Here is a 56,852-nt window from a genome sequence, read left to right on the forward strand (position 1 = left end):
GCGGATCAGGTGGTGGTGCACGGCGGCGGTCGCGAGCAGCGCCGGGATCGCCACGCGGTCCGGACCAACCTGACGGTCGGAGAGCACGATGATGTTGTAGCCACCCTTTACCGCCGCTTCGGCACGCTCGCAGAGCCGATCGAGCATTTCGGGCATGCCTTCGGCGCCGCGCGAAATGTCATAGGTAAAGTCGAGCGTCTTGGTGTCGAAACGATCCTCGGTGTGACCGATCGAGCGGATCTTTTCGAGATCGCCGTTGGTCAGGATCGGCTGGCGCACCTCGAGCCGCTTGGCATGCGCCATGCCCTCGTGGTCGAGGATGTTCGGACGCGGACCGATGAAGGAGACGAGGCTCATCACCAGCTCTTCGCGGATCGGGTCGATCGGCGGGTTGGTGACTTGCGCAAAGTTCTGCTTGAAATAGGTGTAAAGCAGCTTGCGCTTGTCCGACATCGCCGAGATCGGCGTGTCGGTGCCCATCGAGCCGATCGCTTCCTGGCCGGTCGTCGCCATCGGCGACATCAGGATCTTGGTGTCTTCGAGCGTGTAGCCAAAGGCCTGCTGACGATCGATCAGGGAAACGTCGCGACGGAGCGCACGCGGCTCCACCGGCTTCAACTCTTCAAGGATGAGCTGCGTGTCTTCGAGCCACTTGCTGTAGGGGTGCTTTTGCGCGAGCGAGGACTTCACCTCCTCGTCGGAGATGATGCGGCCTTGTTCCATATCGATCAGGAGCATCTTGCCCGGCTGCAGGCGCCACTTCTTGACGATCTTGTCTTCGTCGACCGGCAGCACGCCGGCTTCCGACGCGAGAATGACGCGATCGTCCGAGGTGACGATGTAGCGGGCCGGACGCAAACCGTTGCGGTCGAGCGTCGCGCCGACCTGGCGACCGTCGGTAAAGGCGACAGCTGCCGGACCGTCCCACGGCTCCATCAGCGCTGCGTGGTATTCGTAGAACGCCTTTCGCTCAGGCGACATCAACTGGTTGCCGGCCCACGCCTCGGGGATCAGCATCATGACGGCGTGCGACAGCGAATAGCCGCCCTGCACCAGGAACTCGAGTGCGTTGTCGAAGCAGGCGGTGTCCGACTGGCCTTCGTAGGAGATCGGCCAGAGCTTGGAGATGTCGTCGCCGAAGAGCGGCGAGGAAACCGACGCCTGGCGCGCCGCCATCCAGTTGACGTTGCCGCGCAGCGTGTTGATTTCGCCGTTATGGGCGACCATGCGGTAGGGATGGGCGAGCTTCCACGACGGAAACGTGTTGGTCGAGAAGCGCTGGTGAACGAGCGCCACCGCACTTTCGAAGCGCGGGTCGGACAGATCCTTGTAATAGGCGCCGACCTGGTAAGCGAGGAACATGCCCTTGTAGACGATCGTCGAGGACGACAGCGACACGGGGTAGAAGTTGCTCTCCTCGCCCTTGTATTCGTCATAGATACGGTTGGAGATCACCTTGCGCAGCGTGAAGAGACGGCGCTCGAACTCCGGGTTCGTGGCGGCGTCACGGCCGGCACCGATGAAGATCTGGACATGGCGCGGCTCGGTCGCGGCGATTTCCGGCGCCTTCGACAGCGACGCGTTGTCGACGGGCACGTCGCGGTAGCCGATGAGCACCTGGCCCTCTTCGGTGACGACGTCCTTGATCACCTGCTTGAAGTGTTCGACGAGCGCATCGTCCTGCGGCATGAAGATGTGGCCGACGGCATATTCGCCCGCCTTCGGCAGGGTGATGCCCTGCTTGGCCATCTCCTCGCGGAAGAAACGGTCGGGAATCTGCACGAGGATGCCCGCGCCATCTCCCATCAGCGGGTCGGCGCCGACGGCACCACGGTGCGTCAGGTTTTCGAGCATGAAGAGACCATCGCGCACGATCTGGTGCGACTTCTGACCCTTCATATGGGCGACGAAGCCGACACCGCAGGCGTCATGTTCGTTGCGCGGATCGTAGAGCCCCTGTTTTCGCGGCAGGCCAGTCGGGAATGCGGGCGTTTTTTCAGCCGTCGCAACGCTGTGTGCGAGGTTGAGCCCAGATTGCTGTGATGGCGAATGATCCGTCATCGTTTTCCCTCCTGTTGAACCCGGCACCGCCGGGCATGGCACCGCCCGCGCATGACTCTTCGTTGCGTGCAAAGACACGCCGAAAAGCCGGGGCACTCATCGTCTCATGATCCTGATCAGGTCGCAAATAAGCACGGCATCATCAGGCACTGATGTCTGCGACCATCCTGACGGCAGGCGATAACAACCGGATGAAATCCGGCCAATCCTCCCGCTTCGCACGCCGGATGCCACTTTTTTAGGCACTCACGGCGATTGTTCCGGTCCCTAGACCGAAATAGGACAGCAAACCTGTCCTATTTCATGTGCTCTATGCCAGAAACCACCCCCCTCTGCAAGAGGCATATCAGCAAATAATGGAGAAGATTTTGCCGAACATTGCCGGAAATTTCCGGCTTTTATAATTTAATTACGACATATCGTCGTTTTCTTCATTTTGGTTTCAAACTGGTCTCCTGTTGGCCTTTCGCCCGCTGACCGTGATTGATCCGGCTATAAACTCGGCTAAGGTCGGAAAAAGCCGTCGAATTGACGGTGAAACAGGGTGAGAAGTGATGATTTTTTCGTCTGATAACTGGGCTGGCGCCCATCCCGCGATTGCCGAAAGCCTGATGGCCCATGCCGGCGGCTACGCGTCGGCCTATGGCACCAGCGAGCTTGACCGGAAGGTGGAAAAGAAGTTCGCGGACATCTTCGAAAGGGACGTCGCCGTCTTCTTCGTCGGCACCGGAACAGCCGCCAATTCGCTGGCACTGGCAACAGCCAACCGCGCCGGCGGCGTCGCCTTCTGCCATCGCGAGGCCCATGTCATCGCCGACGAATGCGGCGCGCCCGAATTCTTTTCGCATGGCGCCCGACTGAAACCCGTCGACGGACCGCGGGGCAAGATGGAGGCCTCCCGCCTTGAAGCCGAGATCCGGCGCTTCCCGCTCGATAACGTCCATGGCGGCCAGCCCAGTGCGGTATCGCTGACGCAGGCGACGGAAAGCGGCACGGTCTATTCGCTCGCCGAAATCGAAGCGATCGCGGCCGTCGCCAAGGGACACAAGCTGCCGCTGCACATGGATGGTGCGCGCTTCGCCAACGCGCTGGTCAGCCTCGACGTAACGCCCGCCGAAATGACCTGGAAGCGCGGCGTCGACCTCGTCTCCTTCGGCGGCACCAAGAACGGCTGCTGGTGCGCCGAGGCGCTGGTGCTGTTCGACCTCTCCAAGGCCCACGAGATGCACTTCCTGCGCAAGCGCTCCGCCCAGCTTTTCTCCAAGTCGCGTTTCGTCTCGGCGCAGTTCGACGCCTATTTCGCCGGCGATCTCTGGCTGAACCTCGCCCGTCACGCCAACGCCATGGCCACACGCCTGGCCGAGGGCATTGCCGCCGCAAAGACGAGCCGGCTTGCCTGGCAGGCCGATGCCAACGAGGTCTTCGCCATCATCAGCAAGGATGTGGCGACGAAGCTCAGGCAGGATGGCGCCGTCTTCTACGACTGGCCAGTGCCGCACGACCTCGAGGGCAAGCTTGCTGAGAACGAGGGCCTCTATCGCCTCGTCACCAGCTTTGCGACCAAGGCCGAGGACGTCGACCGCTTCGTCGCCGGCTGCTGAGCGGTATCGGTATCAGCCCTGCCTTCAAGACTGCCCTTGCAGGGTCCTCAGATTGGCGAGGATTTCGACCGAGAGCGCCGCACTCAGCTTTCGGTCGACGCCCTTGCTCGGCACCAGCACGAATTCCACGTCTTCGAGCGGCGGCAGGAGCCCGGCCGGGATTTCCTTCAGCCCCGAGGGCACCATGCTGCGCGGCTGCACGAGCACGCCCATGCCGGCACGGGCCGCCGCCGTCAGGCCGCTGAGGCTGCCACAGGTGCATACGATCCGCCACGGCAGGCGGTGGCGGTCGAGCACTTCGAGCGCGACGCTGCGGGTGATGCTCGGCGGCGGAAAGGCGATCAGCGGCAGCACCTTGTCGCGCTTGATCCTCTCGGGATCGCGCGCCAGCCAAACCAGCGGTTCGCGATAGACGAGCTCGCCTCTGAGGTCGCCGAGCCTGCGCTTGGCAAGCACCAGATCGATCTCGCCATTGTCCTGCATCTGGTAGAGCACGCCGCTCAAGGCCACCGTGAGTTCCAGATCGACCGACGGATGGGCGCGGACGAAGTCTTCCAGCACCGCCGGCAGCCGGCTCATGACGAAGTCCTCGGAGACCCCGAGGCGGAGACGACCGCGCAAACTGCTTTCGGCAAACAGCGCCCGGACCTCGCCGTCGATCGCCAGCATCGAGCGCGCGTGGGCAAGCAGCGCCTGCCCGTCTGCCGTCAGCGAAACGCGGTGCGTATCGCGGTCGACGAGCGTGCGTCCGAGCGAGGCTTCGAGCCGCTGGATATGCTGGCTGACCGTCGATTGCCCGAGCGATAGTTTTTCCGCTGCAAGCGTGAAGCTGCCCATCTGTTCGAGGGCGACGAAACTGCGCAACTGCACGAGATCCAACATAGCTCATCTCATTTCGTGATAACTGTTATTCCTTGCATCCTGCTTCACAATGAGCGATCCCCGCAAGACGTTCGATAACGAGCAAGTGAGCTGATATGCGCCGCTACCTTCCCGATACCTTCACGATCCTGCTTCTGGCGACGGTGCTGCTTGCATCCGTCCTGCCGATCCATGGCGAGGCAACCGAATGGTTCGGTTTGGCGACGAAGGTGGCTGTCGGAATGGTCTTCTTCCTGCACGGGGCGCGCCTGTCGCGCGACGTGGTGATCGCCGGCATCCTGCATTGGCGCCTGCACCTGACCATCCTTGCCTCGACCTTCGTGCTCTTCCCGCTCATCGGCCTTGCGGTCGGCTTCGTGCCGGATTCGATCCTGCCGCAATCGCTCTATACCGGCATCCTCTTCCTCTGCGTGCTGCCCTCGACGGTGCAGTCGTCGATCGCATTCACCTCCATGGCCGGTGGCAATGTGCCGGCCGCGATCTGCTCCGCGTCGGCCTCCAACATTTTCGGCATGTTCCTGACGCCGCTGCTCGTCGGGTTGCTGTTTTCCGCCGGCGGCCATGGCACCGTCACGCTCGATGCGGTCAAGCAGATCCTGCTGCAGTTGCTTGCCCCCTTCGTCGTCGGCCAGATGCTGCAGCCCGTGATCGGCAACTGGATCCGCGCCCGCAAGGGACTGTTGGCGCCGGTCGATCGCGGCTCGATCCTGATGGTCGTCTACCTCGCCTTCAGCCAGGCGGTCACCTCCGGCCTGTGGCAGACGTTTTCTCTGACCGATCTCGGCGTGCTCGTCGTCATCGAAATCGTCATGCTGGCACTCGTGCTTGCTGTCACCATGTACGGCAGCCGCCTGCTCGGTTTCGACAAGGCCGACGAGATCGCCATCACCTTCTGCGGCTCGAAGAAGAGCCTTGCGAGCGGCGTCCCGATGGCAAGCGCCATCTTCGCCGGCCAGAACATCGGCGCGATCGTGCTGCCCGTCATGCTGTTCCACCAGATCCAGCTGATGGCCTGCGCGGTGATTGCCCAGCGTTATGCAGCAAGGAAAGCGGCGGCTTCCGCCATGCCGGTACCGGCCCAGCCCTGATTGATCCGGCAACAAAAAACGGCGCCCGTAGAGGACGCCGTTCTTTGTGGGAGGTCTGTTTCATGCCCTGTTCGGGCGTGATGTTCAGAGGGTCTGAGCCTCGATCTGCTTCGGCTGCGATGCGACCGACGCGATCTCGATCCGGCGGGGCTTGGCGGCTTCCGGGATCTCGCGGGTAAGATCGATGTGCAGCAAGCCATTCTTCAGCGAAGCGGACTTGATCTCCACGTGATCGGCGAGCTGGAAGCGGCGCTCGAAGGCGCGCTTGGCAATGCCGCGATGGAGAAACTGGCTTTCTTCGCCCTTGTCCTCGGCCTTTTCGCCCTTGACCGTCAGCGTGTGTTCACGCGCCTCGATCGAAAGCTCGCTCTCGTCGAAACCGGCAACGGCCATGGTAATGCGGTAGGCGTTTTCGCCGGTGCGCTCGATGTTGTAGGGCGGATAGGTCTGGGCTTCACCCGGCTGGCCGAGGCTGTCGAGCATGGTGAACAGGCGGTCGAATCCGACGGTGGAGCGGTAAAGGGGAGAGAAATCGAAGTGACGCATGGTGTCCTCCTTGGAGCAACTTTTTGCGATGTCTGGTCGGCCACCCCATTCTGGCAGTGGCAGGACCGGTGAACGGACCCGTCTTCGGCGCCCGTGACCCTGATTTGGGGAGGCGATTTGACGACTTCAAGACGCCCCCGCCGACGATTTTTCCGTGAACCCGACATGAACGCCGGCTTCGGCTTCCGTTCAGCCCGACGGGACTAAAACAAAATCCTGGGCCGCAACGCCCAGGCTGAAGTGACATGTCCCTTCCCCTTCAGCGGCCGGAAACGGTGATCGTCCGGATTTCACCCACCGTTTCCGGCTTTTTTCTTTGACGGCGAAGACCCTGCCGCCTATCCCTTGATGCTACCGATCAACACGCTTTCACCTCCGGCCACGACCCCATGACCTCGATCCTCCACGCGACACCGGACAATCCGATCCCGGACAATCATGTCGCTGGCTTTTTCGATGGCATCGGCGGCCGCAAGATCCGCTATGCGATCTTCAAGACGAAGCAGCCGGTGGCGCGCGGCACGGTCGTTCTGCTGCAGGGCCGCAACGAATCGATCGAGAAGTACTTCGAGACGATTGCCGATCTGACTGCGGCCGGCCTCTGGGTCGCCACCTTCGACTGGCGCGGCCAGGCCGGCTCCGAGCGGCTGCTGGCGCACCCCGGACGCGGTTATGTCGACCACTTTTCCGACTATGAGCGCGACCTCAGCACCTTCCTCGAACAGATCGTGCTGCCCGATACCCGCCTGCCCTTCTCGATCGTCGCCCATTCCATGGGCGCTCTCGTTGCCCTCTCCCTCGCCCCGATGCTGGCAAGCCGCATCGATCGGCTTGTAGTGCTCGCACCCTTCGTCGGCCTTGGCGGCCAGGCGCTCGGCGAAAAGAGCATCGCGACGGTTGCGACCTTCATGCGGCTGGTCGGCCTCGGCGCCCTGCCGGCACACCCCGACAAGGGCAACCGCCCCTTCGAAAACAACGTGCTGACGGCCGATCGCCGCCGCTACGCCCGCAACATCACGCTAACCGATGCGCATCCGGAACTTAGGCTCGGGCCCCCGACGGCGCGCTGGCTGAGCGAGGCTTTCCACGCCATGCGCCGGGTCATCCGCCGCGAGCATCTGACCCGCATCACCCTGCCGACGATCATCCTGGCACCGACGGCCGATCGGCTGGTACCCCATATCGCCGTCGAATGGCTGGCGCGCAATTTCCGCGCCGCCCAGATGATCCCGATCGACGGCGCCCGACACGAGCTGCTGCACGAGGCGGACCGCTACCGCGCCCAGGCGATGGCAGCGATCCTCGCCTTCGTCATCCCCGAAGAAGGCGACGCGCGCGAAACCAGCGCCGCCTGAAGCAAGCGATCGCTCGCGACAGCGCCGCACGTCCTATCAGACGCGCAAAGGTCACTGTAACACGTTGATTTTACGGATATCTGCACCTGCCGCGCGAGGCGCAGGGCGGATCAGCCCTTCAGGATTTCCAGCGCCTGCGCGTGCAGTTCGGCATTGCCGGCAGCAATAACTTCGCCGCCCATTTCCGCCGGACCGCCCTGCCAGTTGGTGACGATGCCGCCGGCCTGCTCGATCAGAGGGATGAGCCCGCCGACATCATAGGGCTTCAGCCCGCATTCGATTACCAGATCGACATGGCCGGCGGCCAGAAGCGCGAATGCGTAGCAATCGCAGCCGTAGCGGAACAGCCGCACCTTGCTTTGCACCGTCTCATAGCGGGTCTTGAGATCGCCGGAATAGAGATGCGGCGAGGTGGTGAAAAGCACCGCGTCGTCAAGCGATCTGCAGGCGCGCGTCGAAAGCACCTGCTCGCCACCCGGCCCGCGGTAGACCGATTTCGTGCCGTCGGCGAAATAGCGCTCGCCGGTGAAAGGCTGGTCCATCAGGCCCATGACCGCCTCGCCATTGCGATAGAGGCCGACCAGCGTGCCCCAGACCGGCAAGCCGGAAATGAAGGCGCGCGTGCCGTCGATCGGGTCGATGACCCAGACATACTCGCGGTCGAGGCCGATATTGCCGTGCTCTTCGCCAAGAATGCCATGGTCCGGGAAATGCGCCTCGATCAGCGCGCGGATCGCCGCTTCCGCCGATTGGTCCGCTTCCGTTACCGGATCGAAGCCGCTCTCCAGCTTGTTGACCACGCTGGTCCCGATCCGAAAGCGCGGCAGGGTTTCCGCCTTGGCGGCATCTGCAAGACGATCGAAGAAGGCGCGGTCAGGCAACATGGCGATCTCTCAGGAAAACATGGAGGAAGGTACGTCCTGCATAGACGAAATTTGTCGAAAGGCAAACGACCGAGCACGCCCACCTGCGGGCGTCGTCGGCGTCAGGGCCGAAGCATTTCGCACTGCACCACGACCGCTTCGCACTTCAAACGCGACTTTGGAGAATTCAATCGGTTGATTCGCCATTTCCGGCTGAAAAACTTTTGACGCGACGCAAAAGTTTTCACCGGCAAACTTGACATTTGTGCAGTGCAATATTATGGTTTTCCTACAGTCACCTGTGACTGTAAATACCCTCCTTGGGTGTTTCCTCCCTAGACTTGACCGCGCCGTTGGCGCGGTTTTTTTTGAACCTCCCCGACAGCAAAATACCAAGCGTCGCCAGTACCTTGCTGGACGCCATCCCGCTTTGCCGGTTCTTCCTGATTTTTGGGAAAGGCTACTCGGCCGCCAGCGGCAGGTAAGCGCCGTAGTCCTCGACGTGGCGGGCAAGCGAGCCGATGAAGGTCGTGAGATCGGCAACCAGCGCACCGAAGCCAGGTTTGCGCACCAGCGTCGCCTCGTCGACATAGAGCGCCCGGTTGATCTCGATCTGCAGCGCATGCAGCCCGCGCGTCGGCCGGCCGTAGTGCTCGGTGATGAAGCCGCCGGCATAGGGCTTGTTGCGCACGACGCTGTAGCCGAGCTGCTGCAGCAGATCGACCGCAGCGCGCGAAAGCTCACCGGCAGCACTGGTACCGTAACGATCGCCGATGATGAAGTCGGGCCGCTGGGCGCTGCCCGGCAAATGCACGTTGCCCGGCATCGAATGGCAGTCGATCAGCACCGAGAGGCCGAACTGCACGTGTGTGCGCGCGATCAGCTTGCGCAAGGTGGCGTGATAGGGCTTGTAGATCGTCTCGATCCGCGTCAGCGCGTCCTCGACCGGGAACCGTCCACGATAGATTTCCATGTTCTCGGCCACCAGCCGCGGGATCGTTCCGAGCCCGCCTGCGACGCGCATCGAGCTGATGTTGGCATGCGGCGGTAGCGGCCCGTCGAACATGCGCGGATCGAGTTCGTATGGCTCGCGGTTGACGTCGAGGAAGGCGCGCGGGAAATGCGCAAGCAGCATCGGCGCGCCGAGGAACGTCGCGTTCTGGAACAGCTCATCGACATAGTGGTCTTCCGACCGGCGAATCGAAAGCGCGTCGAGCCTGGACTGGTCGAGAAAACTCTGGGGATAGGAGCGGCCGCTGTGCGGCGAATTGAACACAAAGGGAATGCGCTGGATTGGAGGTTCAAGGACCTCGAACAGTTCCCTCTCCGCAATTTCCCCCATCTGAACCCTTTTTTACCATATGCGGTACTTGCAATTGTCATCATGTTGCCAGTTGGCCCGCTCTGTGTCCATAGTGGCCAATCACAGCATCCCGGGGAATTGACGTCCCGCGTTCACGAGATATTTACCGCGTTGCGGTTTGGATAAAACGCCGCAATCTACGCGCAATGAACTGAATAAAGAGAAGCACGGCCCAATTCATGACTGCGAAAATCCTTCTTGCCGAAGACGACAACGACATGCGCCGGTTCCTGGTGAAGGCGCTGGAAAAGGCCGGCTACAAGGTCATGTCCTATGACAACGGCGCCAGCGCTTACGACCGGCTTCGCGAAGAACCGTTCTCGCTCCTTTTGACCGACATCGTCATGCCTGAGATGGACGGCATCGAACTGGCGCGGCGCGCGACGGAACTCGACCCGGACCTCAAGGTCATGTTCATCACCGGCTTTGCCGCCGTTGCGCTCAACCCCGACAGCAAGGCGCCGAAGGATGCCAAGGTGCTGTCCAAGCCCTTCCACCTGCGTGACCTCGTCGACGAGGTCAACAAGATGCTGGCTGCTGCCTGATCAAGGCAGTTTTCCACAGGCGCGACGTCCCGCGACTGTAAAGAATGCGACTTAGAACCGACCGCCGCGATCCACAGGGATCTCCGGCGGTCTTTTCGTTTCAATACCTTAGCAGAAACCCAGCAAATCCGGCGTCTTGCCGGTGTCTCATCGACGCCGCCCCCATGGGGAAAATCACCGCCTCTAAATTTCTGTCAAAAAACCTTCGAAAACCCTATTGACGCGACAACGGCTTTTGTGGTCTATGCGCCACATCGGATGGGCGTGTAGCTCAGCGGGAGAGCACTACGTTGACATCGTAGGGGTCACAAGTTCGATCCTTGTCACGCCCACCATTCGAATTCAAAGGCCTTTCGAGAAATTGAAAGGCCTTTTTCGTTTCCCTCGATTTCTTCCTGGCAGCAACAGACGAACGGCCCGCTCGCCGCGGCCTTGATCAAAACGCTGTGCGCCAAGTTGCCCACAGCCAACGCTCAGACTTTGGTCCGACGGGGGCCGGCAAAGGTCCGGGGCGCATTGTCGAATCGGCTTCGCGGTGGCTTGATGCCGATGCGCCCGGAAGCACAGCCCGCCTCCTGGGCGCAACCGGTCCCAGAGCGATGCCCCGTAGCCCCAATACGCCGCTCTGGGACCCCGTCTCCTCCTCATCCTGTCGCCATCGGCCTGCTATCGCGGCCACCGCCTGCGGGGACGCGCCGGGTTGGTCTTCCGTCACGAAAATTTGTGGTTTGCGTCATGGAACGCACGCCTTCCCGCCCTAATTTACGTCTGCAATCTCAACGCCTTGCCACGCGCCAGGCGCAAAGCAAGGGAACCCACCAAAACCGACGACGGGCAGTATGCCTCGCCTCACCACGAGCGGGTGTGATGCCGAACCGAGCACCTCTCCATTCGAGCGAAAGGAACTGATCATGCCGGCAGTCAAGAACATCGTGCTTGTGCACGGCGCCTGGGGCGATGCCTCCCATTGGCGCCATGTCATTCCGCCGCTCCACGCCAAGGGCTACAGAATTGCCGCGGTTCAGAACCCGCTGACCTCGCTTGCCGACGACGTCGAGCGCACCCGCAAGCTGGCCGAATCGCTCGAGGGCCCGACCCTGCTCGTCGGCCACTCCTATGGTGGTGCTGTTATCAGCGGCGCCGGTCATGCGGCCAACGTCGTCGGGCTCGTCTATGTCGCGGCCTTCGCGCCGGATGAAGGCGACAGCCTCGGCAGCATCTTTGCAAGGCGCGAGCCGCCATCCGGCGCCGCCAGCATCCGTCCCGACAAGGACGGCTTCCTCTGGCTGGCGCAGGATACGTTCCGTGAGAGTTTCGGCCAGGACCTGAGCGAGACCGAAGCATTGGTCATGGCGGTCGCACAGAAACCGATCGCCGGGCGTTGCTTCGAGGACAGGGCCGGGGCTCCCGCCTGGAAGACGAAGCCCAGTTGGTACCAGGTCTCGCGCCACGACCACATGATCCCGCCGGAAACCGAACAATGGATGGCCGAGCGCATCAAGGCGAAGAAGATCATCACGCTCGATGCCAGCCACGCCTCCCTTGCCTCGCACGCCAAGGAGATCGTGGCGCTGATCGACGAGGCGATCGCTTCGCTCGGCTGAGCGTCCGCCAGCGCAGCACCCCGACAAGAGAAAACCCCGCCAGCGCCGAGCTGGTGGGGTTTCTTCCTTACGCCTGCATCAGGATGCGGCGTCAGGCATAGGCGCCGCGCCGGCGCTGTCGCATGGCCCTCGGCCGGCGCGAAAACGTATCAAGATCGATGGCCGCCCCTTCCGGCGCGCGACACACCTCCTCCGGATGCCGGTCGCTCGCTTCGACGGCGAAATGGATTGCGGCGCTCTCATTGGTAAAGAGGCCGCCGACGAGACCCTTGCGGTCGGATACGACCCACCAGCCGTGCCGGTCGCGGCCGACGACGAAACGCGCGCGCGCCAGGAAACCACGACGGATCTGCTGCATACTGCCCATGATCGAACAATCCTTGTTGACGAAAGCGAAGCCTTAGCCGGCAATCCACGGAAGTGCGGCCTGGATGCCGTAGGCAAGGCCGAGGACGACGGCGAGCCTGATGCCGATGCCGAGAAAGGCATCGCGAACGGCGCTGTCCCTGGGCGGAATGCGCTCGGCGCGCTCGCTGCTTTCGATGCGCCGGCGCTCAGCGGCGCGCGCGGCAAGATGGGGGAAACGGGACATGGTCTTTCCTTTCGGGTGAGATGGATGCGGACGGCGGGAACCGCCGCGGCAATCGGGCACGACAGATCCGTGCGATGACGAACCGTCAGCCAGCAAGCGCGATGCGCACCCCGCGGCCGATCTGAGTGGAGGCTGGAAGCTCGGTCAGCGGTTCGAGCGCCGCGCGGATCTCGGCCGCCGTCTCCGGCGCCACCTGCGTCAGCGGCAGACGCACCTCCGGGCTGAGCGCCCGCACCAGGTGCAACGCGTATTTCACCGGCCCCGGATTGGTCTCGCGCTCGAGCGCCGTGAGCAGCGGGCGGAGCCGCTCATGAAGGGCGAGCGCCGCTGCGACATTTCCGGTCGTGACAGCCTGGTGCATGGCGACCACCAGCCGCGGCACGACATTGGACGCCACCGAGATGGTGCCGTGACCGCCGCAGAGATTGAACGGCAGCGCCGTCTGGTCGTGACCCGAGAGCTGCATGAGCCTGGCCTTGAGGGCTGGCGACGAAGACAGGAAGCGACCGACGTCGCCGGTGGCGTCCTTGATGCCGACGACATTTTGAAGCTCCGCCAGCCGCTCGATCGTCCGCGCGGCGAGATCGACCCCAGTGCGCGAGGGCACATTGTAGATGATGACGGGAAGATCCACCGCCCGGGCGACCGCCTCGAAGTGGCGATAAAGCCCCTCCTGCGACGGCTTGCTGTAATAGGGCGCAACGACGAGCGCCGCGTCGGCGCCGAGCGTTCTGGCTTCCGCCGTCAGTTCGATCGTCGTCGCAGTACTGTTGGTGCCGGTTCCGGCGATAACCGGGATCTTGCGTTCCGCCACCTCGACGCAGCGTTCGATCACCATGGCCCGTTCCGCCCGCGACAGCGTCGGCGCCTCGCCGGTGGTGCCGCAGGCGACGACGCCGGAAATGCCGTGTCGGATCTGCCATTCCACGAGCGACATCAGGCCGACGACATCAACCTTGCCGTCCCGGAACGGCGTGACGAGCGCCGTGATCGCGCCTTCGAGGCGCAGCGAATGCATGTTCATGGAAATATCCTTCAGGTGGGAAGTTGGCCACGGCCGGCAGCAGCCGCAAGCTGATGGCCGCGGCAGGAGCGCAGGAAGGCGCCAAGGATCGCCGCGGCAAGGTCGGCATGCCGTGCCTTGAAGGTGATGCGGCCGGCTCCGGTTGGTTGATAGCGCAGCGCGCAGGTCCACAGCCCGAACTCGTGACTGAGCGTTCGAAGGCACAGTTTCGCTTCGGTCGCCGACGTCAGGTGAATGACGGCATCGACCAGCGCATCGGCGGCCATCAGTTCACGGAACCGACGCGACGGCCATTCTCCAGCCGTCAGGTCCGGCAGGTCCGCGATCACCCGCACCGCCTCCCAGACATGGTGCTCGCGCAGGCGGCGAACGCCGGTGAGCCGCAGCATGAGCGCATCGAGCGCCTCCGGAGCCCTTTCGCCACCGGTGAGCTCAGGGCCCGCATCGACCTCGCGTAGAGCCCCGGGCAAATGACGGTTGATGTTGAAATCCTGGAGAGACATGGCACGCATCCCTATTCGATGCGACAAGGCTAGACCCGTCAGGCGTCCAGTTTCGATTGCGACTTCAGGCGCTCGACATAAGATTTCCGTAAAGCGCTTCGGCGGGTGTTGTCCAAGGCGCCGGCCGCGGTCTAGATTTGATTTCCGAAGCGGCGAAAGCCTGGCGCGACAGCGCGCGCAGCGTCGAAATAATCTGACGCAAAAGATGACGCGCGCGCAATTTTGCGCTAGGTAGCCCCTTCGGTGGCGATCAGGGATCGCCATTCCCGAGCAATACCCCTTGTCCGTGAAGGAACATGCCATGCCTGCCTATCGCTCACGTACCACCACCCACGGCCGCAACATGGCCGGTGCCCGCGGCCTCTGGCGCGCGACGGGCATGAAGGACAGCGATTTTGGCAAGCCGATTATTGCGGTGGTGAACTCGTTCACCCAGTTCGTGCCCGGCCACGTGCACCTTAAGGATCTTGGCCAGCTCGTCGCCCGCGAGATCGAGGCTGCTGGCGGCGTCGCCAAGGAATTCAATACCATCGCCGTCGACGACGGCATCGCCATGGGTCACGACGGCATGCTCTATTCGTTGCCGTCGCGCGAAATCATCGCCGATAGCGTCGAGTACATGGTCAACGCCCACTGCGCCGACGCCATGGTATGCATCTCCAACTGCGACAAGATCACGCCCGGCATGCTGATGGCGGCGCTGCGTCTCAACATCCCCGCCGTCTTCGTTTCCGGCGGCCCGATGGAGGCCGGCAAGGTCGTGCTGCACGGCAAGACGCATGCACTCGACCTGGTCGACGCCATGGTCGCCGCAGCCGACGACAACGTCTCGGACGAGGACGTCAAGGTCATCGAACGCTCGGCCTGCCCGACCTGCGGCTCTTGCTCCGGCATGTTCACCGCCAACTCGATGAACTGTCTGACCGAAGCGCTCGGCCTGTCGCTGCCCGGCAACGGCTCGACGCTCGCCACCCACGCCGACCGCAAGCGCCTCTTCGTCGAGGCCGGCCACCTGGTCGTCGATCTCGCCCGCCGCTATTACGAGCAGGAAGACGAGAACGTGCTGCCGCGCAAGGTCGCCTCGAAGAAGGCGTTTGAAAACGCCATGGCGCTCGATATCGCCATGGGCGGCTCGACCAACACCGTGCTGCACATTCTCGCCGCGGCCCACGAGGGCGAGGTCGATTTCACCATGGCGGACATCGACCGCCTGTCGCGCAAGGTTCCCTGCCTGTCGAAAGTCGCTCCGGCGAAAAGCGACGTGCACATGGAAGACGTGCACCGTGCCGGCGGCATCATGTCGATCCTCGGCGAACTCGAGAAGGGCGGCCTCATCAACCGCGATTGCCCGACGGTCCACAGCGCCACGCTCGGCGACGCCATCGACCGCTGGGACATCACCCGCACGACCAGCGAAACCGTTCGCAACTTCTTCCGCGCGGCACCGGGCGGCATCCCGACCCAGGTGGCCTTCAGCCAGGAAGCGCGCTGGGACGAGCTCGACACCGACCGCGAAAAGGGCGTCATCCGCTCGGTCGAACATCCCTTCTCCAAGGATGGCGGCCTCGCCGTCTTGAAGGGCAACATCGCGATCGACGGCTGCATCGTGAAGACCGCGGGCGTCGACGAGAGCATCCTGAAGTTCTCCGGCCCGGCCCGCGTCTTCGAAAGCCAGGATGCGTCGGTCAAGGCGATCCTCGGCAACGAGATCAAGGCTGGCGACGTCGTCGTCATCCGCTATGAAGGCCCCAAGGGCGGCCCGGGCATGCAGGAAATGCTCTATCCGACGAGCTACCTGAAATCGAAGGGCCTCGGCAAAGCCTGCGCGCTGATCACCGACGGCCGCTTCTCCGGCGGCACTTCGGGCCTGTCGATCGGCCACGTTTCGCCGGAAGCGGCCAATGGCGGCACAATCGGCCTGGTGCGCGAAGGCGACATGATCGACATCGACATCCCGAACCGCACGATCAGCCTGCGCGTCGACGAGGCGGAACTTAGCCGTCGCCGCACTGAGCAGGACGCCCAGGGCTGGAAGCCGACCGAACAGCGCAAGCGCAAGGTGACGACGGCGCTCAAGGCCTATGCCGCCTTTGCCACCTCCGCCGACCGCGGTGCTGTGCGCGACCTCGGCGAACACTGACCAGCTACGTTCGGGCAGGGCCCGAGCGGCGCAAGAAACAGCGAAGGGCTCCCGCGCGTCGGGGGCCCTTTTCTTTGATCTCATCCTAGGGATCCGCCCGGCTTTGCCGGACAGGAAGCATCTGCTATTTTAGTTTACCCTAAAATCAAACAGGTGGGTCATGGCGGACGAGTCTGGATTGCTCGGCACCTGGAAGATGCTTTCCTGGACGCGCGAGGTCGTCGCCACTGGCGAGGTCACCGATGCCATGGGCCCTGATCCTATCGGCTATCTCTCGTACTTTCCCGATGGCCGGATGACCGCCGTTGTGGTGAAACGCGATCGACCGCAGCTCAAAGGACTCGTGCCGTCTCACGACGAAAAGGCGGCACTGTTTGATTCCATGCTCGCCTATTCCGGCTCCTATTCGCTCAAGGACGGCCGGATCATCCATCATGTCGAGGCAAGCTGGAACCCGGCCTGGGGCGTCTCCGACCTGATCCGCCCCTTTGTCCTGCAAGGGGATAAGCTGGTGATCTACGGCGCGCCGGGCGTGGACCCGGCAACCGGCGAGGAGGTCATCTACCACCTCGAATTTCGCAAGATGTAACCAGCTTAGCTGTGGGCTCTAGAGGTGACGGGTCTCGGCTGGCGCGTGGAACCAGTTGTTGTTGCGCCCGTCCATGTACTGCACCGGTGCTTCGGCCAGCACCGCCGGATCGAGGTCGTCGAGGCAGGCGAGGTTGACGGAGTAATAGGCGCCGCCAATCTCCTCGATATAGCCGTGGCCGAAGGCGGCAACGCCGCAGGTCCTGCAGAAGCGGTGATGCACGCTGTCGCTGCCGAACTGGTAGTCGGCGATATTGGCTTCGTCGCACTGCAGCCGGAAGGCGTCGGGCTTCACGACCGCCCCCCAGTAGCGCCGCTTCCAGCAAATCGAACAGTTGCATTTGCCGGTGCCGGCATCGAGGTCGATGTCGGCCTCATAGCGGATGTTTCCGCAATGGCAGCTTCCATTATAGGTCAGTTTCATACCCGTCGCTCCTGCGTGGCGGGCCAGGCAGGCCCCCTATTGCCGCCCACCCGGCAGGCGATATGCTGCCAGGTGAAACTCATGCAGTCCATATGCCATATTGACAACATATTGTCAAATAGGAGCGAGATCTCGCACGCGTCAGAGATGACGGAATTCGGCAGGCGTTTCATCCCAGCGGTCGTTCCGGCCATCCAGATATTGCACCGACACCTTAGCCAGGACCGTCGGATCGACATCGTCCAGCGTTGCGACATTGATGCTGCAATAGGCGCCGCCGAGTTCCTCGACATAACCATGGCTATAGGAGGCGATGCCGCAGGCAGGGCAGAAGCGGTGGTTGCCAACCTTGGCGCCAAACTGATAGAGCCCAACCTGATCTTCCGGTGACAGGAGGCGAAAATCCTCCGGCTGGACCTGTGCACCCCAGTAGCGGGCCTTGCCACAGAACGAGCAATTGCATCGCGTCGTCCCCGCATCGAGATCGAAAGTCGCTTCGTATCTGACCTTGCCGCAATGGCAACCGCCGCTGTAAGTCCTTCTCGCCATGCTCTCATCCCCCTTGCTAAATTGACTTGCTGAAACGACCGAATCATGACAACATGATGTCATACAAACATTCACACGACGGTGGTGCTGTCAACATGAAAGATCCCGATCGGACACCCGTCGGAGACGCCTTTGCGGAGTTCGCCATATCGGTACTGCGGCTAGCGGGCCCGCTGACGCAGGCCGGCGACGCACTCGCCAAACCTTCCGGACAGACGAGCGCCCGCTGGCAGGTGCTGGCCGCGGCAAACCATGCGCCGATGTCAGTTGCCGATGCGGCACGCGCGCTCGGCCTTGCGCGCCAGGGGGTGCAGCGCATCGCCGATCTCTTGGAGGCCGAAGGGCTGATCGCCTACAGGGACAACCCGACCCACCAGAGGGCAAAGCTCATGGTTCTGACTGCGGCGGGAGAAACGGCACTGCACGACATCAAGGAGCGGCAGGCGGCCTGGGCGGACGGCCTGGGCGGCGCACTCGGCGAACGACGGCTGCGGCAGGCCTCTGCCTTGATCGCCGAGGTGATCGAGGTGCTCAAGGAGCGCCCCGCGCCAGAGCCGTCCGAGGACTGACCGGCCGCCCGTCAAGCCAGCCTTAAGAGATCGGCACGCAGGCGGTCCGAACCGCCGTCATCGAGCACCGGATCGAGCGCCTCATGCAGGTTCCGCCAGATCGGCACGGCGCGCGCCAGCAGCGCCTGCCCTTCGGTCGTCAGCCGCAATCGCCGCGACCGCCGGTCGTCGGCATCCGGGAAGCTTTCGACCAGGCCGCGCCGTTCCAGCGGCTTCAACGCCGCGGTCAAGGTCGTCCGGTCCATGGCGAGAAGCGACGCCACCGAGCCCATATTGGGCGGCGCCGGGCGGTTGAGCGACATCAGGAGAGAGAACTGTCCGTTGGTGATATCGAGCGGGCGCAGCGCCTCGTCGAACCGGCGGGCAATGGCGCGCGCGGCGCGTTGCACATGCAGGCAGAGGCAGGTGTCCTTCACATGCAGGGTAGTGTCGAACGAAACAAGCGGCATTTTTGACATGCCCGATTAATGTTGATATCAACGTAAATAGTCAAGTGCAACGTTGGAAAACGTTGGAAGGAGGAACGGGCATGAGACAGGATCACGCAGTGGTATCGCCTGGAGAGTGGCTGAAAGCGCGCAAAGATCTGCTTGCGCTGGAAAAGGAACACACCCACGCACGCGACAAGGTCAATGCCGCTCGGCTGGCCTTGCCCTGGGTGAAGATGGAAAAGACCTACGTCTTCGATACGCCGGCGGGCCGCAAATCCCTGTCCGAGCTTTTCGACGGCCGCAGCCAGCTCATGGTCTACCATTTCATGTTCGGCCCCACCTGGGAGGCCGGTTGCCCCGGCTGCTCCTTCCTGGTCGATCATTTCGCCGGCATGCTGCCGCACCTCAACCATCACGACGTGACGCTGGTCGCCGCATCGAACGCGCCGCTCGCAAAGATCGAAACCTACAAGAAACGCATGGAGTGGGATTTCCCCTGGGTCTCGGCGGAAGGCAACGGCTTCAACCATGACTTCCACGTGGCCTTTTCGCCAGACGAGCTCGCAAGCGGCAAGGTCGGGTACAACTTCACCGACATAGAAAGCGCCAATGCGCATGAGGAACTGCCCGGTCTCAGCGCCTTCCAGAAGGGCGAGGACGGCACGATCTACCACACCTATTCGTCCTATGCTCGCGGGCTCGAGGAACTCGTGGGCACACTGATGCTGCTCGACCGCACACCCAAGGGGCGCAACGAGGACGGGACCATGAGCTTCGTTCGCCGCCACGACGAATATGATCGGGAGCCCGGACGCAAGGCGGGCTGAATTCCGCATCCCGGCGGACGGAACTTTTCGCCCGCAAAATCGTTTTGAGAACGCTCGCGTGCCGGGCCGAACGTCTGCGCCCGGTCAAGAAGGAAATCCCGTGAGAGCAGAACCGGAAGAAGCGCACCGCTGGCTCGAGCAATTGCTGGGCGACTGGCACGTTCGCACGGCCGGCTCCGATGGCAAGCCCGATGGCAGCGGGCCCTGGACCGAGCATGTCCGGTCACTCGAAGGCCTCTGGATCGTCTGCGAGGGTCAGGGAACGATGCCGGGCGGCAGCTTCGGCCAGACGCTGATGACGCTCGGCTTCAATCCGCAGACGAAACGTTACGTCGGCACCTGGGTCGGTTCGATGATGACCCACATATGGATCTATGACGGAGAACTGGACGCGGACGGCACGTCCCTCTCCCTCTACTGCGAAGGGCCAGATTTCGAAAAACCCGGCAGGACCATGCGCTACCGCGACGTCATCACGCTTGCCGGGCCATCCCGTCGGCTGCTGACGGCGCAGGCGCAAACAGCGGACGGAAACTGGAAAGACTTGATGACGGCGGAATACCTACGTCGGGATTGAAAGCCGCGCTGACGACGGCCTTGGCTGTTCGGCCATGCATCATGTCAGGCTGACCCGACGACAGTTCATTCGAACAGGCAAACAAGTGGCGCCAGATACGCCGCGCCAGAGCAAAACCGGAGGAAGGCAATGGCAGATCACGGCAAATTCGTTTGGTACGAACTGATGACCACCGACATGGCGGCCGCCGAGACGTTCTACAAGGACGTGGTCGGCTGGGCCGCCAGCGATGCCGGCATGGCCGGTATCAGCTACACGCTGTTCAACGTCGGCGAGATTCCGGTGGCGGGATTGATGACCATGCCGGAAGGCGCGCTCGAAATGAACGTGCCGCCCGCCTGGCTCGGCTATGTCGGCGTCGACGATGTCGATGTGAGCGCCGCCAGCATCGCCGCCAAGGGCGGCAAGGTGCACCGGGCGCCGGACGATATCCCGGGTATAGGGCGCTTCGCCGTCGTCACCGATCCGCACGGCGCGGTCTTCTCGATCTTCAAGGGTACGGGCGATCCGCCGCCGGTCACCGACCCGATGGCCCCCGGACTGATCGGCTGGCACGAGCTTGCCTCGGGCGACCTCGACACCGCCTTTCCCTTCTATTCCGAACTCTTCGGCTGGACGAAGGACCAGGGCATGGACATGGGCGAAATGGGCATCTACCAGATCTTCGCCCATGGCGGCGCCCCGATCGGCGGGATGATGACCAAGCCGAAGGAAGTGCCCGCGCCTTACTGGCTCTACTACATCAACGTACCGGCCATCGATGCCGCCATCGAACGCATCAAGGCTGGCGGCGGCAAGATCGTGCTGGAGCCGATGGAGGTCCCCGGAGGCGCCTGGATCGTTCAGGCGCTCGACCCGCAGGGCGCCCTCTTCGCACTGGTCGGGCCGAAGCGCTGAGACGACTGCATGTCTCCTTAAATCGTCCTCGACGTAAGGGAACAGACTTGCAGAAAATCAAAGTGTTACAGCGACCTTAGCCCGTCTGATAAGACGCGCGACGCTTTAGGCCGCAGCACAGATCACGTTGCCGTGAAGAGTTGCTGAAGTAAAATGACGACCAACCAAGTCCAGGCCCGCTTTCGGCAAGAAGGCGGGCCGGATTTATTGCGATCATGGACCGGAAAGCGAATACGGGGGCCGCAAAGCTGGGGTCTGCCGTGCGCCGGGCGCATCCCTCGGTTGCGGATTAGCCCCTAGTATTTCAGGGTATTTCAAGCTTATTTAACATCTTATACGATAGCAGGGGCGGCAAGCACACTGATTTCGGATGGGTTTCTTGTCGGGTGGCAAGAATTTGTCGCGATTGTCGAGCAGACGGGCGGCGACATGAGTGGAGCAACTTCGCGCATATGAGCAATAAGGGCAGCACCTATGCGTCCCCTCAGATGGGCGTGGGGGAAGCGCGTACGGCCAGGGCCCTGCGACGCAAGCTCCAATGGCTGGTGGCGATCGTCGTTGCCTGCACGGGCATTCTTGCGACCGAAATCATCGCCGCATCCTATAGCGACTTTGTCGTCGCGCGCCGCAACCTGACGGAAGTCATGGCCTTTTGCCGCGTCCTCGACGCCGCAAACTACCTCTCGGCCGAACGTGGCCCGTCCAACGGTGTGCTCGGCCTTGGCGTAGCGCCCGGCTCGACTGTCCAGGCGCGGCTGGCGGAGTTTCGTGCCCGCAGCGACGCGGCATTGGCTCAGATCACCGCCGACATCGACAATGCCAGCCGCTCCGAACCGGCCGGCGCGCTTTCGCCCATCCTAGTCGAGGTCCATCGTCGGCTGATGCTTGCGCGTGCGGAAGTCGATCGCATTGCGGCCCTTCCGCCGGAACGGCGGAACCTTGCCGAAATCGAAGCGACGATCGAGGCCATGTTCGGCGTGATCGATGCGCTTCGCCCCGCGATCGACTGGAACATTCAGCGCCTGACCAACACCGACCCGAACCTTGCGGGCATTGCCCTTGCAGCCCAGATGCTCGCCAATCTGCGCGAGGACGGCGGTCGCCTCGGCTCGCACGTCATGGCGCCCGTTGCCGTCGGCAAGCCGCTCGCGATCAAGAATCTGGCCGACAGCGAGCGCACGCGCGGCAGGCTGCAGGAGGTCTGGGCGATCGTCGGCAAGCCGGGCGCGCTTCCAGGCCTGGATCCGTCGAAGATCGGCGATCTCGCCAAGATCGACCGCGAGTTCTTTGCCGAAGGTTTTGCGATCATCGACAACATCGTCGCCGTCGGTAAACGCTCGGGCGACTACCCGATGACCGCCGAACAGCTCACCGACCTTTTCGTCCCGAAGATGAAACCGCTCGAAGATCTGCGTCGCGCCTTCATGGATTCGACCGTCGAGCGCCTGTCCGCCAACAAGACCCGCGCGTCGATCAAGCTCGCCGTGGCGAGCCTTGCGACCTTCTCGCTCTTCCTGATGTTGCTGATCTTGATGCGGCGCGCCCGATCGCTGGTGTTCGAACCGCTGCTTCTTGCGCGCCACAGCATCATCGAGCTTGCCAATGATCGCCCGATCGCGCGCCTTCAGGGCAAGGGCGGAGAAGGCGAAATGGGGCGCCTGTTCGATGCGATCGACATCCTGCGCCAGCGCCTCGACGAGCGCACGCTGCTGATGCAGCATCTCGAACGCCAGGCGGAAACCGACGAACTGACCGGCCTGCTCAACCGCCGCGCGCTGGAGCTGATCGGCGGCGCGGAAGACACGGACGGCAAGGATCAGGACGCCTGTCTGATCCTGATGGACATCGACCATTTCAAGCAGATCAACGATACCCACGGCCATCTGATCGGCGACATCGTGCTTCAGGAAACCGCCCGCATCATCCGCAATTCCGTGCGCAATTCCGATCTCGTCGCCCGCTTCGGCGGTGAGGAGTTTGCCGTGATCACGCCCGGCGACAGCATCGAGTCCGCCCTTGCCCTTGCCGAAAGGATCAGGGTCAACCTCGCGCACGAACCGATCGTCCTTGCCGACGGACGGAAGCTGAACGTCACCGCCAGCTTCGGCGTGGCCGAAGGCCGCAGCGCGAACGGTGGCTGGAAGCACCTGATCGAACTTGCCGATAACGAGCTCTATCGCGCCAAGTCCGAGGGCCGCAATCGCGTCTGCGGCCAGCCGGCCGAAGCGACGCACCAGCCGTTCAAGGCGATGAAATCCGCGCGCGCTTAGCCAGGAAATCAAGTACCACCCGCACGCGCGCCGGCAGGGCTCCACCCTGCCCGTGGAACACCGCATGGAATGCCTCGATGTCGCCCGGGTTCAAGTGCTCGGCGACCGCCGTCAGCCGACCGCAACGGATATCCTCCTTGACCGTAAACGTGGGCAGTCGCGCCAGCCCGACACCGGCGAGCGTAAGCTGGCGCAAACCCTCGCCGTCGCTCACGCGGACCTGCTCCGTCGGCGCCAGCGTGAAAGGCTCCCCGTTCGACAGGAGCGGCCAGCCATCGATCGAACGCGCATAGCTATGGCTCAGCCTGTTCATCGCTTCGAGGTCGCCGACACTCTCGGGCATGCCGAACCGTTGAAGATAGGACGGCGCGCCCACGATCGTCATCGACGTGCTGCCGAGCTTGCGGGCGATCAGGCTCGAAGACTTCAGAGGACCGGCGCGCACGGCGATGTCGGCCCGCTCCGCCATCAGATCGACCACGGCGTCGGTCTGCAGGATATCGAGCGAGACCGACGGAAAGGCCGAGAGAAACTCCGGCAGCACCGGCATCAGCACATGCACCGCATAGGAAGCGCTGACGTTTAGCCGCACGCGGCCCTCGGGCGTTTCGCCTGAACCCGCCTCGCGCTCCGCCTCGTCGATATCGGCAAGGATGCGCACCGCCCGCTCATAGAAGGCACAGCCTTCCGCCGTCAGCTGCAGCCGCCGCGTCGAGCGGTTGATGAGCCGGACGCCGAGCCTTTCCTCCAGCCTCTGCACGAGCTTGCTGACGGCCGAGGGTGTCATGCAGCAGACCTTTGCCGCGGCCGAGAAGCCGCCGAGCTCCACCGCCTTGGCGAAAACCGCCATCTCCCCCGAACGGTTGATAGACAAGCGCGACATGTGACTTCAACTCACAAATGATGTTCTTTCATCCGGTCTACATCGCAAATGGCCGCGATACCACCTTCTCCTGGTGGGCGAGCGGACTTCCGCTCTCGCAAAGACAAAACCAACGAGGAGTTTGACGACATGGAATACAGACGGCTTGGATCATCGGGACTGAAAGTGCCTGCCTTGAGCTTCGGCGCCGGCACCTTCGGCGGCAAGGGGCCGCTCTTCAGCGCCTGGGGCAACAGCGACGCCGCGGAAGCCCGGCGGCTGATCGACATCTCGCTCGAAGCCGGCGTCAATCTCTTCGATACCGCAGACGTTTACTCCGACGGTGCGTCCGAGAGCGTGCTCGGCGCGGCCATCAAGGGCCGGCGTGATGCCGTGCTTCTCTCCACCAAGATGGCATTGCCGATGGGCGACGGACCGAACGACGCCGGCACGTCGCGCACGCGTCTCGTCAAGGGCGTCGACGATGCCTTGAAGCGGCTCGGCACCGACTACATCGACCTTTTGCAACTGCACGCCTTCGACGCGGGAACGCCGGTCGAGGAGGTGCTTTCGACACTCGACAGTCTGGTTGCCGCCGGCAAGCTGCGCTACGTCGGTGCCTCGAACTTTGCCGGCTGGCAATTGATGAAATCGCTGGCTGTCTCGGAGAAGCACGGCCTCGTGCGCCACGTCGCCCACCAGGTCTACTATTCGCTGGTTGGACGCGACTACGAATGGGAACTGATGCCGCTTGGCGCCGACCAAGGCGTCGGCGCTCTGGTCTGGAGCCCGCTCGGCTGGGGGCGTCTCACCGGCAAGATCCGCCGCGGCAAGCCGTGGCCCGAAGGCAGCCGCCTGCACGACACTGCGGCCTTCGGCCCACCGGTCGATGATGAGAAGCTCTACGATGTCGTCGACGTGCTCGACCAGCTCGCGGAGGAAACCGGCAAGACGATCCCGCAGATCGCCATCAACTGGCTGCTGCAGCGCCCGACGGTCTCGAGCGTCATCATCGGCGCCCGCAACGAGGAGCAGCTTCGCCAGAACCTCGGCGCCGTCGGCTGGTCGTTGTCAGCGGACCAGATCGCCCGACTCGACGCGGCGAGCCGAACGACGCCGGCCTACCCCTACTTCCCCTACTACCGCCAGGAGGGTTTTGCCCGCATCAATCCGCCGATCGTCTGACCGAGGATGGCCAATGTTTCGCACGCCCGTCCGGGCGTGCGAAGGCGTTGCGCCGCCCTGATTTTCTGCGGGCGCTTTCGCGCTTGCATTCTCGATTTGCATTGCACAAACTTCGTGGCGATGGGGGGCGTCAGACCCGCCACGAAGGGGATCAAATCCGGCATGTCGATCAAGGCCAGTATCTATCACCTGACCCACTATATCTATGACCGTCCCGTAAGCCTCTCGCCGCAGATCATCCGGCTGAAGCCCGCTGCCCATTCCAAGACCAAGGTCATCAGCCACTCGCTGAAGGTTTCGCCCGGCAACCATTTCGTCAACCTGCAGCAGGACCCCTACGGCAACTACCTCGCCCGTTTCGTCTTTCCCGATCCGGTGAGCGAGCTGAAAATCGAAGTCGATCTCGTCGCCGACATGACCGTCTACAACCCCTTTGACTTTTTCGTCGAGGAAGAGGCCGAGCATTGGCCCTTCCCCTACCCCGAGGATCTCAGCGACGATCTCCGGATCTATATGACGCCGGAGCCGCTCGGCCCGGCGCTCTCCGCCTTCATGGCAACGGTCGACCGTTCCCGCCAGCGCACCATCGACATGGTCGTCGGGCTCAACGCACGCCTGCAGAAGGAAATCGGCTATGTGATCCGCATGGAGCCGGGCGTGCAGGACCCGGAGCAGACGCTGACATCGGCAAGAGGATCCTGCCGCGATTCCAGCTGGCTGCTCGTACAGATCCTGCGCAATCTCGGCTTCGCCGCCCGCTTCGTCTCCGGCTATCTCATTCAGCTGACGCCGGATCTGAAAGCCCTCGACGGCCCCTCCGGCACCGACCACGACTTCACCGACCTGCATGCCTGGGCCGAAGTCTACCTGCCCGGCGCCGGCTGGGTCGGGCTCGACCCGACCTCGGGCCTGCTGACCGGCGAGAGCCACATTCCGCTTGCCGCAACGCCCCATTACCGCAACGCCGCGCCGATCTCCGGAGAATTTTTCGGCGATCCCGAGACCCGCACCGACTTCGCTTTCGACATGAAGGTGAGGCGCGTCGCCGAGCACCCGCGCATCACCAAACCCTTCTCCGACGAAAGCTGGGATGCGCTGAATGCACTCGGCGGGAAGGTTGACCGGGAGCTTGAGGAAAACGACATCCGCCTGACGATGGGCGGCGAGCCCACCTTCGTTTCGATCGACGACTTCGAGTCCGAGGAATGGAACACGGAGGCCGTCGGACCAACCAAGCGCGAGAAGGCCGACACACTGATCCGCCGGCTGCGCGAACGCTTCGCCCCCGGTGGCTTCCTGCATTATGGCCAGGGCAAATGGTATCCGGGCGAAACCCTGCCGCGCTGGACCTTCTCCCTCTACTGGCGCAAGGACGGCGTGCCGATCTGGCGCCGGCCGGACCTGATCGCCGAGGAGACCGGCCGCCACGACGTGACGGTAGCGGATGCCGAACGCCTGCTGCATCTGGTCGCAGGCGAATTGAGCGTGCCGACCGAAATGGTCGTGCCGGCCTTCGAAGACCCGGCCGACTGGCTGCTGAAGGAGGCAAACCTCCCCGACAACGTCGATCCTGCCAACTCCAAGCTGAAGGATCCCGAGGAGCGCAGCCGCATGGCCCGCGTGTTCGAGCGCGGCCTGACGGCGCCGACCGGCTATGTTCTGCCGGTGCAAGCCTGGAACACGCGCGCCACCGGCGTGAAGTGGATGAGCGAGAAATGGCAGACGCGCCGTGGCCGCATCTTCCTCGTTCCCGGCGACAGCGCCGTCGGCTATCGCCTTCCGCTCGGCGCCCTACCCTATGTCGCGCCCTCCGCTTACCCCTATATCCATCCGGTCGATCCGACGGTCCCGCGCGACGATTTGCCGGACTTCAGCGAAAGCAGCGCCCGCACGCAGCATGCACGCTTCCAGGCCTCGGAAGTTCCGGAAACACCGCTCCCGGCGCCGCGCGACGAGATCGCCGGACTGGTGCGCACCGCCATCAGCGTCGAGCCGCGCGACGGCCGGCTCTGCGTCTTCATGCCGCCGACGACAAGCGTCGAGGAGTATCTCGATCTGATCGCGTCTGCGGAGCGCGCTGCCGCTGCGATCGGCCTGCCCGTGCACATCGAAGGCTATGCACCGCCGCAGGACGAGCGCATCAACGTCATCCGCGTTGCGCCGGACCCGGGCGTCATCGAGGTCAACATTCATCCGGCCGCCCATTGGCAGGACTGCGTCGATATCACCACGGCGATCTACGAGGAGGCGCGCCAGAGCCGGCTCGGTGCCGACAAGTTCATGATCGACGGCCGTCACACCGGCACCGGCGGCGGCAATCACGTGGTCGTCGGCGGCGCCAATCCGAATGACAGCCCGTTCCTGCGCCGCCCGGATCTGCTAAAAAGCATGGTGCTGCACTGGCAGCGGCATCCCTCGCTCTCCTACCTGTTCTCCGGCCTCTTCATCGGCCCGACCTCGCAGGCGCCGCGTATCGACGAGACCCGGCACGACCAGCTCTATGAACTCGAAATCGCCCTGGCGCAGGTGCCGATGCCGGGCTCTGCAACGCCGCCGCCCCTGCCCTGGCTCGTCGACCGGCTGTTCCGCAACCTGCTCGTCGATGTCACCGGCAACACCCATCGGGCGGAGATCTGCATCGACAAGCTGTTTTCGCCTGACGGGCCCACCGGCCGTCTCGGCCTCGTCGAGTTCCGCGGTTTCGAGATGCCGCCGAACGCCCGCATGTCGCTTGCCCAGCAATTGCTGGTGCGCGCCCTCATCGCCCGTTTCTGGAAGCACCCGGTCGACGGTCGCTTCGTGCGCTGGGGCACCGCGCTGCACGATCGTTTCATGCTGCCGCATCACGTCTGGCAGGACTTTCTCGACGTGCTCGCCGATCTCCGGGCGCATGGCTTCGATCTGAAGCCGGAATGGTTCGAGGCTCAGCTCGAGTTCCGCTTCCCCTTCTGCGGCGAGGTCGAATACGAGGGGGCAAAGCTCGAAATCCGTCAGGCGCTCGAACCCTGGCACGTGATGGGCGAACAGGGCGCGATCGGCGGCACCGTGCGCTATGTCGACAGCTCGATCGAACGGCTGCAGGTCAAGCTCGATACCGCCAATCCCGAGCGATATACGGTCGCCTGCAACGGTCGGCCCTTGCCGCTCACACGCACTGGTTCGAATGGCACGGCGGTGGCCGGCGTCCGCTACAAGGCGTGGCAGCCGGCCTCAGGGCTACACCCGGTGCTACCGGTCAACACTCCCCTTACATTCGATATCTATGATACATGGTCGAATCGGGCGATCGGCGGTTGCATCTACCATGTCGCCCACCCGGGTGGGCGCCACTACGACACGTTTCCGGTCAACGGCAACGAGGCGGAGGCGCGACGCCTGGCGCGGTTCGAGCCTTGGGGCCATACGCCGGGAGGCTATCCGCTGCGCCCCGAAAGCCCGTCGACGGAATTCCCGATGACGCTTGATCTCAGGCGTCCACCAGGAGCGTAAATGCCGAAGAAGCAGACAGCGGCCGCAAACCATCCGGGCACCGACGACGATCCGGTCTTCGGCTACCGTGCCCTACCGGGCATTGCCGACGAAATGCTCGACCAGGACGGCAATGTCCGCCCGGTCTGGCAGCGGCTGCTCGCGACGCTTGGGCGGCTCGACGAGACCGAACTTGCCAACCGCTTCGCGCGCGCCGACCGCTATCTGCGCGACGCCGGCGTGTTCTATCGCGTCTATGGCGCCAAGGAGAGTTCCGAGCGAAGCTGGCCGCTGTCGCACATTCCGGTTCTGATCGACGAAAAGGAATGGGCGCACGTCTCGCAAGGCCTCGTGCAGCGCGCCGAACTTCTGGAAAAGGTGGTCGCCGACATCTATGGCGAGAACCGGCTGGTGCGCGAAGGGCTGCTGCCGCCGGCGCTGGTCGCCTCCAATCCGGAGTTCCTGCGCCCTCTCGTCGGCGTGAAACCGGCCGACGGCCACTTCCTGCATTTCGTCTCCTTCGAGATCGGCCGTGGACCCGACGGTAACTGGTGGGTCCTGTCCGATCGCACCGAGGCACCTTCGGGCGCCGGCTTCGCCCTGGAGAACCGGGTCGCGACCACGCGTGCCTTCTCCAATCTTTATGCCGAAAGCCACGTCCACCGGCTGGCCGGCTTCTTTGGCGAGTTCCGCGACACGCTGCAGAGCCGCCGGCTGCACCCGGACGACCGCATCGCCGTTCTTTCGCCGGGGATCGCCAACGAGACCTATTTCGAACATGCCTATATCGCCCGCTATCTGGGCTTCATGCTGCTCGAAGGCGAGGATCTGACCGTGATCGGCGGCCGGGTGATGGTGCGCACCGTCGCCGGCCTCAAGCCCATCGGCGTGCTCTGGCGTCGTCTCGACGCGGCCTTTGCCGATCCGCTCGAGCTCAATCAGTCCTCGCATATCGGCACACCGGGCATTGTCGAGGCGCTCAGAGCCGGCTCGGTCTCAATCGTGAACGCGCTCGGCACCGGCATCGTCGAAACCCGCGCCTTCCTCGCCTTCATGCCGGCGATCTGCCGCCATCTGCTGGGCGAGGAACAGAAGCTGCCCTCGATCGCCACCTGGTGGTGCGGCCAGGGCGCCGAACGCGAACAGGTCGCCGCCAACCTCGACCGCATGGTCATCGGCCCCGCCTACCAGACCCGCCCTTTCTTCGACGACAATGGCCAGTCGGTACTCGGCCGTACGCTTGATGAGAAGGCTCGAGCCTCGATCGCAGATTGGCTTAGCGCCGAGGGCGGCAAGCTCGTGGGCCAGGAGGTGGTCACGCTTTCGACCACGCCGGCCTGGGTGCGTGGCCGACTGACCCCGCGGCCGATGAGCCTGCGGGTGTTTGCGGCACGCACCCGCGACGGCTGGCAGATCATGCCAGGGGGCTTTGCCCGCATCGGCTCCGGCGACGATGTCGCCGCGATCGCGATGCAGGCGGGCGGCACCGCCGCCGATGTCTGGATCGTCAGCGACCGACCGGTCGAGCGCACGACGCTGCTTCCGGCCGAGGAAAGTTTCACCCGCAACATGCCGGGAAGCCTGCCGAGCCGGGCGGCCGACAATCTCTTCTGGCTCGGCCGCTATATCGAGCGTGCGGAAGGGGCGCTTCGCATCCTGCGCGCCTGGCATGGCCGCTTCGCCGAAACCGCCGATCCGGACCTGCCGCTCCTTAAGGATGTCGGCGACTATCTCGCAGCCCTCGACATCGATGCGCGCCAGCCTGTGCCCGACAGCCTGCTCGCCAATATCGCAAGCGCCCTCTTCAGCGCCGGCAACATCCGCGACCGGTTCTCGCCGGACGGCTGGCTGGCACTGAACGACCTGTCGCAGACGGCGCGCAAGTTCCACGCGACGGTGCAGGCCGGCGACGACGCGACCCGCGCAATCACCGTGCTCCTGCGCAAGCTCGCCGGCTTTGCCGGTCTCGTGCATGAAAACATGTACCGCTTCACCGGCTGGCGCTTTCTTTCGATCGGCCGCTATATCGAGCGCGGCCTGCACATGACCCGGCTGCTCGGCCACATGTCGGGGCCGGATGCGCCCGATGGCGCCTGTGACATGCTGCTCGAAATCGGCGATAGCGTCATGACCCATCGCCGGCGCTACAATGTCAGCACCGCCGCCTTGACCGTCACCGACCTCCTGGCGCTCGATCCCCTCAATCCGCGCTCGGTGCTTTACCAGTTGAATGAGATCAAGACCGAGGTCGAGCTCTTGCCGAACGCCTTCGTCAACGGCCAGATGTCCCCCTTCTACCGCGAGGCGATGCGGCTGCATTCGGGCCTGGCGGTGATGACACCGGAAGCCATGAACCTCGGCGTCTACAATCGGTTGGAGCGGGATCTCGAAAGCCTGTCCGATCTGCTCGCGCGCACCTATCTCGGCTAGCCATGCTTTACGACATCAGCCTGAAGATCATCTATGACTACGAAGTGCCGGTGTCCGGCGGCCGCCACCTCGTGCGCGTGCTGCCGGCGACGCTGCCCGGTCGCCAACGTCTCGTCGTCGGCTCGCTCAGCTGCCATCCCATGCCGGCCGAACGTACCGAGAGCATCGACTTCTTCGCCAACCCGTTTACGTCGATTCTCTTTCGCAACTCGCATGCAGACCTGACGATCCGCATGCAGGCGCGCGTGCAGGTGGAAGCACAGGCCCTGACCGCGGACTTCTCCCCTGACCTCACCGGCCTGCCGGCCGAGCTTGCGGCCTGCTGGTCCGTCGATGCCGACGCGCCGCATCACTTCGCCGGCCCGAGCCCACTCTTGCCCGAGGTCGCCGACATTGCCGCCTACGCGCGTGACACCATTACCGACACGATGACCGTGCGCCAGATCGCCGTTGCACTGTGTGACCGCATCCATCGCGACTTCGCCTATGACGGCGAGGCGACAACCGTGAACACGACGCCGGCAGAAGCGTTCAAGCTCAAGCGCGGCGTCTGCCAGGATTTCGCCCATGTCATGATCGTGGCGCTCAGAAGCCTCGGCATCCCTGCCGGCTATGTTAGCGGTTTCCTAAGGACGATCCCTCCGCCCGGCAAGGAGCGCCTGGAGGGGGCCGATGCCATGCACGCTTGGGTGCGCGTCTGGTGCGGCACAACCGGTGGGTGGCTCGAACTCGATCCGACCAACAATATTCCGGCTGGAACCGACCATATCGTCGTCGGCCATGGCCGCGACTACGGCGATGTCGCGCCCGTCATCGGGGTCCTGAAAAGCTACGGCAGCCAAACGACGAAACAGGCGGTCGACGTCATTCCGGTACCGTGACCCGATTTGGCACAGGCCGATTCCCGCTTCGGAACAGACAGGGTGCCGCAGAACCCCTTACAACAACCGGTTTTCCGGCAATCCATTAAAATTGCAAGGATTGCCGGAACGATATCGTAAGCCATCGCCGCTATTGATGCCCCCAAGCTTGCAACGTGTTCCTTTGGGGTGTGCAAAGATGGGAAGACGATACACGGTAGGCCGGTCCTTCGTAGCCATGCTCAAGGACCGGGGTGGCAATTTTGGCATCATGGCAGCACTCGCGGCGCCATTGGTGTTGGCAGCCGGCGGCGTCGCCGTCGATCTGGCCACCATGATCACGACGAAAAACCAGATGCAGGATGCAGCCGACGCGGCAGCACTTGCGGCTGCGTCCGCACTGGTTGCAAACAAGGATACGCTGGCGACCGAGAAGGCCAAGGAAATCGCCTTGAACTTCCTGAAGGCGCAGTCGGGCGCAAGCTCGACCGATCTGCCCGGTGGAGCCGGCGGCAGCGACCCGGGCACCAGCAGCGCTTCCGCGGGCGGCGTGACCGACCCGACGGAGACCCAGGTTCAGCCGACGGTCGACATCGTCATGACGACTGTCGGCAAGAGCGACAAGGCCTTCAAGGTCACGATCGTCAACAAGCAGACAATTCAGCTCAACCCCATGACGCGGTTGCTCGGACAGAAGTCCGTCAATCTGGAAACGGTAGCCGTTGCCGAGAGCGCGACGGAAACCAAGAACGCCATGTCGATGTATCTCGTGCTCGACCGCTCGGGCTCGATGGCCTTCGTGACGAATGTGAAGGACGAGAAGCGCACCAAGTGCAAGAACTGGACGGCGGAGAACTGGGGCAAGAGCATCTCTGAGACCAGCCCTTGCATGATCGACAAGATCACGACCTTGAAATCCGCGGTTGAGACGCTGCTGAAGCCACTCACCGAGATGGACCCCGACAACAAGTATGTCCGTGTCGGCGCTGTTTCCTATAGCAGCTCCATCTTCCCGGAAGAGAAACTGGCCTGGGGCACGACGAAGGCCAGTACCTACGTCAAGAACCTGGAGGCGAACGGCGGCACGGATTCGAGCGGCGCCTTCGCCAAGGCCGTCACGGATCTGAAGCTCAAGGGCGAAAACGACGCGCACACGGCATCCAACGGCCTGACGCCGAAAAAGTACATAGTCTTCATGACCGATGGGGCGAACACACATTTCGAAGGAAAGGCGTTGACCATCCCGGCGGCGCCAAAGCCGGAACCGGAACTCGACAAATACAAAGCCCAGGATTCCAAATCCGACACGGCAACGCTCAAGGCGTGCCAGGATGCCAAGGACGCCGGCATTCGCGTCTTCACCATCGCCTTCATGGCGCCGATCCAGGGAAAATCGGTGCTCAGCCGATGCGCCAGCAGCACAGCCGACTACAAGTCGCCGGAAGATGCCGCAGCTCTGGTCAAGGTTTTCGGTGAAATCGGCGCCACCACCTCGGGCAAGATGGCACGCCTGACAAGGTAAGACAGACCACATCGCTGACGATGCCGCCCGGCCCCGCTGGGCGGCATTTTGCGTTTCGGCGGGATACGTTCTCCACCGTCTGAGACAAGTCTAATCCATTTAAAAACATCTGTTGCAAGCGCTTCGGATCGATGCATAAATTGGCTTTATCCCCGGTCGGGTCCGGCCTGCGATCTCCCAACGCAAAAGGGTAAAGACAGTTTCATGATGAACAGGCTCTCCACCAACGACGTGCCGCAGCCCGCCCCAAGGTCGTCTGAACCTAGCCAGCTCGCCGTCGAAATCCTCGAACGTCTGAAGTACCGCATCGGCAAGGACCCGAAGGTCGCCAAGCCCCATGACTGGCTGACGGCGGCGATCCTGGTTGCGCGTGACCGCATCACCGACAAGTGGATGGACTCCACCCGCAAGACCTACGCAACCGGCGCCAAGCGCGTTTATTATCTCTCGCTCGAATTCCTCATCGGCCGGCTGATGCGCGATGCGATGACCAATATCGGCCTGATGGACGAGATGCGCGACGCACTCGCCTCCCTCGGCGTCGATATCGATGTCGTCGCCCAGCTCGAGCCGGATGCGGCCCTCGGCAATGGCGGTCTCGGACGGCTGGCTGCCTGTTTCATGGAATCGATGGCGACCGTCGACGTACCCGCCTATGGCTACGGCATCCGCTACATGCATGGCCTCTTCCGCCAGCAGATGGCCGATGGCTGGCAGGTGGAACTACCCGAAACCTGGCTTGCCCACGGCAACCCCTGGGAATTCGAACGCCGCGAAAGCTCCTACGAAATCGGCTTCGGCGGCGTGGTCGAAACCGCCAATGTCGACGAGGAAATCCAGCGTTTCGTGTGGAAACCGGCCGAGCGCGTCATCGCCACCGCCTTCGACACGCCCGCCGTCGGCTGGCGGGCAAAACGCGTCAACACGCTGCGCTTGTGGACCGCGCAGCCGATTGACCCGATCCTGCTGGCCGCCTTCAACGCCGGCGACCACATCGGCGCCCTTCGCGAAAGCAACAAGGCGGAAAGCCTGACGCGTGTTCTCTATCCGGCCGACGCGACGCCAGCGGGCCAGGAGCTGCGCCTACGCCAGGAATACTTCTTCTCCTCGGCCTCGCTGCAGGACATCCTGCGCCGTCACCTGCAGCAATACCCGGATTTCAACTCGCTGCCGGACGCCGTCGCCATCCAGCTCAATGACACCCATCCAGCCATTTCCATTGCCGAACTGGTGCGGCTCTTGACCGACCTGCACGGCCTCGATTTCGAGCAGGCCTGGGACATCACCCGCCGCACGATCTCCTACACCAACCACACGCTTCTGCCCGAAGCGCTCGAAAGCTGGCCGGTACCGCTGATCGAGCGCCTGCTGCCGCGCCACATGCAGATCGTCTATGCGATCAACGCCAAGATCCTGATCGAGGCCCGCCGCCAGAAGGGCGCCACGGACGACGAAATCCGCAACATCTCGCTGATCGACGAAAGCGGCGAACGACGCGTGCGCATGGGCAATCTCGCCTTTGTCGGCTCGCACTCGATCAACGGCGTTTCGGCACTGCACACCGAGCTGATGAAGGAAACGGTGTTTGCCGACCTGCACAAGCTCTACCCGGACCGCATCAACAACAAGACCAACGGCATTACGCCGCGCCGCTGGCTGATGCAGTGCAATCCCGGTCTCTTCGGACTGATCCGCGACGCGATCGGCGACGAGTTCATGGACAATACCGAGGCGCTGCAGGCGCTCGACGTCTTCGCCGACAAGGCGGACTTCCAGGAACATTTCGCCGCGGTCAAACGCGCCAACAAGGTGCGCCTCGCGCAGCTCGTGCAGAGCCGCCTCGGCATCCGGCTCGATCCGTCGGCGATGTTCGACATCCAGATCAAGCGCATCCACGAGTACAAGCGCCAGCTCCTCAACATCATCGAGGCCGTGGCGCTCTACGACCAGATCCGCTCCCATCCGGAGCTCGACTGGGTGCCGCGCGTCAAGCTCTTTGCCGGCAAGGCGGCGCCGAGCTATCACAATGCCAAGCTGATCATCAAACTGGCCAACGACGTCGCCCGTGTCGTCAACAACGATCCGGCGGTGCGCGGCCTCCTGAAGATCGTCTTCGTGCCGAACTACAACGTCTCGCTCGCCGAGATCATGGTTCCGGCTGCCGACCTTTCCGAGCAGATCTCGACGGCCGGCATGGAAGCATCGGGCACCGGCAACATGAAGTTCGCGCTGAACGGCGCCTTGACGATCGGTACGCTCGACGGCGCCAATGTCGAGATGCGCGACTGGATCGGCGAGGAAAACATCAAGATCTTCGGCATGACCGCCGAAGAGGTGACCAGGGCACGAGCCGAAGGTCACAATCCGCGCGCCATCATCGAAGGCTCGCGCGAGCTGTCGCAGGCGCTGCAGGCGATTGCGTCCGGCGTGTTCTCGCCCGATGACCGCAATCGCTTCGCAAGCCTCGTCGAAGGGCTCTACAATCACGACTGGTTCATGGTCGCTGCCGATTTTGAAGCCTACGCCAAGGCGCAGCGCGAGCTCGACCAGCTCTGGACGACGCCGTCCGACTGGCACGCGCAGGCAATCCGCAACACCGCACGGATGGGCTGGTTCTCGTCCGATCGCACCATCCGGCAATATGCCGGGGAAATCTGGAGAGCTGGATGACGCCCTCGGCCGGCAAGGACCCGGAACCCGCAGCTTCAGGTCTGCTGTCAGCCCCGGATATCGCGGCCATCCTCAAGGGCACGCATGACGACCCCTTTGCGGTTCTTGGCGTGCACCCCGTCGGCAAGACCGTCCTTGCCCGCTGCTTCGTCCCCGATGCCGAGACGGTGACGGTCGAAACGCTCTCGGGCAAGGACCTGGGGGCGATCGAACGGCGCGACGATGCCGGCTTCTTCGAAGGCCCGGTGGCGCTGAAGAAGCCACAGCCCGTCCGCTACCGCGCCCGCAATCAGGGCGGCGAATGGGTGGTCGTCGATCCCTACAGCTTCGGTCCGGTTCTCGGACCGATGGACGATTATTACATTCGCGAAGGCTCGCATCTCAGGCTCTTCGACAAGATGGGGGCGCACCCGATCGAGCATGACGGTGCCAGCGGCTACCATTTCGCCGTCTGGGCACCGAATGCGAAGCGTGTTTCGGTCGTCGGCCAGTTCAACGACTGGGACGGCCGTCGCCACGTCATGCGGCTGCGCACCGACACCGGCATCTGGGAAATCTTCATTCCCGGCGTCGATGCGGGCCTTGTCTACAAGTACGAGATCCTCGACCGCAACGGCACGCGTCTGCCGCTCAAGGCCGATCCCTTTGCCCGGCGCTCCGAACTACGCCCGAACACGGCCTCGATGACCACGCCGGAAATCGCGCAGACCTGGGACGACGAGGCACACCGCAAGCATTGGGCCTCGGCCGACGCAAGACGGCAACCGATCTCGATCTACGAAGTGCACGCCGGTTCCTGGCAGCGCCGCGACAATGGCGAGATGCTCTCCTGGGACGAGCTTGCCGACCGGCTGATCCCCTACTGCGTCGACATGGGCTTTACTCATATCGAGTTTCTGCCGATCTCGGAGTTTCCTTTCGACCCCTCCTGGGGCTACCAGACAACCGGTCTTTATGCGCCGACCGCCCGTTTCGGCGAGCCCGAAGGTTTTGCCCGCTTCGTCAACGGCTGCCACAAGGTCGGCATCGGCGTCATCCTCGACTGGGTGCCGGCACATTTTCCGACCGACGAGCACGGCCTGCGCTGGTTCGACGGCACCGCACTCTACGAACACGAGGATCCGCGCCAAGGCTTCCACCCCGACTGGAACACGGCGATCTACAATTTCGGCCGCCAGGAAGTGCTGTCGTTCCTCGTCAACAATGCGCTCTACTGGGCGGAAAAATTCCATGTCGACGGCCTGCGCGTCGATGCGGTCGCCTCGATGCTCTACCTCGACTACTCGCGCAAGCACGGCGAGTGGGTGCCGAACGAATATGGCGGCAACGAGAACCTCGAGGCCGTCCGTTTCCTGCAGACGCTGAACACGGAAATATACGGCTCTCACAAGGGTATCCTGACGATTGCCGAGGAATCGACCTCCTGGCCGAAGGTCTCCCATCCGGTCCATGCGGGGGGTCTCGGGTTCGGCTTTAAGTGGAACATGGGCTTCATGCACGACACGCTGCAATATCTGTCGCGCGAGCCGGTGCACCGCAAGTTCCACCACAACGACCTGACATTCGGCCTGCTTTATGCCTTCAACGAGAACTTCGTGCTGCCGCTGTCCCATGACGAGGTCGTGCACGGCAAGGGCTCGCTGATCGCCAAGATGGCCGGCGACGACTGGCAGAAGTTCGCCAATCTCCGGGCCTACTATGCCTTCATGTGGGGCTATCCCGGCAAGAAGCTCTTGTTCATGGGTCAGGAGTTCGCGCAATGGCGCGAATGGTCCGAGGATCGAGCGCTCGACTGGAACCTGCTCGAATACCATCTGCACGAGGGCATGCGACGGCTGGTGCGTGACTTGAACGGCACCTACCGCGCCAAGCCGGCGCTGCATGCGCGCGATTGCGAAGGCGAAGGTTTCGAATGGCTGCTGGCCGACGACCGCGACAACTCGGTCTTTGCCTGGCTGCGCAAGGCGCCCGGCGAAAAACTGGTCGCCGTCATCACCAATTTCACCCCCGTCTACCGGGAAAGCTACGCCATCCCGCTGCCGGTCAAGGGTCGCTGGAAGGAGATCCTCAACAGCGACGCGGAAATCTATGGAGGAAGCGGCAAGGGCAATGGCGGCGCGGTTTTTGCCGAGAAGAACAGCACGGGAGCGATCATGGCCAACATCACCCTGCCGCCGCTCGCGACACTGATTCTGGAACAGGAGTAATTTATCCGACCCGCCAGCCGAAGGCGGCGGAAGACTGCAAATATCGAGGGCCGCAAGGCGTCGCAGAAGGCCGCCGTGACGACCCCTTAAGGTCAATGAATGGGGAGGACAAATGGTGGAAAAGCGTACGCAACCTCTGGCACGTGATGCCATGGCCTATGTTCTCGCCGGCGGTCGCGGCAGTCGCCTGAAGGAACTGACCGACCGACGGGCGAAGCCGGCGGTCTATTTCGGCGGCAAGGCCCGTATCATCGACTTCGCGCTGTCGAACGCGCTCAACTCCGGTATCCGCCGCATCGGCGTCGCCACCCAGTACAAGGCGCATTCGCTGATCCGCCACCTGCAGCGTGGCTGGAACTTCTTCCGCCCGGAGCGAAACGAAAGCTTCGATATTCTCCCGGCCAGCCAGCGCGTTTCCGAAACGCAATGGTACGAAGGCACGGCCGACGCCGTTTACCAGAACATCGACATCATCGAGGACCATGGCGTCGAATACATGGTGATCCTTGCTGGCGACCATATTTACAAGATGGACTACGAATTGATGCTGCAGCAGCACGTCGATTCCGGCGCCGACGTCACCATCGGCTGCCTCGAGGTGCCGCGCATGGAAGCAACCGGCTTCGGCGTGATGCATGTCGACGAAAAGGACCGCATCATCGCCTTCGTCGAGAAGCCGGCCGATCCGCCGGGCATTCCCGGCAATCCGGAGATGGCGCTTGCCTCCATGGGCATCTATGTCTTCCACACGAAGTTCCTGATGGATCTTCTGCGCCGCGACGCCGCCGATCCGAAATCGAGCCGCGACTTCGGCAAGGACATCATCCCCTACATCGTCGATAACGGCAAAGCCGTCGCCCACCGTTTCGCAGAGTCCTGCGTGCGGTCGGACTTCGAGCGCGAGGCCTACTGGCGCGACGTCGGCACGATCGATGCCTATTGGCAGGCCAATATCGACCTGACCCACGTGACGCCGGAGCTCGACATCTACGACAGCACCTGGCCGATCTGGACCTTTGCCGAGATCAAGCCGCCGGCGAAATTCGTGCATGACGATGAAAACCGCCGCGGCTCGGCAACCTCGTCGCTGATCTCCGGCGACTGCATTATCTCAGGCGCCGCGCTCAACCGCAGCCTGTTGTTCACAGGTGTCCGCGTAAATTCATATTCCCGTCTGGAGAATGCCGTAGTTCTTCCCGATGTGAAGATCGGTCGCCACGCGACGCTGCGCAACGTGGTCATCGACAGCCGTGTCGTGATCCCCGAGGGCCTCGTCGTCGGTGACGATCCGGTGCTCGATGCCAAGCGTTTCCGGCGTTCGGAAAACGGCGTCTGCCTGATCACGCAAACGATGATCGACAAACTGGGAATGTAGGCACTTCATGAACGTCCTGTCCGTTGCGTCCGAAGTCTATCCGCTGATCAAGACCGGGGGGCTCGCCGATGTCGTCGGCGCGCTTCCGGCAGCGCTTTTGCCGCACGGCGTCAAGACCCGCACGCTGGTGCCCGGCTATCCGGCCGTGCTGCAGAAGCTGAAGAAGAAAAAGAAGGTCGGCAGTTTCGAAAACCTGTTCGGCAATCCGGCGACAGTTCTCGCCGCCGAAATCGACGGGCTCGATCTGCTGGTCCTCGACCAGCCTGAACTCTACGCCCGAGACGGCGGCCCCTATGTCGATGCCACCGGCCGCGACTACGTCGACAATTTCCGCCGCTTTGCCGCACTCTCGCTTGCGGCGGCAGAAATTGCCGGCGGCGATGTCGTCTCGGGCTGGAAACCCGATATCGTTCACGCCCATGACTGGCAGACCGCGCTGACGCCGGTCTACATGCATTTCGGCCCGGCGGCCGCAACGCCGACGGTGATGACGATCCACAACATCGCCTTCCAGGGCCAGTTCGGCGCCTTAGTCTTCCCCGAGCTTGCCCTTCCCGCCGAAGCCTTCTCGATGCAGTTCGTCGAATATTACGGCGACGTCGGCTTCCTGAAGGGCGGCCTGCAGACCGCCGACGCCATTACCACCGTCAGCCCCTCCTATGCGCAGGAAATCCTGACGCCCGAATTCGGCATGGGCCTCGAAGGCCTGTTGAAGAGCCGCGTCGCCGACCTCTCTGGCATCGTCAACGGCATCGACGCCGACATCTGGGATCCGCAGACCGACCCGCACATCGCCCAGCATTTCAGCGCAACGAGCCTGAAGCAGCGCGCGGCCAACCGGCGTGCGCTCGAGGAACGCTTCGGCCTTGAAAAAGGCAACGGCCCGATCTTCTGCGTTGTCAGCCGGCTCACCTGGCAGAAGGGCATGGATCTGGTCGCCGAGATCGCCGACGAGCTCGTCGCCATGGGCGGCAAGCTCGTGGTGCTCGGCTCCGGCGACGCGGCGCTCGAAGGCGCGCTGCTCGCCGCTGCCTCCCGCCATCGCGGCCATATCGGCATGGTCACCGGCTACAACGAGCCGCTGTCGCATCTGATGCAGGCGGGCTCCGACGCCATCCTCATTCCGTCGCGCTTCGAGCCCTGCGGGCTTACCCAGCTCTATGGCCTGCGCTACGGCTGCGTGCCGGTCGTCGCCCGCACCGGCGGCCTTGCCGATACCATCATCGACGCCAACGAGGCCGGGCTTGCGGCCAAGGTCGCGACCGGCTTCCAGTTCACGCCTGTCAATGCCGATGGGTTGCGGCTTGCGATCCGGCGGGTGCTGCGTGCATACAGCGAGCCCAAAGTCTGGTCGAAAATTCAGACCCAGGGCATGAAATCGGACGTTTCCTGGGCCACAAGTGCCGAGCGTTACGTCTCTCTTTATTCCGGACTTCTCGGGAAAGGTTAAGTCAGCATGATAAGAACGGTTACCACAACCCCCTACGGCGACCAGAAGCCTGGCACGTCAGGGCTGCGCAAGAAGGTCCCGGTCTTCCAGCAGAAGAACTATGCCGAGAACTTCATCCAGTCGATCTTCGATTCGCTCGAAGGCTTTCAGGGCGAAACGCTTGTCATCGGCGGCGACGGTCGCTTCTACAACCGCGAAGTCATCCAGATCGCCATCAAGATGGCGGCGGCCAACGGCTTCGGCCGCGTGCTCGTCGGCCGCGGCGGCATCCTGTCGACGCCGGCTGCCTCCAACGTCATCCGCAAGTACAAAGCCTTTGGCGGCATCGTGTTGTCGGCCAGCCACAATCCTGGCGGCCCGACCGAAGACTTCGGCATCAAGTACAACATCGGCAATGGCGGCCCGGCACCGGAGAAGATCACTGACGCGATCTTCGCGCGCAGCAAGGTGATCGACAGCTACAAGATCTCCGATGTCGCCGACATCAACCTTGATGCCGAAGGCACGCAGGACATCGACGGCATGACGATCACCGTCATCGATCCCGTCGCCGATTATGCCGAGTTGATGGAAAGCCTGTTCGACTTCGGCGCGATCCGCAAAATGATTGAAGGCGGCTTCCGCGTCGTCTTCGATGCGATGAGCGCCGTTACCGGTCCCTATGCCAAGGAGATCATCGAAAAGCGACTCGGCGCGCCTAAGGGCTCGGTGATGAACTTCATCCCGCTGCCCGATTTCGGCGGCCACCACCCGGACCCGAACCTGGTTCATGCCCGCGCGCTCTATGAGACGATGATGGCGCCCGACGCACCGGATTTCGGCGCCGCTTCCGACGGCGACGGCGACCGCAACCTCGTCATCGGCCGCGGCATCTTCATCACACCGTCCGACAGTCTAGCCATGCTCGCCGCCAACGCGCATCTGGCACCCGGCTATGCCAAGGGTCTTGCCGGCATCGCCCGTTCGATGCCGACCAGTGGTGCTGCCGACCGTGTCGCCGAAAAGCTCGGCATCGGCATCTACGAGACGCCGACCGGCTGGAAGTTCTTCGGCAACCTGCTCGACGAGGGCATGGCGACGATCTGCGGCGAGGAAAGTGCGGGCACCGGCTCCAACCACGTGCGCGAGAAGGACGGGCTCTGGGCAGTCCTGCTCTGGCTCAACATTCTGGCGGTGCGCAAGGAAAGCGCGCTCGACATCGTCAAGAACCATTGGGCGACCTACGGCCGCAACTACTATTCGCGCCACGACTACGAAGAGGTCGATTCTGATGCGGCCAATGGCCTGATCGCCAACCTGCGCGACCAGCTTGCCACGCTGCCCGGCAAGTCCTTCGGCGCGCTCAAGGTCGCGACCGCGGACGACTTCGCCTACAACGATCCGGTCGACCATTCCGTCAGCAAGAACCAGGGCATCCGCATCCTGTTCGAAGGCGGCTCCCGCGTCGTCTTCCGCCTGTCGGGCACCGGCACATCGGGAGCAACGTTGCGCGTCTATATCGAGCGCTTCGAGCCGGACGCCTCGCGTCACGATATCGAGACGCAGACGGCGCTCGCCGATCTCATCGCCGTTGCCGAAGAGATCGCCAGCATCAAGACCCGCACCGGCCGCACCGAGCCGAGCGTCATTACCTGAGATACCGCACTATCGGGGCCGCTTGATGCGGCCCTTTTTCGTTTGCCGCTTACCCCCCTCTGCCCTGCCGGGCATCTCCCCCACAAGGGGGAGATCGATCTGCGGCACGGCCTTGCCCTAAGATGGCGTTGACGTCGCAGGGATCCCCTCGCCCGTAAACCAACGCATCGGTTTATCGGTGGAATGGGAGGATGCCACAAGTCAACCTCCCCCTTGTGGGGCAGATGCCCGGCCGGGCAGAGGGGGGTGGGTCACACACACACACCGACGACACCACGAAGAGGGCCGCCTTCATGCCGACCAAAGGAAACCCACCCCTCGGTGCCATCATCACCTCCGAAGGCACCGTGTTTTCGGTCTGGTCGCACAATGCCGCCCGTATCGATCTCTGCCTTTTCGACAAATCAGGCGCCAAACAGCTGCGCCAGCTGCCGATGACGCGGAACGGCGACATTCACAGCTTGAAGGTTGCCGACGCGCCGAAAGGAACGCGCTACGGCTTCCGGGCCGATGGCGTCTATTCGCCCGATCACGGTCTCTGGTTCGATCCGTCCAAGCTTCTCGTCGATCCCTATGCCATCGAACTCGACCGTCCGTTTGGCCATGATCCGCGCCTGACGATCTTTGGCGAAGACACCGCCGACCTCGTACCGAAAGCGATCGTCACCGAGGTGAAGGCTGCCAAGGTGAAGGCGCCGCTCTTTCGCGCCGGCGGCCTTGTCTACGAAATCGCCGTCAAGCCTTTCACCATCCTTCATCCCGACGTGCCCGAAGCCAAGCGCGGCACGGTGGCCGCCCTCGCCGAGCCCGCCATCATCGAACATCTGAAGCGCCTCGGCGTCTCGGCCATCGAGCTGATGCCGATCGTCGCCTGGATCGACGAACGCCATCTGCCACCGCTCGGTCTGAAGAACGGCTGGGGTTACAATCCGATCGCCCCTATGGCACTCGATCCGCGCCTGGTGCCGGGCGGCATCAAGGAGCTGCGAAAGACCGTCGAGGCGCTGCGCAAGGCCGGCATCGGCGTCATCCTCGATCTCGTTTTCAACCACTCCGGTGAAAGCGATCGCTTCGGCACAACGCTGTCGATGCGCGGCCTCGACAACCTGACTTATTATCGTCACGCCACCGACCGCCCGGGCGAGCTGATCAACGATACCGGCTGCGGCAACACGATCGCCTGCGACAATCCGGTGGTCGAGGCACTGATCCTCGACAGCCTGCGCCACTTCGTCAGCGCTGCCGGCGTCGACGGCTTCCGCTTCGATCTCGCCTCGATCCTCGGCCGCGACATGGGCGGCTTCCACCGCGATGCCCCACTCTTTCAGGCGATTGCGGCCGATCCGCTGCTTGCCGACCGGGTGCTGATCGCCGAGCCCTGGGATATCGGTCCCGGTGGCTACCAGCTCGGCAATTTCCCCGCGCCCTTCCTCGAGTGGAACGACCGCGCCCGCGACGACCTCCGCATCTACTGGCGCGGCGACCGCCATTCGATTGGCGCGCTGGCGACAGCGCTTGCCGGCTCCTCAGGCAGTTTCGCCCGCTGGGGTGAGAGCGGCACGCGCACGGTCAACTTCATCGCCGCCCATGACGGCTTCACGCTGGCCGATCTCGTCTCCTATGCCGGCAAGCACAACGAGGCGAACGGCGAGGAAAATCGCGACGGCCACAACGAGAACCATTCCTGGAACAATGGCGCCGAAGGGCCGACGGCGGATCCGGAAATCAAGGCGGCTCGCCGCCATGACGTGATGGCGCTCATCGGCACGCTCTTTGCCACCCGCGGCACGATCATGCTGACCGCCGGCGACGAAGCCGGGCGCAGCCAGCGGGGCAACAACAACGCCTACTGCCAGGACAACGCCATCACCTGGCTCGACTGGACGGCGATGGACGACGAGATCGTCGCCCATACTGAGGCCCTGTCAGCCATGCGCTCCCGCTTCGGCGTTTTCGACGAGACCACGTTCCTGACAGGAAACGGCGACGTCGAGTGGTGCCGTCTCGACGGTCACCCGATGACCGTGACCGACTGGGAGCATCCGGCAACGGACAATCTGACAATGGTGCTGACCACCCCCGACCGCACCCAGAAGCGGGCAACGCGGCTTGCCGTCGTCATCAATCGCAGCCATGCGCCGCATCCCCTCCGCCTGCCCGACAGCGTCAATGGAAAATGGCAGGATGCGCTCGCAGCGTCATCCCCCGCCGATCACGTGGCGCCGCGCTCCGTTGCCTTCTTCGTCGAGGTTTTCTAAAGCTTTTCCACCACTTGCAGGTTGCAACGGGCGAGCCTATAGATCGCTTGGGGGGCTTGTTTCGAGGCGTTTACATGCTGCACGACATTTCACTTTCTGAGATCAAGGTGCTGGTCGGCAAGGAGGTCGGCGTTTCCGACTGGATCACGGTCACGCAGGAAACAATCGACAAATTCGCCGAGGCAACCAGCGACTATCAGTATATTCACGTCGACCCGGTGCGGGCCGCTGCCGAAACGCCCTTCGGCGGCACGATCGCGCATGGCTTCCTGTCGCTCTCGTTGCTCTCCGCGATGAACTACAATTGCCTGCCGAAAATCCGCGAACAGACCATGGGCATCAATTACGGCTTCGAGAAAGTGCGCTTCATCGCGCCGGTGAAGAGCGGCGCCAAGGTGCGCGGCCACTTCACCATGGCCGATGCCCGCTTCCGCGGCGCCAGCATGCTGATGATCACCTACGACGTCAGCGTCGAGATCGAAGGCGAGCGCAAGCCGGCGCTGACGGCAACCTGGCAGACGATCATCCAGTTCGATCCCAAGGATCGCCCCGCCGATGCCTGAGGCGGTTTGAGCAGGCAGATCCCATGACAGTAGCAGTCATCGTCGAGCCGGCCGACGGGCGTTTCGTCAGCGACTTTGCCGGCTGCGACTTTTCCTTCGAGGTTACGTCCGAGGCACGGCCGCCCTTCATCGGCCCCGATCTCGGCGACGTCGCTCTGGTCGAGAGCTACATCAAGACCTATGGATCCGACCCGGACGAGCTTGTGGAGACCGCGGCTGGGCCGGATGCCGCCCTCTTCACAGCGCGTCTCGACGGCCGGCTCGCCGGTTACATTGCACTCTCGAAGGCGTGGAACGGCTATGCCGAGGTGGACGATATCGCCGTCGACAAGGACGCGCGCCGCGCCGGCGTCGCGCGAGCTCTCATGGACAGGGCAGTGTCCTGGGCGCGGGAACGGGGCCTGCCGGGGATCAGGCTTGAGACCCAATCGAACAATGTCGCCGCCTGCCGCTTTTACGAGCGCTACGGCTTCGAGCTCGCCGGCCACGACCGACACCTCTATTCGGCATTGACGCCGGGAACGCACGAGATTGCGCTCTTCTGGTACTTGCGCTTCGCGTAAAAAAGCAAGGCGGCTGTCGTGGTCGCAAGATCAGTAAATGGAGAAGTCATTGCGCCAGCGTATCATCGTCTGCCCGCTCATTCAGAACAGGGGCGCCTACTTGCTCTGCAAGATGCCGCCCGATCGCGGCGTGTTTCCCGGGCAATGGGCGCTTTCGGGTGGCGGCCTCGAGCCGGGCGAACGTCTCGATGAGGGCTTGCGCCGTGAAATCCGGGAAGAGCTCGGAGACCGTCTGGAGATCGGAACGATCAAGCCCTGGACCTTCCGGGACGACATCCGGACAAAGTCCTATGCCGACGGCTCAACCGAGCAGCTTCATATGATCTATCTGATCTTTGACTGTGAGGCCGAAAATCGCGAGGTCAGCCTCAACGACGAGTTCGTCGAACATGCCTGGGTCGAACCCGAGCACCTTCAGGATTACGACCTGAACGACGCGACGAAGCGCACGCTCCTCGAAAAAGGCATCTTGCTCGCTCGGCAATGAGAGCGAGCTGTTTCAAACAGTCTTCGAATGCCGGGAGGTGCTTGCTCGCACCTCCCGGCTTTTTCATTTAGTGGCCGGCGTCAGCAGCGCCCTCGGAAAGCAGTCCGAAGACGAAGGGCGAGAACGACCGCCAGCACTCGACCCGGAACTGATCCTCAGCTGTGCGGAAGAGGATGATCTCCGCCTTGCCGAGGATCGTGCGCGAGCAGCCACCTACCGGGAAGATCGCCAGCGACAGATCCTGCGGGCAGCCGCTGTTGATAGCCACGTCGGCGCCCGGACCGCTGACAATGACGGCGACGTTGCGATGCGAAATGTCGACCGCCGAATGCAGCGTGCCGCTTGAGGCCGCTGCCGCCATCAGGTCGGCTTGGCTCTCATCGATGACCAGCCACTCGTCCGGGCCGATCCACAGCGCATGGCGCGGGCCGGAAGAAGCCGAGGTCTTCGGCCGGGTCGGCAGCGTCACGCCAAGTGCGGCCGAAAGGGCCGGCAGTGCGTCGGCGCCGGCGCGCAGCGAAATGCGCGTTGCTGCCGGCGCAGGCGTCAGGATCGCCTCGGCCGAGCCCCCGCGCGCGGTGAGTGCCGCCTTGCGGCTTGCAGTAACCTGGTCAGCCATGGAGGCGGCCCCCTTCCTTGTCAAAGAACACCATGTCGCTCACTTCGACGGCAATGGTGCGATCGGTCATCGGCACGTAGAGCGTCTGGCCGAGGCGCTCGCGGCCACCGGCCACCATGGCCAGCGCAATCGAGCGACCGCAGTTTGCCGACCAGTAGGACGACGTCACGTGACCGAGCATGGTCATCGGCTTCGGCTGGTTCGGGTCGGCGACGATCTGCGCGCCTTCCTCCAGCACCACCTTCGGATCCTTGGTGAGAAGACCGACAAGCTGCTTGCGGCCATCCTTGACGAGATCCGGGCGTTTCAGGCCGCGGATACCGACGAAGTCGGGCTTCTTCTTCGAGACGGCCCAGGAAAGACCGGCATCGTCCGGCGTCAGGGTCCCGTCGGTGTCCTGGCCGACGATGATATAGCCCTTCTCGGCGCGCAGCACGTGCATGGTTTCCGTGCCATAGGCGCAGGCGCCCATCGGCTCGGCCCGTGCCCAGATCGCTTCCCATACCGCCTGGCCATAGTCTGCCGGCACGTTGACTTCGAAGCCCAGCTCGCCGGTGAACGACATGCGGAAGAGCCGTGTCGGCACGCCGCAGATCCTGCCCTCGGCGACGCTCATGTGCGGGAAGGCCTCGTTGGAGAGGTCGATGCCCTCGACGAGCGGCGCGATGATCTCGCGCGCCTTCGGTCCTTGCACGGCGATGACGGCCCACTGTTCCGTCGTCGAGGTCAGCCACACCTTCAGGTGCGGGAACTCGGTCTGCAGATAATCTTCCATGTGGTTCATGACGCGCGGCGCACCGCCGGTCGTCGTCGTCACGTGGAAGCGATCCTCCGCCAGGCGACCGACCACGCCGTCGTCATAGACGAAGCCGTCGTCGCGCAGCATGATGCCGTAGCGGCAGCGGCCGGGCTTCAGGTTGTCCCAGGCGTTGGTGTACATGAGATTGAGGAACTGCGCCGCATCCGGGCCAACAACCTCGATCTTGCCGAGCGTCGAGGCGTCGAAGACACCAGCCACGTTGCGCACCGTCTTGCACTCGCGCGCGACCGCCTCATGCATGTCTTCGCCGGAGCGCGGGTAGAACCAGGCACGCTTCCAGTTGCCGACATCCTCGAACTCGGCGCCATGCGCCTCCTCCCAGGCATGGATCGGCGTCTTGCGCGCGGGGTCGAACAGGGCACCACGCGAGTGGTTGACGATCGCTCCGAAGGTCACCGGCGTGTAGGGCTGGCGGAAGGTCGTCAGACCCACCTGCGGAATGTCCTTGCCAAGCGCTTCGGCGGCGATCGCCAGACCATGCATGTTGGAAAGCTTGCCCTGGTCGGACGCCATGCCGTTGGTGGTGAAGCGCTTGATGTGCTCGATCGAGTGCATGCCTTCGCGCACCGCCAGACGAATGTCCTTGGCGCAGACGTCGTGCTGGAAGTCGATGAAGGCCTTGACCGTGGTGTCCGGCCCGGCGCCTTCTGCAGCGCCGATCATGCCGCCGGTCCAGCCGTAGCGGTTTTCGCCCGAAAGCGTCACCTGCGCACCGCCCTCTGTACCGGCCGCACGCGCGGTCAGTTCGCCGGCCGCAAGCGCCTCGTCGATGGTTGCCTGCAGGTCGTCGGTGCCGTTGCAGGCGCCGATCGACAGGCAATCCTGCAGGTACGTGCCTGGCAGGAAGCGCTGCGTCGCCGCATCGAACTTCACCTTGCCGCGCGACTGCGAGAACAGGTGCACCGACGGTGTCCAGCCGGCCGAGACCAAAAGCGCGTCGACGGCGAACTTGCGGGCCGAGCCGCCGCCATTGCGGGCGACACTGATCGAGTTGACGCGGAGCTTGCCACCGGCCTTGATCACCGAATGCCCGGTCAGCACCTCGATGCCGAGCTTGCGCGCTTCCGCCAGCACCGCCTCGCCCGGATTTTCGCGGCAGTCGACGATAACAGGAACCGAAACACCGGCCCGCTTCAGGTCGAAGGCCGCCTCATAGGCCGAGTCATGCGCCGTGTAGACGCCAACCTTGGAGCCGACTGCGACGCCGAAGTGATTGAGATAGGTGCGGCCGGCCGAAGCGAGCATGATGCCCGGGCGGTCGTTGTTGGCGAACACCATGTGCCGCTCGATCTGGCCGTTGGCGAGGATCACCTTCTTGGCGCGCACCTGCCAAAGTCGCTCGCGCGGCAGCGACTTGTCGAGGGCCGCCAGATGATCGGTCACGCGCTCGACGAGGCCGACGAAATTGTGGTTGTAGTAGCCGAAGCCGGTGGTGCGGGTGAGCACCGTGACGTTGTCCATGGAGGCAAGCGTCTTGGCGGCCTCCTGCGCCCAGTCCCAGCCATCCTTGCCGTCGATGGTCGTGCCGCTCTCGTAGCGAAGCGCACCACCGACTTCCGGCTGCTCGTCGCAGATGATCACCTTGGCGCCGGCCTTGGCAGCGGCAAGTGCTGCGGATAGACCGGCAACACCCGCACCGATGACAAGCACATCGCAATGCGCGTAGCGGCTGGCATAGTGATCCGGATCGGCTTCCGTCGGCGTAACGCCGAGGCCGGCAGCACGGCGGATGAAGGGTTCGTAGATCGCGTGCCAGGCGGCCTTCGGCCACATGAAGGTCTTGTAGTAGAAGCCGGCGGCGAAGAACGGTGACATCAGGTCATTGAGACCGCCGATGTCGAAGGCGAGCGACGGCCAGCGGTTCTGCGATTCCACCTTCATGCCGTCGAAGACTTCCTGCACCGTGGCGCGCACGTTCGGCTGGCGCCGGGCGGCATCCCGCGAGACGTCAAGCAGCGCGTTCGGCTCCTCGGCACCGGCCGAAAGAATGCCGCGCGGACGGTGGTACTTGAACGAGCGGCCGACGAGATGGATGCCGTTGGCAAGCAGCGCCGAAGCGACCGTGTCGCCTTCGAGCGCCGTCAGCGTGCGGCCGTCGAAGGTGAAGCGCGCGGTGCGGGCGGGGGTCAGGCGGCCGACGCCTGGAATGCGATTGGCGCCCATCATTTCGCGGCTCCCTTATCCTGGCCGTTCTTGTCCTGCTCGCTTTGAAGAATGGTGGCGATGTCAGGTTTCGGTTCGCCAGCCTTGTAGGTGGTGTAGAAACGGTCGCTGACCGTGTCGCGGGCGGCGTTGAAGAATCGGCCGCAGCCATGGATGTGGCGCCAGCGTTCGAAGATCAGACCCTTGGGGTTCTGACGCAGGAAGAAATATTCCTCGAACTGTTCGTCGGTGATGTCGGCGATGTTTTCCGGGCGGGCGATATGGGCGTCGCCGGCACCGCGGAACTCGAGCTCGGAACGCTCTTCCTCGCAATAGGGGCAGTAGATCAGAAGCATCTCGAAATCCTCAGTGCGCAACGGCGGCGGCAGCCGCTTCGTCGATGAGCCGGCCGGTGCGGAAGCGCTCCAGCGTCAGCCCTGCGGCGAGACGATGCGGCTCGCCCTTGGCGATCAGATGGGCGAAGAGATGGGCCGAGCCCGGCGTCGCCTTGAAGCCGCCCGTACCCCAGCCGGCGTTCAGGTAGAGGCCCGGAACCGGCGTGACGCCCTGGATCGGCGAGCGGTCCTGGGTGACGTCGACGATGCCGCCCCACTGCCGCATCATCTTGACACGGCGGAACATCGGGAAGAGCTCGCAGATGGCGTCCAGCGTGTGCGTGATGATCTGCAGGCCGCCGGTCTGCGAATAGGAATTGTACTGGTCGGTGCCGGCGCCGATGACGAACTCGCCCTTGTCGGACTGCGAGATATAGGCATGCACCGAGTTCGACATGACGACGCAGGGGAAGATCGGCTTCAGCGGTTCGGAGACCAGCGCCTGCAGCGGCTGGCTCTGCAGCGGCACGCGCACATCGGCCATCTGCATTAGCACCGAGGTGTGGCCGGCGGCGGAAATGCCGACCTTCTTGGCGCCGATATAGCCGCGATTGGTGTCGACCCCGACGACCCGGCCGGTCTCGTCGCGGCGGATGCCGGTCACTTCGCAGTTCTGGATGATGTGCACGCCGCGGTCGGAGGCCGCACGCGCATAGCCCCAGGCAACCGCATCGTGGCGGGCCGTGCCGCCACGGCGCTGCAGGGCCGCCCCGTTGATCGGGTAGCGCGCAGTCTTGGCGATATCGAGCGGCGGGCAATAGGCCTTGGCCTGCTCCGGCGTCAGCCACTCGTTGTCGATGCCGTAGAGACGGTTGGCATTGATGTGGCGCTTGAACGACTGCTGGTCATGGATGTTGTGCGACAGCATCATCACGCCGCGGGGCGAATACATGACGTTGTAGTTCAGATCCTGCGAGAGGTTTTCCCAGAGCTTCAGCGAATGCTCGTAGATGTCCATGCTCTCTTCATAGAGATAGTTGGACCGGATGATCGTCGTGTTGCGGCCGGTATTGCCGCCGCCGATCCATCCCTTTTCGAGCACCGCGACATTTGAGATGCCGTGCTCCTTGGCAAGGTAATAGGCTGCTCCCAAGCCATGGCCGCCGCCGCCGATGATGATGGCGTCATACTCCTTGCGTGGCTCCGGCGATGCCCAGTGCGGGCCCCATCCCTTGTGGCCGCGCAGCGCCTCGCGCGCCACGGCGAAAACTGAATATTTGCGCATCGGCCCGTTACTCCCGGTGATCATTCTCGTTGGAGTTAGAAATCGCAAATCCGAGACCTGCGCAACGTTTCTTTTGCGACGCATTTGCGTGGACTTGCGCGCAGTTGCGACATGACTATGGATCGGTTAAGCGGCGCGGGATAAGTCGCGCGACACTCGTATCTCAGGTTTTTTTCAGCGCCGCCTCATGTCGTCGCTGGACTTTCGCCTGATGATCTGGTATCCGCTCATCTAATCGTAAAGCTTCCAGCTTAGCGAATGTCACTCTTTTGCCTCCGCACCTGACGGAGCAGCAAACAACACGAACCAAGGAACGGGATTCACGTGCAGGTACTAGTCCGCGATAACAATGTCGATCAGGCGCTCCGCGCTCTCAAGAAGAAGATGCAGCGCGAAGGCATTTTCCGCGAAATGAAGATGCGTGACTACTACGAGAAGCCGTCCCAGAAGCGCGCTCGCGAAAAGGCTGAAGCCGTTCGCCGCGTCCGCAAGCTGGCACGCAAGCGTGCACAGCGCGAAGGCCTCCTGGCTCGCTGATTTGTCGTTTTTTCGACGCTATTCGATGTAAGTCGTGGCGGGGGCGAAATATCGCCACCGCCTTTTTTTGGTATGGACATCTTTTCCGCCGACAGGCTAGCGTGCTCGACGCTGCCACCGACGGACGACCGACCGGAGTGTTTGGACCGGTGGTCTGCCAAGGCCGACTTTGGCCCGGCTTGAGGAGCCCGCGGGGAGTTCAGCGGCTCCAGAAACGGAAAGCCGATGGCTTTCGAGACCTTGTCGATTTGAGGGATCAACCTTTGACACTTGCTGCCATGACTGCGGACGTCTCCGGTTTTAATGTCCATGAGGCGTCTCGCCGCCACCAGCGCAAGCCGAGGCTTGCCGCCATGCTGCTTCTCGGCTCGGCCCTCCTCATCGCCGGCTGCACGACCGACGGTCCGGACTCCGTCACCAACAAGGTCGAGCGCGAACAGGGCTCGCAGGAAAACATCGCCTCGCTTTCGAGCGTCATCGCCTCCAACCCGAGCGATCCGGAAGGCTACAATGTCCGCGGCTCGGCTTACGGCCGCGCCGGCGAATACCGCCGCGCGATTGCCGATTTCGACCAGGCGATCAAGCTGAACCCGCGCTTCTACCAGGCCTATGCCAACCGGGCGCTCGTTCATCGCAACATGGGCAATACCCAGGCAGCGCTTGCCGACTACAACACGGCCCTGCAGCTCAACGCCAACTACGACGTCGCTTATATCGGCCGCGGCAATCTCTATCGCCAGGCCGGCCAGCTCGATTCCGCCTTCAACGATTTCAACAAGGCCATCCAGCTCGATACCACCGATCCGCGCGCCTATCACAATCGCGGCCTGATCTACCAGGCACGCAACCAGCACGGTCAGGCGATCGAAGACTTCTCGACCGCGATCTCGCTGTCGCCGAGCTCGCCGGAACCCTATAACGGCCGCGGCATCTCCTATGTCGCGCAAGGCGACGACGACAACGCCTTCTCCGACTTTAACACCGCGATCAACCTGAACGGCAAGGTCGCCGAATCCTGGGCCAACCAGGCGCTGATCTACGAGCGCAAGGGCGACAAGGCCAAAGCGTCGAAATCCTATTCGCACGCGCTGCAGCTCGACCCGAAATACGAGCCGGCCCGCGCAGGCCTTGCCCGCGTCAAGGCATCCTGAGCCAACCCGATCACGCATTTCGAAACGCCCGCGACCGCATCGCGGGCGTTTTCGTTTGCAGGCATTGCCCCCTGCACAGCGGAACCTTCCTGCCCGCCATCCGTTTGCTTGAAGCATCAAGAACGGAGACTAGCCATGATCAAACGAACCCTCGTCACTGCGCTGGCGCTCGCCGCGCTTGCCACGGGCCCGGCCGCCGCGCAAAACTATGTCGCCCTTGGCCGCCTCGTTTGTGGTTCGGAAGGCGGCACTGGCATGATCCTGACCTCAACCAAGAACCTGATGTGCACCTTCACGCCCACCAATGGCGCACCGAAGGCCGTCTATGCCGGCACGATCCGCAAGATCGGCATCGACATCGGCAAGACGGGAAAGAGCACGATGATCTGGGACGTGCTTGCCAAGACAGGCACACCGATCAGCGAATTCGCGCTTGCCGGTGAGTATTACGGCGTCGGCGCCGATGCGAGTCTCGCCGTCGGCGGTGGCGCCAAGGTGATCGGCGGCGGCACCAACAAGGCGTTTATGCTACAGCCGGTCAATGTCCAGGTGCAGGAAGGCCTGAACCTCGCCGTCGGCATTGACGAGCTGACACTGGCACCGGCTGGCTAAGTCGACCTGGACTAAAGCTCGACACATCGCCGCATACGGCGCGCGCATGTCCTTCAACGCAAAACGCCCGCCGAAAGGCGGGCGTTTCTTTATCGGTCGATGCGAGCAGCCCTCAGGCGTGCAGCGCCTTGACGATGTCTTCCGTCACCTTCTTGGCGTCGCCGAGCAGCATCATCGTGCCGTCCTTGTAGAACAGCGTGTTGTCGATGCCGGCATAGCCGGAGCCGAGCGAACGCTTGACGAACAGGCAGGTCTTGGCCTTGTCGACGTCGAGGATCGGCATGCCGTAGATCGGCGAGGACTTGTCGTCGCGCGCCGCCGGGTTGGTGACGTCGTTGGCGCCGATGACATAGGCGACATCGGCCTGCGCGAACTCGGAATTGATATCCTCGAGCTCGAACACTTCGTCATAGGGAACGTTTGCTTCAGCCAGCAGAACGTTCATATGGCCGGGCATGCGGCCCGCGACCGGATGGATCGCATATTTGACCTCGACGCCGGCCGCCTTCAGCTGATCGGCCATTTCGCGCAGCGCATGCTGTGCCTGGGCGACCGCCATGCCGTAGCCGGGCACGATGATCACCTTGGAGGCGTTCGCCATCAGGAAGGCCGCGTCATCGGCCGAGCCCTGCTTGACCGTGCGCTGGACACCGTCCTCGCCTGCGGCCGCTGCTGTCTCACCGCCGAAGCCGCCGAGGATGACCGAGATGAACGAGCGGTTCATGCCCTTGCACATGATGTAGGAGAGGATCGCACCGGACGAACCGACGAGCGCCCCGGTAATGATCAGCGCCAGGTTACCGAGCGTGAAACCGATACCGGCCGCGGCCCAGCCCGAATAGGAGTTGAGCATCGAGACCACCACCGGCATGTCGGCGCCGCCGATCGGAATGATGATCAGCACGCCGAGCGCCAGCGACAGTACGACGATCAGCCAGAACACCGTCGTGCTCTGGGTCAGGACCAGCATGATCACCAGCACGACGAGCGCGGCGGCCAGGCCGGCATTGATCGCATGGCGACCCGAAAGCATGATCGGTTTGCCGGACATGCGACCGTCGAGCTTTAGGAAGGCGATGACCGAGCCGGTAAAGGTGATCGCGCCGATGGCGACGCCGAGCGACATTTCGACCAGCGCCTGCGCGTGGATGTCACCGATCGTACCGATGCCGAAGCTTTCCGGCGCATACATGGCGGCAGCCGCCACCATGACGGCGGCAAGACCGACCAGCGAGTGGAAGGCGGCGACCAGCTGCGGCATCGACGTCATGGCAATGCGACGGGCGATCACGGCACCGACGCCGCCGCCGATGGCAAGGCCAAGCACGATCAGCATCAGGCCACCGAAGCTCGGCTTGGCAAGCAGCAGCGTCGTGACGATGGCAATGCCCATGCCGACCATGCCGTAGGTATTGCCCTTGCGGCTGGTGGTCGGATGCGAGAGGCCGCGCAGCGCCATGATGAACAGGACGCCCGAGACGAGGTAGAGGAAGGCTGCGAAGTTGGCGTTCATCAGGCCGGCCTCACTTGTCTTTTTTCTTGTACATGGCGAGCATGCGCTGGGTGACGAGGAAGCCGCCGAAGATGTTGACGGAGGCGAGCACCAGCGCGATGAAGCCGAAGCCGGTCGCAAGGCCCGAGGCGGAAATGCCGACCGCCAGCAGGGCGCCGACGACGATGACCGAGGAGATCGCGTTGGTGACCGCCATCAGCGGCGTGTGCAGCGCCGGCGTCACCGACCAGACGACGTAGTAGCCGACGAAGATCGCCAGCACGAAGATCGCCAGGCGAAAGACGAAGGGGTCGATCGCACCGCCGGTGGCGCCATGGGCGACGGCACCGGCCGCATCCGGCACGTATTCGGCCGCGGTGCGGACCGCTTCTACCGCCCGGTCGAGATCGGCGAGCGCCTTGTCGAGAAGTTCATTCGCCATCACTTGTCCCCCTTGCTGGCGCCGAAGTTCGGATGCACGACCTGACCGCCATGGGTGAGCGCCGTCGCCTTGACGAGCTCGTCTTCCATGTTGAGCGCGAGCGCCTTGGTCTCCTTGGAGACCATCGTCTCCAGGAAGGTGACGAGGTTCTTGGCATAAAGCCCGGAGGCGGAAGCGGCGATGCGGCCCGGCACATTGAGATGGCCGATAACCTTGACGCCTTCGACCTCGGCGACCTTGCCGGCCTCTGCCCCCTCGACGTTGCCGCCGCGCTCGACCGCAAGGTCGACCGCGATCGAACCGGGCTTCATGCTCTTCAGCATCTCGCGGGTAACGAGCCGCGGCGCCGGGCGGCCGGGGATAAGCGCCGTGGTAATAACGATGTCCTGCTTGGCGATATGCTCGGCGACAAGTGCTGCCTGCTTGGCCTGATAGTCCTTGGACATTTCCTTGGCGTAGCCGCCGGCGGTCTCAGCCGCCTTGAACTCGTCGTCCTCGACGGCGATGAACTTGGCCCCGAGCGAGGCGACCTGCTCCTTGGCGGCGGGACGCACGTCGGTTGCCGAGACCACGGCCCCGAGAC

At 63.3% G+C, this 56,852-nt stretch carries 49 protein-coding genes and 1 tRNA gene (2 of these 50 running past the window's edge); 30 read left to right on the plus strand and 20 right to left on the minus strand.

Going from position 1 to position 56,852, the window contains the following annotated elements; all coding sequences use genetic code 11:
• Nucleotides 1–2,061, minus strand: partial view of a glutamate synthase large subunit gene (gltB, locus tag AC3WVQ_RS15725; protein WP_090297873.1) — the 5' portion only. 2,664 nt of this gene lie to the left of the window's left edge; 2,061 of the gene's 4,725 nt are visible here — the first part of the coding sequence; it begins with the start codon at nt 2,059–2,061; its stop codon lies beyond the left edge, outside the window.
• A gap of 554 nt (nt 2,062–2,615) precedes the next feature.
• Here gltB and AC3WVQ_RS15730 point away from each other — a divergent pair.
• A complete protein-coding gene (locus tag AC3WVQ_RS15730) occupies nt 2,616–3,662 on the plus strand; it encodes a threonine aldolase family protein (RefSeq protein WP_090297876.1) in 1,047 nt (348 codons plus the stop codon).
• Nucleotides 3,663–3,686: 24 nt separating this feature from the next.
• On the opposite strand, the gene AC3WVQ_RS15735 is transcribed toward AC3WVQ_RS15730, so the two are convergent.
• Nucleotides 3,687–4,544, minus strand: a complete 858-nt coding sequence (locus tag AC3WVQ_RS15735) for a LysR family transcriptional regulator (RefSeq protein ID WP_034786796.1) — start codon at nt 4,542–4,544, stop codon at nt 3,687–3,689.
• 95 nt (nt 4,545–4,639) lie between these two features.
• On the opposite strand from AC3WVQ_RS15735, the gene AC3WVQ_RS15740 reads away from it, so the two are divergent.
• Nucleotides 4,640–5,632, plus strand: coding sequence for a bile acid:sodium symporter family protein (locus AC3WVQ_RS15740; RefSeq protein WP_090297881.1), 993 nt, complete (start codon nt 4,640–4,642; stop codon nt 5,630–5,632).
• Nucleotides 5,633–5,716: 84 nt separating this feature from the next.
• Here the strand turns inward: AC3WVQ_RS15740 and AC3WVQ_RS15745 are convergent, their stop codons facing one another.
• On the minus strand, nt 5,717–6,178 hold the full coding sequence (locus AC3WVQ_RS15745) for an Hsp20 family protein (RefSeq protein WP_034786801.1): 462 nt from the start codon (nt 6,176–6,178) through the stop codon (nt 5,717–5,719).
• Between the two features lie 389 nt (nt 6,179–6,567).
• Between AC3WVQ_RS15745 and AC3WVQ_RS15750 the strand changes: the two genes are divergently transcribed.
• A complete protein-coding gene (locus AC3WVQ_RS15750) occupies nt 6,568–7,533 on the plus strand; it encodes an alpha/beta fold hydrolase (protein WP_090297884.1) in 966 nt (321 codons plus the stop codon).
• A gap of 110 nt (nt 7,534–7,643) precedes the next feature.
• Here AC3WVQ_RS15750 and hisN read toward each other — a convergent pair whose 3' ends face one another.
• Both hisN and AC3WVQ_RS15760 read right to left on the minus strand, forming a co-directional pair.
• On the minus strand, nt 7,644–8,417 hold the full coding sequence (gene hisN / locus AC3WVQ_RS15755) for a histidinol-phosphatase (RefSeq protein WP_060581316.1): 774 nt from the start codon (nt 8,415–8,417) through the stop codon (nt 7,644–7,646).
• Nucleotides 8,418–8,856: 439 nt separating this feature from the next.
• Nucleotides 8,857–9,738 (minus strand): N-formylglutamate amidohydrolase, encoded by an 882-nt coding sequence (locus AC3WVQ_RS15760; protein ID WP_060517614.1) that lies wholly within the window; start codon nt 9,736–9,738, stop codon nt 8,857–8,859.
• A gap of 200 nt (nt 9,739–9,938) precedes the next feature.
• Here AC3WVQ_RS15760 and cpdR1 point away from each other — a divergent pair, with 200 nt between their 5' ends.
• From cpdR1 to AC3WVQ_RS15775, 3 genes are all read left to right on the plus strand, one after another.
• Nucleotides 9,939–10,304, plus strand: a complete 366-nt coding sequence (gene cpdR1, locus AC3WVQ_RS15765) for a response regulator CpdR1 (protein WP_034786813.1) — start codon at nt 9,939–9,941, stop codon at nt 10,302–10,304.
• Between the two features lie 260 nt (nt 10,305–10,564).
• Nucleotides 10,565–10,639: transfer RNA gene (locus tag AC3WVQ_RS15770), tRNA-Val, on the plus strand.
• 576 nt (nt 10,640–11,215) lie between these two features.
• Nucleotides 11,216–11,908: an alpha/beta fold hydrolase gene (locus AC3WVQ_RS15775; protein ID WP_090297888.1), complete on the plus strand. Its 693-nt coding sequence runs from the start codon at nt 11,216–11,218 to the stop codon at nt 11,906–11,908.
• 91 nt (nt 11,909–11,999) lie between these two features.
• Here the strand turns inward: AC3WVQ_RS15775 and AC3WVQ_RS15780 are convergent, their stop codons facing one another.
• The 4 genes from AC3WVQ_RS15780 to AC3WVQ_RS15795 all read right to left on the minus strand — a co-directional run bounded on the left by AC3WVQ_RS15780 (nt 12,000) and on the right by AC3WVQ_RS15795 (nt 14,027).
• On the minus strand, nt 12,000–12,275 hold the full coding sequence (locus AC3WVQ_RS15780) for a hypothetical protein (RefSeq protein WP_051659088.1): 276 nt from the start codon (nt 12,273–12,275) through the stop codon (nt 12,000–12,002).
• Nucleotides 12,276–12,308: 33 nt separating this feature from the next.
• Complete coding sequence (locus AC3WVQ_RS15785; RefSeq protein ID WP_060517608.1) at nt 12,309–12,500, minus strand: hypothetical protein; 192 nt, start codon at nt 12,498–12,500, stop codon at nt 12,309–12,311.
• 85 nt (nt 12,501–12,585) lie between these two features.
• The gene (gene dapA, locus AC3WVQ_RS15790; protein WP_034786819.1) at nt 12,586–13,524 is read right to left on the minus strand and encodes a 4-hydroxy-tetrahydrodipicolinate synthase; all 939 of its coding nucleotides are present in this window, start codon (nt 13,522–13,524) and stop codon (nt 12,586–12,588) included.
• 11 nt (nt 13,525–13,535) lie between these two features.
• Complete coding sequence (locus AC3WVQ_RS15795) at nt 13,536–14,027, minus strand: hypothetical protein (RefSeq protein WP_034786821.1); 492 nt, start codon at nt 14,025–14,027, stop codon at nt 13,536–13,538.
• A gap of 301 nt (nt 14,028–14,328) precedes the next feature.
• Between AC3WVQ_RS15795 and ilvD the strand changes: the two genes are divergently transcribed.
• On the plus strand, nt 14,329–16,167 hold the full coding sequence (ilvD, locus tag AC3WVQ_RS15800; RefSeq protein ID WP_034786822.1) for a dihydroxy-acid dehydratase: 1,839 nt from the start codon (nt 14,329–14,331) through the stop codon (nt 16,165–16,167).
• Nucleotides 16,168–16,327: 160 nt separating this feature from the next.
• Nucleotides 16,328–16,756, plus strand: a complete 429-nt coding sequence (locus AC3WVQ_RS15805; protein ID WP_034786824.1) for a lipocalin-like domain-containing protein — start codon at nt 16,328–16,330, stop codon at nt 16,754–16,756.
• A gap of 18 nt (nt 16,757–16,774) precedes the next feature.
• On the opposite strand, the gene AC3WVQ_RS15810 is transcribed toward AC3WVQ_RS15805, so the two are convergent.
• Both AC3WVQ_RS15810 and AC3WVQ_RS15815 read right to left on the minus strand, forming a co-directional pair.
• Nucleotides 16,775–17,179, minus strand: coding sequence for a GFA family protein (locus AC3WVQ_RS15810; RefSeq protein WP_090297897.1), 405 nt, complete (start codon nt 17,177–17,179; stop codon nt 16,775–16,777).
• Nucleotides 17,180–17,320: 141 nt separating this feature from the next.
• On the minus strand, nt 17,321–17,728 hold the full coding sequence (locus tag AC3WVQ_RS15815) for a GFA family protein (RefSeq protein ID WP_034786827.1): 408 nt from the start codon (nt 17,726–17,728) through the stop codon (nt 17,321–17,323).
• A 95-nt stretch (nt 17,729–17,823) separates the two neighbouring features.
• Here AC3WVQ_RS15815 and AC3WVQ_RS15820 point away from each other — a divergent pair, with 95 nt between their 5' ends.
• Nucleotides 17,824–18,297, plus strand: a complete 474-nt coding sequence (locus tag AC3WVQ_RS15820) for a MarR family winged helix-turn-helix transcriptional regulator (RefSeq protein ID WP_090298080.1) — start codon at nt 17,824–17,826, stop codon at nt 18,295–18,297.
• A gap of 11 nt (nt 18,298–18,308) precedes the next feature.
• Here the strand turns inward: AC3WVQ_RS15820 and AC3WVQ_RS15825 are convergent, their stop codons facing one another.
• Nucleotides 18,309–18,755 (minus strand): MarR family winged helix-turn-helix transcriptional regulator, encoded by a 447-nt coding sequence (locus AC3WVQ_RS15825; protein WP_060517600.1) that lies wholly within the window; start codon nt 18,753–18,755, stop codon nt 18,309–18,311.
• A gap of 71 nt (nt 18,756–18,826) precedes the next feature.
• On the opposite strand from AC3WVQ_RS15825, the gene AC3WVQ_RS15830 reads away from it, so the two are divergent.
• The 4 genes from AC3WVQ_RS15830 to AC3WVQ_RS15845 all read left to right on the plus strand — a co-directional run bounded on the left by AC3WVQ_RS15830 (nt 18,827) and on the right by AC3WVQ_RS15845 (nt 23,299).
• Nucleotides 18,827–19,555 (plus strand): DUF899 domain-containing protein, encoded by a 729-nt coding sequence (locus AC3WVQ_RS15830; RefSeq protein ID WP_110819348.1) that lies wholly within the window; start codon nt 18,827–18,829, stop codon nt 19,553–19,555.
• 100 nt (nt 19,556–19,655) lie between these two features.
• A complete protein-coding gene (locus AC3WVQ_RS15835) occupies nt 19,656–20,132 on the plus strand; it encodes a DUF1579 domain-containing protein (protein WP_090297903.1) in 477 nt (158 codons plus the stop codon).
• A gap of 129 nt (nt 20,133–20,261) precedes the next feature.
• A complete protein-coding gene (locus tag AC3WVQ_RS15840) occupies nt 20,262–21,029 on the plus strand; it encodes a VOC family protein (RefSeq protein WP_034786835.1) in 768 nt (255 codons plus the stop codon).
• 452 nt (nt 21,030–21,481) lie between these two features.
• Nucleotides 21,482–23,299 carry a GGDEF domain-containing protein gene (locus AC3WVQ_RS15845; protein ID WP_110819347.1) on the plus strand — a complete coding sequence of 606 codons (1,818 nt, stop codon included), beginning with the start codon at nt 21,482–21,484 and terminating at the stop codon, nt 23,297–23,299.
• Here AC3WVQ_RS15845 and AC3WVQ_RS15850 read toward each other — a convergent pair.
• Complete coding sequence (locus AC3WVQ_RS15850; protein ID WP_034786836.1) at nt 23,271–24,182, minus strand: LysR family transcriptional regulator; 912 nt, start codon at nt 24,180–24,182, stop codon at nt 23,271–23,273. The genes AC3WVQ_RS15845 and AC3WVQ_RS15850 overlap by 29 nt on opposite strands.
• 129 nt (nt 24,183–24,311) lie before the next feature.
• Between AC3WVQ_RS15850 and AC3WVQ_RS15855 the strand changes: the two genes are divergently transcribed.
• The 14 genes from AC3WVQ_RS15855 to nudI all read left to right on the plus strand — a co-directional run bounded on the left by AC3WVQ_RS15855 (nt 24,312) and on the right by nudI (nt 46,834).
• Nucleotides 24,312–25,346, plus strand: coding sequence for an aldo/keto reductase (locus tag AC3WVQ_RS15855; RefSeq protein WP_034786838.1), 1,035 nt, complete (start codon nt 24,312–24,314; stop codon nt 25,344–25,346).
• Nucleotides 25,347–25,508: 162 nt separating this feature from the next.
• Nucleotides 25,509–28,835 carry a transglutaminase family protein gene (locus AC3WVQ_RS15860; RefSeq protein WP_492382865.1) on the plus strand — a complete coding sequence of 1,109 codons (3,327 nt, stop codon included), beginning with the start codon at nt 25,509–25,511 and terminating at the stop codon, nt 28,833–28,835.
• Complete coding sequence (locus AC3WVQ_RS15865) at nt 28,836–31,244, plus strand: circularly permuted type 2 ATP-grasp protein (RefSeq protein WP_492382866.1); 2,409 nt, start codon at nt 28,836–28,838, stop codon at nt 31,242–31,244.
• 2 nt (nt 31,245–31,246) lie between these two features.
• Nucleotides 31,247–32,125 (plus strand): transglutaminase family protein, encoded by an 879-nt coding sequence (locus AC3WVQ_RS15870; protein WP_034786844.1) that lies wholly within the window; start codon nt 31,247–31,249, stop codon nt 32,123–32,125.
• 178 nt (nt 32,126–32,303) lie between these two features.
• Nucleotides 32,304–33,626 carry a vWA domain-containing protein gene (locus tag AC3WVQ_RS15875; protein WP_090297915.1) on the plus strand — a complete coding sequence of 441 codons (1,323 nt, stop codon included), beginning with the start codon at nt 32,304–32,306 and terminating at the stop codon, nt 33,624–33,626.
• A 207-nt stretch (nt 33,627–33,833) separates the two neighbouring features.
• Complete coding sequence (locus AC3WVQ_RS15880) at nt 33,834–36,296, plus strand: glycogen/starch/alpha-glucan phosphorylase (RefSeq protein ID WP_034787265.1); 2,463 nt, start codon at nt 33,834–33,836, stop codon at nt 36,294–36,296.
• Nucleotides 36,293–38,503: a 1,4-alpha-glucan branching protein GlgB gene (glgB, locus tag AC3WVQ_RS15885; protein ID WP_090297918.1), complete on the plus strand. Its 2,211-nt coding sequence runs from the start codon at nt 36,293–36,295 to the stop codon at nt 38,501–38,503. Before AC3WVQ_RS15880 ends, glgB begins: the two co-directional genes overlap by 4 nt.
• Before the next feature lie 112 nt (nt 38,504–38,615).
• A complete protein-coding gene (gene glgC / locus AC3WVQ_RS15890) occupies nt 38,616–39,878 on the plus strand; it encodes a glucose-1-phosphate adenylyltransferase (protein WP_034786853.1) in 1,263 nt (420 codons plus the stop codon).
• Nucleotides 39,879–39,885: 7 nt separating this feature from the next.
• Nucleotides 39,886–41,328, plus strand: a complete 1,443-nt coding sequence (gene glgA, locus AC3WVQ_RS15895) for a glycogen synthase GlgA (protein ID WP_090297920.1) — start codon at nt 39,886–39,888, stop codon at nt 41,326–41,328.
• A gap of 6 nt (nt 41,329–41,334) precedes the next feature.
• The gene (locus tag AC3WVQ_RS15900) at nt 41,335–42,963 is read left to right on the plus strand and encodes an alpha-D-glucose phosphate-specific phosphoglucomutase (protein WP_034786858.1); all 1,629 of its coding nucleotides are present in this window, start codon (nt 41,335–41,337) and stop codon (nt 42,961–42,963) included.
• A gap of 293 nt (nt 42,964–43,256) precedes the next feature.
• On the plus strand, nt 43,257–45,221 hold the full coding sequence (glgX, locus tag AC3WVQ_RS15905; RefSeq protein WP_090297923.1) for a glycogen debranching protein GlgX: 1,965 nt from the start codon (nt 43,257–43,259) through the stop codon (nt 45,219–45,221).
• A gap of 74 nt (nt 45,222–45,295) precedes the next feature.
• Nucleotides 45,296–45,784 (plus strand): MaoC family dehydratase, encoded by a 489-nt coding sequence (locus tag AC3WVQ_RS15910; RefSeq protein WP_034786863.1) that lies wholly within the window; start codon nt 45,296–45,298, stop codon nt 45,782–45,784.
• 23 nt (nt 45,785–45,807) lie between these two features.
• The gene (locus tag AC3WVQ_RS15915) at nt 45,808–46,347 is read left to right on the plus strand and encodes a GNAT family N-acetyltransferase (RefSeq protein WP_090297926.1); all 540 of its coding nucleotides are present in this window, start codon (nt 45,808–45,810) and stop codon (nt 46,345–46,347) included.
• A 37-nt stretch (nt 46,348–46,384) separates the two neighbouring features.
• Nucleotides 46,385–46,834, plus strand: coding sequence for a nucleoside triphosphatase NudI (gene nudI, locus AC3WVQ_RS15920; RefSeq protein ID WP_200949884.1), 450 nt, complete (start codon nt 46,385–46,387; stop codon nt 46,832–46,834).
• 67 nt (nt 46,835–46,901) lie between these two features.
• Here the strand turns inward: nudI and soxG are convergent, their stop codons facing one another.
• Genes soxG through AC3WVQ_RS15940 form a run of 4 tightly spaced genes read right to left on the minus strand, consistent with a single transcriptional unit; the run spans nt 46,902 to nt 52,035 of the window.
• The gene (soxG, locus tag AC3WVQ_RS15925) at nt 46,902–47,453 is read right to left on the minus strand and encodes a sarcosine oxidase subunit gamma family protein (RefSeq protein WP_090297929.1); all 552 of its coding nucleotides are present in this window, start codon (nt 47,451–47,453) and stop codon (nt 46,902–46,904) included.
• On the minus strand, nt 47,446–50,439 hold the full coding sequence (locus AC3WVQ_RS15930; RefSeq protein WP_492382867.1) for a sarcosine oxidase subunit alpha: 2,994 nt from the start codon (nt 50,437–50,439) through the stop codon (nt 47,446–47,448). The genes soxG and AC3WVQ_RS15930 overlap by 8 nt, the downstream gene beginning before the upstream one ends.
• The gene (locus AC3WVQ_RS15935) at nt 50,436–50,771 is read right to left on the minus strand and encodes a sarcosine oxidase subunit delta (RefSeq protein ID WP_034786877.1); all 336 of its coding nucleotides are present in this window, start codon (nt 50,769–50,771) and stop codon (nt 50,436–50,438) included. The genes AC3WVQ_RS15930 and AC3WVQ_RS15935 overlap by 4 nt, the downstream gene beginning before the upstream one ends.
• 10 nt (nt 50,772–50,781) lie before the next feature.
• The gene (locus AC3WVQ_RS15940; RefSeq protein WP_090297934.1) at nt 50,782–52,035 is read right to left on the minus strand and encodes a sarcosine oxidase subunit beta family protein; all 1,254 of its coding nucleotides are present in this window, start codon (nt 52,033–52,035) and stop codon (nt 50,782–50,784) included.
• Nucleotides 52,036–52,359: 324 nt separating this feature from the next.
• Here AC3WVQ_RS15940 and rpsU point away from each other — a divergent pair, with 324 nt between their 5' ends.
• The 3 genes from rpsU (at nt 52,360) to AC3WVQ_RS15955 (ending at nt 54,335) form a co-directional block, all read left to right on the plus strand.
• On the plus strand, nt 52,360–52,572 hold the full coding sequence (gene rpsU / locus AC3WVQ_RS15945; RefSeq protein WP_034786884.1) for a 30S ribosomal protein S21: 213 nt from the start codon (nt 52,360–52,362) through the stop codon (nt 52,570–52,572).
• 263 nt (nt 52,573–52,835) lie between these two features.
• A complete protein-coding gene (locus tag AC3WVQ_RS15950) occupies nt 52,836–53,723 on the plus strand; it encodes a tetratricopeptide repeat protein (protein WP_034786887.1) in 888 nt (295 codons plus the stop codon).
• 135 nt (nt 53,724–53,858) lie between these two features.
• Nucleotides 53,859–54,335: a DUF992 domain-containing protein gene (locus AC3WVQ_RS15955; protein WP_034786890.1), complete on the plus strand. Its 477-nt coding sequence runs from the start codon at nt 53,859–53,861 to the stop codon at nt 54,333–54,335.
• Between the two features lie 112 nt (nt 54,336–54,447).
• Here the strand turns inward: AC3WVQ_RS15955 and AC3WVQ_RS15960 are convergent, their stop codons facing one another.
• The 3 genes in view from AC3WVQ_RS15960 to AC3WVQ_RS15970 are tightly spaced (at most 10 nt apart) and all read right to left on the minus strand, a layout consistent with a single transcriptional unit that may run on beyond the window.
• Entirely contained in the window at nt 54,448–55,848 is a 1,401-nt protein-coding gene (locus tag AC3WVQ_RS15960) for an NAD(P)(+) transhydrogenase (Re/Si-specific) subunit beta (RefSeq protein WP_090298083.1), read from the minus strand.
• A 10-nt stretch (nt 55,849–55,858) separates the two neighbouring features.
• Nucleotides 55,859–56,269: an NAD(P) transhydrogenase subunit alpha part 2 gene (locus AC3WVQ_RS15965; protein ID WP_034786897.1), complete on the minus strand. Its 411-nt coding sequence runs from the start codon at nt 56,267–56,269 to the stop codon at nt 55,859–55,861.
• Nucleotides 56,269–56,852 carry the 3' portion of a Re/Si-specific NAD(P)(+) transhydrogenase subunit alpha gene (locus tag AC3WVQ_RS15970; RefSeq protein ID WP_090298086.1) on the minus strand. It continues 562 nt past the right edge of the window, so the window shows 584 of its 1,146 coding nt (coding positions 563–1,146); its start codon lies off the right edge, out of view; it ends in the stop codon at nt 56,269–56,271. The genes AC3WVQ_RS15965 and AC3WVQ_RS15970 overlap by 1 nt, the downstream gene beginning before the upstream one ends.

The organism is Ensifer sp. EB106-05-01-XG146 (genome assembly GCF_058791875.1).

What these genes read in the sequence shown, in the direction of transcription:
- AC3WVQ_RS15730 (WP_090297876.1), top strand. Translation starts at nt 2,616, where the DNA reads ATGATTTTTTCGTCTGATAACTGGGCTGGCGCCCATCCCGCGATTGCC.
- AC3WVQ_RS15735 (WP_034786796.1), bottom strand. Translation starts at nt 4,544, where the DNA reads ATGTTGGATCTCGTGCAGTTGCGCAGTTTCGTCGCCCTCGAACAGATG.
- AC3WVQ_RS15740 (WP_090297881.1), top strand. Translation starts at nt 4,640, where the DNA reads ATGCGCCGCTACCTTCCCGATACCTTCACGATCCTGCTTCTGGCGACG.
- AC3WVQ_RS15745 (WP_034786801.1), bottom strand. Translation starts at nt 6,178, where the DNA reads ATGCGTCACTTCGATTTCTCTCCCCTTTACCGCTCCACCGTCGGATTC.
- AC3WVQ_RS15750 (WP_090297884.1), top strand. Translation starts at nt 6,568, where the DNA reads ATGACCTCGATCCTCCACGCGACACCGGACAATCCGATCCCGGACAAT.
- hisN (WP_060581316.1), bottom strand. Translation starts at nt 8,417, where the DNA reads ATGTTGCCTGACCGCGCCTTCTTCGATCGTCTTGCAGATGCCGCCAAG.
- AC3WVQ_RS15760 (WP_060517614.1), bottom strand. Translation starts at nt 9,738, where the DNA reads ATGGGGGAAATTGCGGAGAGGGAACTGTTCGAGGTCCTTGAACCTCCA.
- cpdR1 (WP_034786813.1), top strand. Translation starts at nt 9,939, where the DNA reads ATGACTGCGAAAATCCTTCTTGCCGAAGACGACAACGACATGCGCCGG.
- AC3WVQ_RS15775 (WP_090297888.1), top strand. Translation starts at nt 11,216, where the DNA reads ATGCCGGCAGTCAAGAACATCGTGCTTGTGCACGGCGCCTGGGGCGAT.
- AC3WVQ_RS15780 (WP_051659088.1), bottom strand. Translation starts at nt 12,275, where the DNA reads ATGGGCAGTATGCAGCAGATCCGTCGTGGTTTCCTGGCGCGCGCGCGT.
- AC3WVQ_RS15785 (WP_060517608.1), bottom strand. Translation starts at nt 12,500, where the DNA reads ATGTCCCGTTTCCCCCATCTTGCCGCGCGCGCCGCTGAGCGCCGGCGC.
- dapA (WP_034786819.1), bottom strand. Translation starts at nt 13,524, where the DNA reads ATGAACATGCATTCGCTGCGCCTCGAAGGCGCGATCACGGCGCTCGTC.
- AC3WVQ_RS15795 (WP_034786821.1), bottom strand. Translation starts at nt 14,027, where the DNA reads ATGTCTCTCCAGGATTTCAACATCAACCGTCATTTGCCCGGGGCTCTA.
- ilvD (WP_034786822.1), top strand. Translation starts at nt 14,329, where the DNA reads ATGCCTGCCTATCGCTCACGTACCACCACCCACGGCCGCAACATGGCC.
- AC3WVQ_RS15805 (WP_034786824.1), top strand. Translation starts at nt 16,328, where the DNA reads ATGGCGGACGAGTCTGGATTGCTCGGCACCTGGAAGATGCTTTCCTGG.
- AC3WVQ_RS15810 (WP_090297897.1), bottom strand. Translation starts at nt 17,179, where the DNA reads ATGAAACTGACCTATAATGGAAGCTGCCATTGCGGAAACATCCGCTAT.
- AC3WVQ_RS15815 (WP_034786827.1), bottom strand. Translation starts at nt 17,728, where the DNA reads ATGGCGAGAAGGACTTACAGCGGCGGTTGCCATTGCGGCAAGGTCAGA.
- AC3WVQ_RS15820 (WP_090298080.1), top strand. Translation starts at nt 17,824, where the DNA reads ATGAAAGATCCCGATCGGACACCCGTCGGAGACGCCTTTGCGGAGTTC.
- AC3WVQ_RS15825 (WP_060517600.1), bottom strand. Translation starts at nt 18,755, where the DNA reads ATGTCAAAAATGCCGCTTGTTTCGTTCGACACTACCCTGCATGTGAAG.
- AC3WVQ_RS15830 (WP_110819348.1), top strand. Translation starts at nt 18,827, where the DNA reads ATGAGACAGGATCACGCAGTGGTATCGCCTGGAGAGTGGCTGAAAGCG.
- AC3WVQ_RS15840 (WP_034786835.1), top strand. Translation starts at nt 20,262, where the DNA reads ATGGCAGATCACGGCAAATTCGTTTGGTACGAACTGATGACCACCGAC.
- AC3WVQ_RS15845 (WP_110819347.1), top strand. Translation starts at nt 21,482, where the DNA reads ATGAGCAATAAGGGCAGCACCTATGCGTCCCCTCAGATGGGCGTGGGG.
- AC3WVQ_RS15850 (WP_034786836.1), bottom strand. Translation starts at nt 24,182, where the DNA reads ATGTCGCGCTTGTCTATCAACCGTTCGGGGGAGATGGCGGTTTTCGCC.
- AC3WVQ_RS15855 (WP_034786838.1), top strand. Translation starts at nt 24,312, where the DNA reads ATGGAATACAGACGGCTTGGATCATCGGGACTGAAAGTGCCTGCCTTG.
- AC3WVQ_RS15860 (WP_492382865.1), top strand. Translation starts at nt 25,509, where the DNA reads ATGTCGATCAAGGCCAGTATCTATCACCTGACCCACTATATCTATGAC.
- AC3WVQ_RS15865 (WP_492382866.1), top strand. Translation starts at nt 28,836, where the DNA reads ATGCCGAAGAAGCAGACAGCGGCCGCAAACCATCCGGGCACCGACGAC.
- AC3WVQ_RS15870 (WP_034786844.1), top strand. Translation starts at nt 31,247, where the DNA reads ATGCTTTACGACATCAGCCTGAAGATCATCTATGACTACGAAGTGCCG.
- AC3WVQ_RS15875 (WP_090297915.1), top strand. Translation starts at nt 32,304, where the DNA reads ATGGGAAGACGATACACGGTAGGCCGGTCCTTCGTAGCCATGCTCAAG.
- AC3WVQ_RS15880 (WP_034787265.1), top strand. Translation starts at nt 33,834, where the DNA reads ATGAACAGGCTCTCCACCAACGACGTGCCGCAGCCCGCCCCAAGGTCG.
- glgB (WP_090297918.1), top strand. Translation starts at nt 36,293, where the DNA reads ATGACGCCCTCGGCCGGCAAGGACCCGGAACCCGCAGCTTCAGGTCTG.
- glgC (WP_034786853.1), top strand. Translation starts at nt 38,616, where the DNA reads ATGGTGGAAAAGCGTACGCAACCTCTGGCACGTGATGCCATGGCCTAT.
- glgA (WP_090297920.1), top strand. Translation starts at nt 39,886, where the DNA reads ATGAACGTCCTGTCCGTTGCGTCCGAAGTCTATCCGCTGATCAAGACC.
- AC3WVQ_RS15900 (WP_034786858.1), top strand. Translation starts at nt 41,335, where the DNA reads ATGATAAGAACGGTTACCACAACCCCCTACGGCGACCAGAAGCCTGGC.
- glgX (WP_090297923.1), top strand. Translation starts at nt 43,257, where the DNA reads ATGCCGACCAAAGGAAACCCACCCCTCGGTGCCATCATCACCTCCGAA.
- AC3WVQ_RS15910 (WP_034786863.1), top strand. Translation starts at nt 45,296, where the DNA reads ATGCTGCACGACATTTCACTTTCTGAGATCAAGGTGCTGGTCGGCAAG.
- AC3WVQ_RS15915 (WP_090297926.1), top strand. Translation starts at nt 45,808, where the DNA reads ATGACAGTAGCAGTCATCGTCGAGCCGGCCGACGGGCGTTTCGTCAGC.
- nudI (WP_200949884.1), top strand. Translation starts at nt 46,385, where the DNA reads ATGGAGAAGTCATTGCGCCAGCGTATCATCGTCTGCCCGCTCATTCAG.
- soxG (WP_090297929.1), bottom strand. Translation starts at nt 47,453, where the DNA reads ATGGCTGACCAGGTTACTGCAAGCCGCAAGGCGGCACTCACCGCGCGC.
- AC3WVQ_RS15930 (WP_492382867.1), bottom strand. Translation starts at nt 50,439, where the DNA reads ATGATGGGCGCCAATCGCATTCCAGGCGTCGGCCGCCTGACCCCCGCC.
- AC3WVQ_RS15935 (WP_034786877.1), bottom strand. Translation starts at nt 50,771, where the DNA reads ATGCTTCTGATCTACTGCCCCTATTGCGAGGAAGAGCGTTCCGAGCTC.
- AC3WVQ_RS15940 (WP_090297934.1), bottom strand. Translation starts at nt 52,035, where the DNA reads ATGCGCAAATATTCAGTTTTCGCCGTGGCGCGCGAGGCGCTGCGCGGC.
- AC3WVQ_RS15955 (WP_034786890.1), top strand. Translation starts at nt 53,859, where the DNA reads ATGATCAAACGAACCCTCGTCACTGCGCTGGCGCTCGCCGCGCTTGCC.
- AC3WVQ_RS15960 (WP_090298083.1), bottom strand. Translation starts at nt 55,848, where the DNA reads ATGAACGCCAACTTCGCAGCCTTCCTCTACCTCGTCTCGGGCGTCCTG.
- AC3WVQ_RS15965 (WP_034786897.1), bottom strand. Translation starts at nt 56,269, where the DNA reads ATGGCGAATGAACTTCTCGACAAGGCGCTCGCCGATCTCGACCGGGCG.